The organism is Flavobacteriales bacterium, from assembly GCA_016124845.1.
GTDB lineage: Bacteria > Bacteroidota > Bacteroidia > UBA10329 > UBA10329 > UBA10329.
The window spans coordinates 1-57,671 of record WGMW01000026.1 but is presented as its reverse complement, the minus strand read 5'-3'; the positions used below and the strand labels follow the sequence as shown (position 1 = coordinate 57,671).

Annotated in this window: 41 protein-coding genes and 8 pseudogenes (1 of these 49 running past the window's edge); 33 read left to right on the top strand and 16 right to left on the bottom strand. The window is 50.2% G+C overall.

Features of this window, described 5'->3' with window-relative positions; genetic code table 11:
* A protein-coding gene (locus GC178_10555; protein MBI1288001.1) for a response regulator crosses the window boundary here: on the bottom strand, positions 1 to 66 show its start. It extends 357 nt beyond the left edge of the window; only the first 66 of its 423 coding nucleotides appear in the window; it begins with the start codon at positions 64 to 66; its stop codon lies off the left edge, out of view.
* 80 nt (positions 67 to 146) lie between these two features.
* Positions 147 to 995, bottom strand: coding sequence for a DUF4382 domain-containing protein (locus GC178_10550; protein ID MBI1288000.1), 849 nt, complete (start codon positions 993 to 995; stop codon positions 147 to 149).
* Positions 996 to 1,734: 739 nt separating this feature from the next.
* Here GC178_10550 and serC point away from each other — a divergent pair.
* The 17 genes and pseudogenes from serC to GC178_10465 all read left to right on the top strand — a co-directional run bounded on the left by serC (position 1,735) and on the right by GC178_10465 (position 19,720).
* Positions 1,735 to 2,826, top strand: coding sequence for a 3-phosphoserine/phosphohydroxythreonine transaminase (gene serC / locus GC178_10545; GenBank protein ID MBI1287999.1), 1,092 nt, complete (start codon positions 1,735 to 1,737; stop codon positions 2,824 to 2,826).
* 3 nt (positions 2,827 to 2,829) lie between these two features.
* On the top strand, positions 2,830 to 3,783 hold the full coding sequence (locus GC178_10540) for a 3-phosphoglycerate dehydrogenase (protein MBI1287998.1): 954 nt from the start codon (positions 2,830 to 2,832) through the stop codon (positions 3,781 to 3,783).
* Between the two features lie 107 nt (positions 3,784 to 3,890).
* Positions 3,891 to 5,126, top strand: coding sequence for a DUF1015 family protein (locus tag GC178_10535; GenBank protein ID MBI1287997.1), 1,236 nt, complete (start codon positions 3,891 to 3,893; stop codon positions 5,124 to 5,126).
* A gap of 172 nt (positions 5,127 to 5,298) precedes the next feature.
* Positions 5,299 to 5,775, top strand: coding sequence for a T9SS type A sorting domain-containing protein (locus tag GC178_10530; protein ID MBI1287996.1), 477 nt, complete (start codon positions 5,299 to 5,301; stop codon positions 5,773 to 5,775).
* 138 nt (positions 5,776 to 5,913) lie between these two features.
* Positions 5,914 to 8,862 (top strand): annotated as a pseudogene (locus tag GC178_10525) (collagen-like protein).
* Positions 8,863 to 9,198: 336 nt separating this feature from the next.
* Positions 9,199 to 9,552 (top strand): annotated as a pseudogene (locus tag GC178_10520) (hypothetical protein).
* A 240-nt stretch (positions 9,553 to 9,792) separates the two neighbouring features.
* Positions 9,793 to 10,647: pseudogene (locus GC178_10515) on the top strand (exosporium protein).
* A 372-nt stretch (positions 10,648 to 11,019) separates the two neighbouring features.
* A pseudogene (locus GC178_10510) lies at positions 11,020 to 11,187 on the top strand (hypothetical protein).
* A gap of 27 nt (positions 11,188 to 11,214) precedes the next feature.
* Positions 11,215 to 11,466: pseudogene (locus GC178_10505) on the top strand (hypothetical protein).
* Positions 11,467 to 11,499: 33 nt separating this feature from the next.
* Positions 11,500 to 11,754 (top strand): annotated as a pseudogene (locus tag GC178_10500) (hypothetical protein).
* A gap of 129 nt (positions 11,755 to 11,883) precedes the next feature.
* Positions 11,884 to 12,126 (top strand): annotated as a pseudogene (locus GC178_10495) (hypothetical protein).
* Between the two features lie 18 nt (positions 12,127 to 12,144).
* Positions 12,145 to 12,756 (top strand): annotated as a pseudogene (locus tag GC178_10490) (DUF4082 domain-containing protein).
* A 42-nt stretch (positions 12,757 to 12,798) separates the two neighbouring features.
* Positions 12,799 to 14,403 carry a hypothetical protein gene (locus GC178_10485; GenBank protein ID MBI1287995.1) on the top strand — a complete coding sequence of 535 codons (1,605 nt, stop codon included), beginning with the start codon at positions 12,799 to 12,801 and terminating at the stop codon, positions 14,401 to 14,403.
* 156 nt (positions 14,404 to 14,559) lie between these two features.
* On the top strand, positions 14,560 to 15,480 hold the full coding sequence (locus GC178_10480) for a YHYH protein (GenBank protein ID MBI1287994.1): 921 nt from the start codon (positions 14,560 to 14,562) through the stop codon (positions 15,478 to 15,480).
* An 18-nt stretch (positions 15,481 to 15,498) separates the two neighbouring features.
* On the top strand, positions 15,499 to 15,969 hold the full coding sequence (locus GC178_10475) for a hypothetical protein (GenBank protein MBI1287993.1): 471 nt from the start codon (positions 15,499 to 15,501) through the stop codon (positions 15,967 to 15,969).
* A 10-nt stretch (positions 15,970 to 15,979) separates the two neighbouring features.
* Positions 15,980 to 17,260, top strand: coding sequence for a YHYH protein (locus GC178_10470; GenBank protein MBI1287992.1), 1,281 nt, complete (start codon positions 15,980 to 15,982; stop codon positions 17,258 to 17,260).
* Between the two features lie 27 nt (positions 17,261 to 17,287).
* A complete protein-coding gene (locus tag GC178_10465) occupies positions 17,288 to 19,720 on the top strand; it encodes a hypothetical protein (protein ID MBI1287991.1) in 2,433 nt (810 codons plus the stop codon).
* 58 nt (positions 19,721 to 19,778) lie between these two features.
* Here the strand turns inward: GC178_10465 and GC178_10460 are convergent, their stop codons facing one another.
* The gene (locus GC178_10460; GenBank protein MBI1287990.1) at positions 19,779 to 21,287 is read right to left on the bottom strand and encodes a hypothetical protein; all 1,509 of its coding nucleotides are present in this window, start codon (positions 21,285 to 21,287) and stop codon (positions 19,779 to 19,781) included.
* 222 nt (positions 21,288 to 21,509) lie between these two features.
* Here GC178_10460 and GC178_10455 point away from each other — a divergent pair, with 222 nt between their 5' ends.
* The 14 genes from GC178_10455 to GC178_10390 all read left to right on the top strand — a co-directional run bounded on the left by GC178_10455 (position 21,510) and on the right by GC178_10390 (position 42,646).
* A complete protein-coding gene (locus GC178_10455) occupies positions 21,510 to 29,075 on the top strand; it encodes a hypothetical protein (protein ID MBI1287989.1) in 7,566 nt (2,521 codons plus the stop codon).
* A 322-nt stretch (positions 29,076 to 29,397) separates the two neighbouring features.
* Positions 29,398 to 31,212 carry a T9SS type A sorting domain-containing protein gene (locus tag GC178_10450; GenBank protein ID MBI1287988.1) on the top strand — a complete coding sequence of 605 codons (1,815 nt, stop codon included), beginning with the start codon at positions 29,398 to 29,400 and terminating at the stop codon, positions 31,210 to 31,212.
* Between the two features lie 202 nt (positions 31,213 to 31,414).
* On the top strand, positions 31,415 to 32,647 hold the full coding sequence (locus tag GC178_10445) for a hypothetical protein (GenBank protein MBI1287987.1): 1,233 nt from the start codon (positions 31,415 to 31,417) through the stop codon (positions 32,645 to 32,647).
* A gap of 252 nt (positions 32,648 to 32,899) precedes the next feature.
* Positions 32,900 to 33,754: an ATP phosphoribosyltransferase gene (locus GC178_10440; GenBank protein MBI1287986.1), complete on the top strand. Its 855-nt coding sequence runs from the start codon at positions 32,900 to 32,902 to the stop codon at positions 33,752 to 33,754.
* Complete coding sequence (gene hisD / locus GC178_10435; GenBank protein MBI1287985.1) at positions 33,754 to 35,034, top strand: histidinol dehydrogenase; 1,281 nt, start codon at positions 33,754 to 33,756, stop codon at positions 35,032 to 35,034. The genes GC178_10440 and hisD overlap by 1 nt, the downstream gene beginning before the upstream one ends.
* Positions 35,027 to 36,061, top strand: a complete 1,035-nt coding sequence (gene hisC / locus GC178_10430; protein MBI1287984.1) for a histidinol-phosphate transaminase — start codon at positions 35,027 to 35,029, stop codon at positions 36,059 to 36,061. The genes hisD and hisC overlap by 8 nt, the downstream gene beginning before the upstream one ends.
* Positions 36,058 to 37,143, top strand: coding sequence for a bifunctional histidinol-phosphatase/imidazoleglycerol-phosphate dehydratase HisB (gene hisB / locus GC178_10425; GenBank protein ID MBI1287983.1), 1,086 nt, complete (start codon positions 36,058 to 36,060; stop codon positions 37,141 to 37,143). The genes hisC and hisB overlap by 4 nt, the downstream gene beginning before the upstream one ends.
* Positions 37,140 to 37,847 (top strand): imidazole glycerol phosphate synthase subunit HisH, encoded by a 708-nt coding sequence (gene hisH / locus GC178_10420; GenBank protein ID MBI1287982.1) that lies wholly within the window; start codon positions 37,140 to 37,142, stop codon positions 37,845 to 37,847. Before hisB ends, hisH begins: the two co-directional genes overlap by 4 nt.
* The gene (gene hisA, locus GC178_10415) at positions 37,844 to 38,557 is read left to right on the top strand and encodes a 1-(5-phosphoribosyl)-5-[(5-phosphoribosylamino)methylideneamino]imidazole-4-carboxamide isomerase (protein MBI1287981.1); all 714 of its coding nucleotides are present in this window, start codon (positions 37,844 to 37,846) and stop codon (positions 38,555 to 38,557) included. Before hisH ends, hisA begins: the two co-directional genes overlap by 4 nt.
* Positions 38,558 to 38,583: 26 nt before the next feature.
* The gene (gene hisF / locus GC178_10410; GenBank protein ID MBI1287980.1) at positions 38,584 to 39,336 is read left to right on the top strand and encodes an imidazole glycerol phosphate synthase subunit HisF; all 753 of its coding nucleotides are present in this window, start codon (positions 38,584 to 38,586) and stop codon (positions 39,334 to 39,336) included.
* Positions 39,333 to 39,923 carry a bifunctional phosphoribosyl-AMP cyclohydrolase/phosphoribosyl-ATP diphosphatase HisIE gene (locus GC178_10405; GenBank protein ID MBI1287979.1) on the top strand — a complete coding sequence of 197 codons (591 nt, stop codon included), beginning with the start codon at positions 39,333 to 39,335 and terminating at the stop codon, positions 39,921 to 39,923. Before hisF ends, GC178_10405 begins: the two co-directional genes overlap by 4 nt.
* 31 nt (positions 39,924 to 39,954) lie before the next feature.
* The gene (locus GC178_10400) at positions 39,955 to 40,938 is read left to right on the top strand and encodes an NAD-dependent epimerase/dehydratase family protein (protein ID MBI1287978.1); all 984 of its coding nucleotides are present in this window, start codon (positions 39,955 to 39,957) and stop codon (positions 40,936 to 40,938) included.
* A 3-nt stretch (positions 40,939 to 40,941) separates the two neighbouring features.
* Positions 40,942 to 42,219: a hypothetical protein gene (locus GC178_10395; protein ID MBI1287977.1), complete on the top strand. Its 1,278-nt coding sequence runs from the start codon at positions 40,942 to 40,944 to the stop codon at positions 42,217 to 42,219.
* Between the two features lie 7 nt (positions 42,220 to 42,226).
* On the top strand, positions 42,227 to 42,646 hold the full coding sequence (locus GC178_10390) for a hypothetical protein (GenBank protein MBI1287976.1): 420 nt from the start codon (positions 42,227 to 42,229) through the stop codon (positions 42,644 to 42,646).
* Here GC178_10390 and GC178_10385 read toward each other — a convergent pair.
* The 5 genes from GC178_10385 to GC178_10365 all read right to left on the bottom strand — a co-directional run bounded on the left by GC178_10385 (position 42,643) and on the right by GC178_10365 (position 45,548).
* Positions 42,643 to 43,107: a DUF1905 domain-containing protein gene (locus tag GC178_10385; protein ID MBI1287975.1), complete on the bottom strand. Its 465-nt coding sequence runs from the start codon at positions 43,105 to 43,107 to the stop codon at positions 42,643 to 42,645. The genes GC178_10390 and GC178_10385 overlap by 4 nt on opposite strands.
* A 3-nt stretch (positions 43,108 to 43,110) precedes the next feature.
* The gene (locus GC178_10380) at positions 43,111 to 43,545 is read right to left on the bottom strand and encodes a hypothetical protein (protein MBI1287974.1); all 435 of its coding nucleotides are present in this window, start codon (positions 43,543 to 43,545) and stop codon (positions 43,111 to 43,113) included.
* 86 nt (positions 43,546 to 43,631) lie between these two features.
* Positions 43,632 to 44,504: a pirin family protein gene (locus GC178_10375; protein ID MBI1287973.1), complete on the bottom strand. Its 873-nt coding sequence runs from the start codon at positions 44,502 to 44,504 to the stop codon at positions 43,632 to 43,634.
* Between the two features lie 78 nt (positions 44,505 to 44,582).
* A complete protein-coding gene (locus GC178_10370) occupies positions 44,583 to 45,002 on the bottom strand; it encodes a DUF4440 domain-containing protein (protein ID MBI1287972.1) in 420 nt (139 codons plus the stop codon).
* Between the two features lie 63 nt (positions 45,003 to 45,065).
* The gene (locus tag GC178_10365) at positions 45,066 to 45,548 is read right to left on the bottom strand and encodes a periplasmic heavy metal sensor (GenBank protein MBI1287971.1); all 483 of its coding nucleotides are present in this window, start codon (positions 45,546 to 45,548) and stop codon (positions 45,066 to 45,068) included.
* 159 nt (positions 45,549 to 45,707) lie between these two features.
* Here GC178_10365 and recG point away from each other — a divergent pair, with 159 nt between their 5' ends.
* Positions 45,708 to 47,825 carry an ATP-dependent DNA helicase RecG gene (gene recG, locus GC178_10360; protein MBI1287970.1) on the top strand — a complete coding sequence of 706 codons (2,118 nt, stop codon included), beginning with the start codon at positions 45,708 to 45,710 and terminating at the stop codon, positions 47,823 to 47,825.
* Positions 47,826 to 47,907: 82 nt separating this feature from the next.
* Here the strand turns inward: recG and GC178_10355 are convergent, their stop codons facing one another.
* Positions 47,908 to 48,864, bottom strand: coding sequence for a threonylcarbamoyl-AMP synthase (locus GC178_10355; protein MBI1287969.1), 957 nt, complete (start codon positions 48,862 to 48,864; stop codon positions 47,908 to 47,910).
* Positions 48,865 to 49,128: 264 nt separating this feature from the next.
* On the bottom strand, positions 49,129 to 49,521 hold the full coding sequence (locus GC178_10350; protein MBI1287968.1) for a hypothetical protein: 393 nt from the start codon (positions 49,519 to 49,521) through the stop codon (positions 49,129 to 49,131).
* Between the two features lie 104 nt (positions 49,522 to 49,625).
* Between GC178_10350 and GC178_10345 the strand changes: the two genes are divergently transcribed.
* Complete coding sequence (locus tag GC178_10345; protein ID MBI1287967.1) at positions 49,626 to 52,190, top strand: phenylalanine--tRNA ligase subunit beta; 2,565 nt, start codon at positions 49,626 to 49,628, stop codon at positions 52,188 to 52,190.
* Here the strand turns inward: GC178_10345 and GC178_10340 are convergent.
* The 6 genes from GC178_10340 to GC178_10315 are packed head-to-tail and all read right to left on the bottom strand — an operon-like array spanning position 52,187 to position 57,503.
* On the bottom strand, positions 52,187 to 52,492 hold the full coding sequence (locus GC178_10340; GenBank protein ID MBI1287966.1) for a hypothetical protein: 306 nt from the start codon (positions 52,490 to 52,492) through the stop codon (positions 52,187 to 52,189). The genes GC178_10345 and GC178_10340 overlap by 4 nt on opposite strands.
* Positions 52,480 to 52,671 carry a hypothetical protein gene (locus GC178_10335; protein ID MBI1287965.1) on the bottom strand — a complete coding sequence of 64 codons (192 nt, stop codon included), beginning with the start codon at positions 52,669 to 52,671 and terminating at the stop codon, positions 52,480 to 52,482. Before GC178_10335 ends, GC178_10340 begins: the two co-directional genes overlap by 13 nt.
* A gap of 28 nt (positions 52,672 to 52,699) precedes the next feature.
* Entirely contained in the window at positions 52,700 to 53,749 is a 1,050-nt protein-coding gene (locus GC178_10330; GenBank protein MBI1287964.1) for a hypothetical protein, read from the bottom strand.
* On the bottom strand, positions 53,746 to 54,666 hold the full coding sequence (locus tag GC178_10325; GenBank protein MBI1287963.1) for a hypothetical protein: 921 nt from the start codon (positions 54,664 to 54,666) through the stop codon (positions 53,746 to 53,748). The genes GC178_10330 and GC178_10325 overlap by 4 nt, the downstream gene beginning before the upstream one ends.
* 52 nt (positions 54,667 to 54,718) lie before the next feature.
* Positions 54,719 to 55,288 carry a hypothetical protein gene (locus GC178_10320; GenBank protein MBI1287962.1) on the bottom strand — a complete coding sequence of 190 codons (570 nt, stop codon included), beginning with the start codon at positions 55,286 to 55,288 and terminating at the stop codon, positions 54,719 to 54,721.
* Positions 55,257 to 57,503 carry a urocanate hydratase gene (locus GC178_10315; GenBank protein ID MBI1287961.1) on the bottom strand — a complete coding sequence of 749 codons (2,247 nt, stop codon included), beginning with the start codon at positions 57,501 to 57,503 and terminating at the stop codon, positions 55,257 to 55,259. The genes GC178_10320 and GC178_10315 overlap by 32 nt, the downstream gene beginning before the upstream one ends.
* Positions 57,504 to 57,671: the final 168 nt, after the last annotated feature.

Here is a 57,671-nt window from a genome sequence, read left to right as displayed (position 1 = left end):
CAAACGATTGTAAAAGTCGCTGTCGTCAAGCACGACTATTCGGATGTTGTGGTTTTCTGTTTTCATCGTATTCTGTTTGGATGATGTATGTGAACATGGAAGATCGAGGAAGGAGTCGGAACTCCTTCCCCGAGTCTAACCTAAGTTTAGAACTGGATGGTGCCCATTTGCGTGATGCGACCTTGCGCCACGACCACACCTTCAATGGTCTGATCCTGCAAGTGGTCCAGCATCCCATGTCCCTGCTGGCTTGGCATCAGCGTTACGGTGTACGTGCCATCTTGCATGCCGCGCACCAGAAACTGACCCGAAGCATCGGTGTAACTGCTGAAACTGTTGTTGCCATCGGTCACCTGTACGGCCGCGCTCTCGGCACCTTCTATCTTACCGTGTACGCCTGTAGAGGCATCTTCGATAAGTGAGATGGTCGGGTTGAGCACGAACTGCTGTCCGTTCTGGATAACCGATTCCATTACGTGGAAATCGAGCAGGATTTCAGCACCCACATCGGCAGAAACTTCCTTGTCAATGTCGATGATGACCTGATGTGAACCAGAATTGGCCCAGTTGAGGTCGATGGTGGCGTTGGCACCTCCGGTCATACCACCGAGGTCGAAACCCAGATCGGTGCCACTGTCAAACGACAGGGAATTGTCGTTGCCGAAGGTGATTCGGACTTTGGAATAAACGCCTGCGTCCGCATCTCCTTGGTAGGCCAATTGGGTTTCAGCACCGTTTGTCAGGTCCAGCACACTTACGGCCTGCACCTCGTTGTTCAACGAGATCCAACCAGAACCTTCCAAGTAGGCCTCTACGTTGGTGATCTCCACATCCAAGGCGTCATAATCGCCTGGCGCATCGGTCATCTTTACTGCAAACGAGCCTGCCGCAGGACCGTCAGGGTCTGGGTTCATGTCTTCTTTCTCGCACGATGAAAAGGCAAACAGAACTGCCGCGATCATCGCTGTTGTTGAAATTGATCTTAGCGTCTTCATAGCTTTTTGTTTTTAGTTAGACTTCGATTAGTTCTCGGGTCTAATTGCCAACGCTATGCCAATGCAAGACGGGTTTGGGTCAATACATTTCTAATGGACTGTTTTTCAGTACGATGTGCCTCAAGGATGGGGTTTGAAGCTCTTCGGGTCGTTGTGTGCTGATTTTCAAAATGAAAATCTGGCTTTCGATTCGGAGAAAATAAGTGCAAATCAAAAGCCCCACACGTGCAACACGTGTGGGGCTTTCTTTTTCGAAGCTTTCGGAGTTTCACCGAAAACCTACAAAGCTCTTTGACATTCCACAGGTCTTACGACCCGATTCCCTGTCAAAAAAGAGAAGGCGAATTAGGCCTTACCCAAAATCTTGAACATTCCAGTTCCGCAAGTTGGGCAAACACCTTTCAATGCCTTACGAGAGTTCTTCATAGTAACCTCTTTAGCATCTTTCATTTCTCTTTTTGCTTTGCACTTTACACAATAAGCTTCAGCCATTTTAAATAGTTTTTGGTTAACAATTGTTTAAATGTAAGAACAAATGAACACGAACTGCTGAATAAATCAAATATTTCTGAGCATAAGTTATCAACGATTGCCCCCGAACAACTGAACTTGGAACATTGTGGTCTCCAGTTCAGCGTCATTTTCTTGTCCCGAAATCAAGCTTCAAGAACAGATAATCTGGGTCTTACTCGTTAGTTCCCAATATTTTAAGACTTTCGCACCCAAACAAAACAATCCCATGTCAGACACACTCAGCACAACCAAGGTTCATAATTACAGCGCAGGTCCTTGCATCCTGCCACAGGAGGTTTTTCAACAGGCAAGTCAGGCCGTTTTGGAGTATAACGGAACGGGACTTTCCATTTTGGAGATGTCTCATCGCAGTAAAGAGATCGTGGCGATGACCGAAAATGCCACTGCGTTGGTCAAGGAAATATTGAACGTACCAACTGGCTATGCCGTGCTTTTTTTGCAGGGAGGAGCGAGCCTGCAGTTTTATATGAGTGCTCTGAACTTTCTCTCTTTGGGAGGAAAAGGAGGTTATATTGATACGGGCGTCTGGTCTTCCAAGGCCATCAAGGAAGCAAAGAAGATCGGTGACATCAATGTGGTCATTTCCTCCAAGGATCGCAATTATTGCTACGTTCCCAAAAACTTCCATGTTCCTTCAGACCTGGATTTTCTTCATTACACAACAAATAATACCATCTACGGTACCGAGTTCTTTTACACACCAAAAACAGATTCCGTGTTGATATCGGATATGTCGTCCGATATTTTCAGCCGCCCGATCGATGTGGCCGATTACGGACTGATCTACGCTGGCGCACAGAAGAATCTTGGTCCAGCGGGAGTTACGCTTGCTATTGTCAAGGAAGAACTTCTTGGCAAGACCAACCGCGACCTTCCTTCCATGCTCGATTATTCGGTGCATGTGGCGGGGGAGAGCATGTTCAATACACCTCCAGTATTTTCCATCTATGTGTCGATGCTGACCTTGGAGTGGCTGAAGAAGAACGGTGGAATTGATTGGATCGACAAACGCAATCAACAGAAGGCCGATCTGCTTTATGGTGAGATCGATCGCAACCTGCTGTTCAAAGGAACGGCAGACAAGGAAGACCGCTCGCGCATGAACGCCACATTTGTGCTGGAGAACGAGGAGTTGACCGATTCGTTCAATGCCATGCTGAAAGAAGCGAACATCAGCGGTTTGAAAGGACACCGCTCCGTGGGTGGTTTCCGCGCAAGCATGTACAACGCATTGCCTGTGGAGAGTGTGCAGGTGCTGGTAGATGTGATGCAGGAACTCGAACGAACAAAAGGATAGTTTATGCTCATTTTAGCGAACGATGGAATTCATCCCGAAGGCAAGCGATTGTTAGAGGAAGCAGGTTTTCGGGTTCAGACCGAAAAGGTGGCTCAGGACCGACTGGCCACTTTTATGAAGGAAAATGAAGTTGTGGGTGTGTTGGTGCGAAGCGCCACGCAGATCACGGCCAAGGAACTTGGTGCTTGGGATGGCCTCAAGGTCATCGGAAGAGCAGGAGTAGGTCTCGACAATATCGATCTGAAAACTGCCGAAGCGAATGGAATTAAAGTAGTGAACACGCCTGCGGCATCATCGCAGTCGGTGGCGGAGTTGGTGCTGGCGCATCTGTTCTCTGTTTCTCGTTTCCTTCAACTTTCCAATAGGGAAATGCCAGTTTCGGGAACAACCGATTTCGCGAAGCTGAAAAAAAGCTATTCCAAAGGTTCTGAACTTCAGGGCAAAACGCTCGGAATTGTCGGTATCGGCCGCATCGGCCAGGCATTGGCCAAAATGGCTTTAGGCCTGGGAATGAAAGTGGTGGCGCATGATCCATTCATCCAAGAGGTTGAAATTGCATTTCACATACATATATATGGTGAAGTGAACGTGACGCTGAAAACCGTTTCGTTGGATGAGCTATTGCAGCAGTCGGATGTCATCTCATTCCATGTTCCCAAACCAAAGGATGGGGCGATGGTCGCTTCCGCGGAATTTGAGAAAATGAAAGATGGCGTGATGCTCATCAATGCCGCACGCGGTGGTGTAATTGATGAAGTTTCACTTTTGCATGCATTGGATTCTGGAAAGGTTTTGGCGGCCGGTCTGGATGTTTTTGAGAACGAACCGACTCCGAAACCAGAGCTTCTCGAGCATCCAAGAGTTTCTATAACGCCTCATATCGGGGCTTCGACAAACGAGGCACAGGCGCGCATCGGCATCGAACTGGCAGAGAAGGTCATTGAAGCCGTTGGCTGACCGTTCTTATTTCAATCTACTATTTGCAATTTTCGACAGACAATTGATGTTCGGGTCAATTTTGAAATTGCAGATCGCAAACGGTCAATTGTAAATACTTTCGAAGCATGGCTCGCGTACGTCCATTTCGCGGTATTCATCCTCGGCCCGACAATGTTGCTCGGGTTGTAAGCCGTTCGTATGAGTCGTATCCCAAGAAGGAGGTTAAGAACATCCTGCTTTCAAATCAAGAGTCATTTCTCAATATCATCCGACCTGAATTTCTTACGGGCAAGAAAGCTGCGGCCAATTCGCAGCAGTTGTTCAAACTCAGCAAGCAGGTGTATGAAATGCTTCGTGAAAAAGGTGTTTTTGAACAGGATGCGGAGCCGAGTTTTTACGTTTACACGCAGCATATCGGCAAGCTTTCCTTTACGGGGATTCTGGGCTGTGCCTCGGTGGAGGACTACGATAACGGAACCATCCGAATTCATGAGCAGACCATTGCCAGTCGAGAGAAGGTCCTACGCGACTATCTCGCAGTTTGCGACATCAATGCGGAGCCTGTCTGTTTCACCTATCCCAGAAACGGAAGCTTGGAATTGCTGACCGAGATCGTCAAGCAGAATCCGCCCATGTTGGAGTTTGAGGAAAGCGACAAACGCCATCAACTGTGGCGCGTGAGCGATTCGGAATGGACATCCAAGTTCTCGGAGAAATTCTCACTGCTCGAACACATTTATATTGCGGACGGCCATCATCGTTCGGCCTCGTCTGTGCTGCTTGCGCACGATAAATGGTTGGAGTTGGGAAAAGTGACAGGGGAGGAGCCTTGGAACTTTTTCCTCGGAATTTTCTTTGCAGACGACCAGTTGAAGATATTGGAATTCAATAGGGTTGTTAAAGACCTCGGAAATTTGGGAGTGGCCCAATTCTTACAGGAGCTTTCAGCTGATTTTGAGGTTCATTTCAAAGAACAGATTCCTATTAAACCAGAACAACCAGGTCATTTCGGGATGTGCTTGGGAGGCAATTGGTATAAATTGGTTTACCGCCATCGGAAAAGTACGGAAGTGGTGGCGGCACTTGATGTGAGCATTCTCTCAGATAAGATTCTTTCTCCACTCCTTGGGATCCGAGACCTTCGGAATGATGACCGAATTGGTTTTGTTCCAGGTACAAAGGGGCCGCAGGAACTCGACAGATTGGTGAATACCGGGAAATATTCGGTGGCATTCTCACTCTATCCAGTATCAGGAAAAGAATTTTACACCATAGCCGACCAAGGCAAGACCATGCCTCCAAAAAGCACCTATGTGGTACCCAAGTTGCTCAGCGGACTGGTCATTTATCCACTTTCGTGATGACTTCACAGAAAGGGGGAATTCGAACTGAGATTTGTTCGCTTCAATCTCTCCGAAAGCCATGCTCATCATGCATTTGGTAGATGTTCGTCTAAATTGTGTAACCCATATCTTTTGAGTGGGTAATGGTTTAGATTACCAGACCAGGAAACCTACACCTTGCCCAACCCCTATGAAATACACATGCATCAGCATCGTGTTTCTGCTGTTCATTACTGCGGAAGCACGGTCTCAGGAATCCGTGAATGCTTCCGGAGCGGAGCTTTCGGGCAACACAGGCACCATCAGCTATTCCATCGGTCAGGTGGTCTATCATACCACAGCAAATTCGGACGCTTCTTTTTCTGAAGGCGTTCAACAGCCCTACGAGATCTACACGGTCAGCGGCATTGACCGTCCTGAGATTGTACTTCAACTCTCAGCCTATCCCAACCCAACGATAGATGTGCTCAATCTGAGCATTGGGAATTACAATCAGGAAGAACTATCATTTCAGCTGTTCGATGTAGCTGGAAAATTGGTGCTGACAGATGCGATCGTTGCGTCCAACACACAGATAAACATGGGCCCGTTCGCCATGGCCACCTATTACCTCACCATCACCGACAGGCAGAAGCCTATCAAAACCTTCAAGATCATCAAAACCTGACCTATGAGAAAACTCTACGCACTCTTTGTAGTTCTTCTGATTTCAACGGGCGCATTTGCCCAAGCTCCCGAAAAAATGAGCTACCAAGCGGTTGTCCGCGATCAGAACAATAATCTGGTCACCAATCAGCCGATTGGAATGGAGGTCCGTATTCTTGAGGGAAGCAGTACTGGCCCAGCGGTCTATATAGAAACGCATACCGTTACCACCAATGCCAACGGTTTGGCATCATTGGAGATCGGTGCTGGGGATGTCTTTCTGGGAGACTTTTCTACGATTGATTGGGGTGCGGGATCACATTATATATTGACCAAGGCCGATTTGTCTGGAGGGACCAACTTCACCATTCTTGGAACCAGTCAGTTGCTGAGTGTGCCTTATGCACTTTACGCCAAGTCAACGGGAGATGTGGTTTCCGGTCCAACAGGCGCCACAGGCCCACAAGGCATCCAAGGCCCAACAGGAGTGGATGGAGCAACGGGAGCCACAGGTCCACAGGGCGTTCAAGGAATCCAAGGTACAACGGGTGCTGATGGAGCAACAGGTGCAACTGGTCCACAGGGACCAACGGGTGCAGCAGGTACGAACGGAGTTGACGGAGCAACAGGAGCAACAGGTGCCACAGGTCCGCAAGGAATCCAAGGTGTTCAAGGCCCAGCGGGTGCTGATGGAGCAATGGGCGCTACCGGTCCGCAAGGTATTCAGGGACCAACGGGCGCTAACGGAGCAACAGGTGCCACAGGTGCCACAGGTCCGCAGGGACTTCAAGGTATTCAAGGACCAACGGGTGCAGATGGAGCAATAGGAGCCACAGGTCCGCAAGGAATCCAAGGTATTCAAGGACCAACGGGTGCAGATGGAGTAATAGGAGCAACAGGTCCGCAAGGCATTCAAGGTGTTCAGGGCCCGACAGGTGCTGATGGAGCAACAGGTGCAACGGGAGCAACAGGCCCACAGGGAATCCAAGGACTTCAAGGAATCCAAGGCCCGACAGGGGCAGACGGAGCAACGGGCGCCACAGGCCCACAGGGAATCCAAGGTGTTCAGGGGCCGACTGGTGCTGATGGAGCAACAGGTGCCTCAGGTCCGCAGGGACTTCAAGGTGTTCAGGGTCCGACAGGGGCAGATGGTGCAACGGGCGCCACAGGCCCACAGGGAATCCAAGGTGTTCAGGGGCCGACTGGTGCTGATGGAGCAACAGGTGCCTCAGGTCCGCAGGGACCTCAGGGTATTCAAGGACCGACAGGAGCAGATGGAGCAACAGGAGCAACAGGTGCAACAGGTCCACAAGGAATCCAAGGTATTCAAGGACCGACAGGTGCAGATGGAGCAACAGGCGCCACGGGTCCACAAGGACCTCAAGGTGTTCAAGGACCGACAGGGGCAGACGGAGCAACAGGAGCCACAGGCCCGCAAGGCATTCAAGGTGTTCAAGGACCGACAGGTGCTGACGGAGCAACAGGAGCAACAGGTCCGCAAGGAATCCAAGGTGTTCAGGGACCGACAGGAGCAGATGGAGCAACAGGAGCCACAGGCCCGCAAGGCATTCAAGGTCTGACAGGCGCAGACGGGGCAACAGGTGCAACAGGTCCACAAGGAATCCAAGGTATTCAAGGCCCAACGGGTGCTGATGGAGCAATTGGTGCTACAGGCCCGCAGGGTATTCAAGGTCCAACGGGTGCCGCAGGTACGAACGGAGTTGACGGAGCAACAGGAGCAACAGGTCCGCAGGGAATCCAAGGTGTTCAGGGCCTGACAGGAGCAGATGGAGCAACAGGAGCTACAGGTCCACAGGGACTTCAAGGTGTTCAGGGTCCGACAGGAGCGGATGGCCCAACAGGTGCCACAGGTCCACAAGGAATCCAAGGTATTCAAGGGCCGACAGGTGCTGATGGAGCAATTGGTGCAACAGGTCCACAGGGACCTCAAGGCATCCAAGGACCGACTGGTGCAGACGGAGCAACGGGCGCCACAGGCCCACAAGGAATCCAAGGAATCCAGGGACCGACAGGTGCTGATGGGGCAACAGGTGCCACAGGCCCGCAGGGAATTCAGGGTATTCAAGGTCCAACAGGTGCAGCAGGTACGAACGGAGTTGACGGAGCAACAGGAGCAACAGGTCCGCAAGGAATCCAAGGTGTTCAGGGACCGACTGGAGCAGACGGAGCAACGGGCGCTACAGGTCCGCAGGGAATTCAAGGAATCCAGGGACCGACAGGAGCAGACGGTGCAACGGGTGCGACAGGTCCGCAAGGCATTCAAGGTGTTCAAGGTCTGACAGGCGCAGACGGGGCAACAGGTGCTACAGGCCCACAAGGAGTTCAAGGTATTCAAGGACCAACGGGAGCGGATGGAGCAATTGGTGCTACAGGCCCACAGGGAATCCAAGGCATTCAGGGTCCGACAGGAGCAGATGGAGCAACAGGAGCAACAGGTCCACAAGGAATGCAAGGTGTTCAGGGACCGACTGGTGCTGACGGAGCAACAGGAGCAACAGGCCCACAGGGACTTCAAGGAATCCAAGGCCCAACAGGAGCCGCTGGTACAAATGGAATAGACGGAGCAACAGGAGCCACAGGTCCGCAGGGACTTCAAGGTATTCAAGGACCAACGGGAGCAGATGGAGCAACAGGCGCGACAGGTCTACAGGGACTTCAAGGTATTCAAGGCCCGACTGGTGCAGATGGAGCAATTGGTGCTACTGGCCCGCAGGGAACACAAGGTGTTCAGGGCCCGACAGGTGCAGATGGAGCAACAGGCGCCACAGGTCCGCAAGGAATACAAGGTGTTCAGGGACCGACAGGTGCAGATGGAGCAACAGGCGCCACAGGTCCCCAGGGAATCCAAGGCATTCAAGGACCGACTGGTGCTGACGGAGCAACAGGAGCAACAGGAGCAACAGGTCCGCAAGGACTTCAAGGTATTCAAGGCCCAACAGGTGCAGCAGGTACGAACGGAGTTGATGGAGTAACGGGAGCCACAGGTTCACAAGGAATACAAGGTGTTCAAGGACCGACAGGAGCAGACGGAGCAACAGGAGCCACGGGTCCGCAGGGACTTCAAGGTGTGACAGGTGCAACAGGCCCATTGGTAGCAGGTACAGATGGGCAGACCTTAAGAAACAATGGTGGCGATTGGGAAGCCGTTGGAAACCTCTTTAATGATGGAATCAATATTGGTATCGGTACGTCTGTACCAGATACTACATTTCACTTAGTAGGCAAGCTGAAGTATCAGGATGGAACTCAGGCCAATGGCTACGTGCTTACCAGCGATGCTGATGGCAATGCAAGTTGGTTGGCATCTGTGGAAGATACACAGATAGACTCGGCAGGGATAGCTGCTCTCGGTTACGTGGCCGGGCCACATTCTACGGCATCCATATTTGAACTTTATGGAGACACAGTAAGACTGGATACCAGTATGGCAAACATGCTTACCACCAACTTTGTGTTCGGCTCTCCGCAATTGAATGATGATGGTGATGCGGGCCATGACAAACGCATGTTCTTCGATAAATCTTCAGGTGCATTCCGGGCTGGTGCGGCAAGCGGCAATGTCTGGGATTCAGGCAATTTGGGAGATTATTCCTTTGCTACTGGCCTTGACACAAAAGCAAGCGGAACATATTCTGTTGCAACAGGATATCAGACCGTGGCAACTGGCATATTCTCTACCGCTATGGGTTATGGAACTACAGCGAGTGGTGTTTTTTCTGTGGCAATGGGTTCTGGATCCACAGCAAGTGCAACTTATTCCATTGCTACGGGGGCTGGAACCACGGCAAGTGGTCCGTATTCCATAGCTATGGGGGCCAGCAGCACGGCAAGTTCAACATTTGCTATTTCAATGGGCTACAACAACACAGCAGGAGGAACAGCCAGTACCGCCTTCGGCTATCAAACTACTGCAAGTTCATTCTCGACCACCGCAATGGGAAATGGAACAACGGCCAGCGGGGCATTTTCAACAGCCTTGGGAAGCAGCACAACTGCCAGTGGGACGTACGCTACAGCGATGGGAGACAACACCATTGCCAGCGGGACATTTTCCACGGCAATGGGTAGTTCTACAGTAGCTCGTGGCACCTACGCCACTTCAATGGGATACCAAACTGCGGCAAGAGGTTTAATGTCTTCGGCAATGGGCGGAAATACCTTGGCCAGATCTTTCGGAGAAACGGCTTTGGGTGTATTCAATACGGATTATACTCCGAATGATAGTCTCGGGTGGAATGCTGCCGACAGGATATTTGTGGTGGGCAATGGTACCTCCACTTCTGTACGTTCCAATGCGCTTACCATTTTGAAGAGCGGAGAGTTGGGTATAGGAACAGATTCACCCGACACTACATTCCATTTGGTGGGAAAAATGAAATATCAGGATGGAACCGAGGCGGACGGCTATGTGCTGACCAGCGATGCCAACGGCATGGCCTCATGGCAATCGACCTCTTCGCTCGTAGGTCCCACAGGTCCCGCTGGGGCAACTGGCCCACAGGGATCCGCAGGAACCCAAGGGATTCAAGGGGTTACCGGACCAACAGGGGCTCAGGGTCCAACTGGGGCACAGGGAATTACGGGAGCCACAGGCCCACAGGGGGCAACAGGCATCCAAGGGGTCACAGGTGCTGACGGGGTCACAGGTCCGCAGGGTCCGACCGGAGCAGCAGGATCGAACGGAGTTGATGGAGCAACAGGCGCCACTGGTCCAACGGGAGCCACGGGTGCGGCCGGAAGCAACGGATCAGACGGATCAACAGGTCCAACAGGACCTCAAGGTACAGCAGGAATTAACGGGTCAGATGGAGCAACAGGAGCTCAGGGAGCCACAGGTGCAGATGGCCCAACTGGTCCAACAGGGGCCACCGGTCCTTTGGTGGCCGGAACGGATGGGCAGACATTAAGGCATAATGGAACGGATTGGGTAGCGGTTAGCAATCTGCACAATGATGGAACCAATATTGGCGTAGGAACCACAAGCCCAAGTGCCAAGTTGCACGTGGAGGGAACGCTTAGACTGAAGGATGGAACGGAAGGAGATTCGAAGATCTTGACATCAGACGCTGACGGAAATGCTACGTGGCAGGCGTTTGATTTTGACGCACTGTTCGGAACAGGGAATGGCCCTCAGCCTGATCCATCCTGTGCCACATCGGTTGGCTCGATAGCTGCCGGTACTTTGCCTGTGTCAGTTGCGGTATCTGGCGACTACGCTTACACAACAGACCAGAACTCTGCCAATATGAGGGTGTATGACGTGTCAGACAGGTCCTCACCTTCCTTTGTGACAACGGTCTCAACCGGAAGTTTGCCTTGGAATATCACTGCGGCTGACGGTTATGCTTATGTGTCCATAAACGGCTCGGTGAAGGTATTTGACCTCTCAAACCCGGCATCGCCAGTTCAAGTGGCATCCAAAAGCGTATTCAGTTTTGATCTGACCGTTTCCGGCAACTACTTATATACGATCGGGCAGTATGCCATTACCATCTTTGATATCAGCACGCCAAGCTCAATCACCCAGGTCGGTGCACTCAACCTTGATGGTTTCAATTATTGGGAAAAACCACGAATTGCGGTTTCGGACGGCTATGCATACATCACCACCAGCTATTTTGACACGGACAGTGAGTATAAGATATGGGCTGTTGACGTAAGTAACCCAGCATCACCATCTGTATCGGGCAGCTTGGTACTCGGAACCAATACTGGAGCTCCACCCGTGCATTACCCGGATCTTGGTGTAAAAGGCAACTATGCCTATGTTTCATTTGACGGTTCAGATGGACCTGCCGGAATTAAAGTGGTTGACATAAGCAATCCGGCTTCGCTCAGTGTTACGACCACATTGACACCGAGCTATACGAGTCTGGGCAGTATTGCGGTTTCGGGCAACTACGCATTTGTCACCTCTTTCAACAAGTTGCTCATCTATGATATAAATACAGACCCGACAACTCCGAGTCTTGTCAACAACATCAGCGCAGGTTGGGGGGAAAACATCACTGTTTCGGGCAACTATGCCTATACGGTGAATAACGGAGCCCCGGCCAGCAGGACACTTCAGATATTTCAATTGTTCTGTTCGGAACAGTATGTGCTGACCATGGACCCTTCCACGGGTACCTTTTCCAATGAGTCACTCAGTTCCGCAGTTGGTCCCACAGGACCCACCGGAGTAGCTGGAGCCACCGGCCCAACAGGACCTACAGGAGCCGCAGGTTCAAACGGAAGCAATGGAGCAACTGGTGCAACTGGTCCAACAGGACCTCAAGGTACGGCAGGAATTAACGGGTCAGATGGAGCGACCGGTCCTACCGGAGCAACGGGAGCCACTGGTGCTACAGGCCCAATTGCCGGTTCAGATATGCAGGTCAACTTCAACGATGGAGGCAGTGCAGGCGCAGATGCGGAGTTCGTGTATGATAAGACCACGAACCATGCTGCCATCGGCACATCTACCGTGAATGACAATGCTATTCTTGAGTTGAGCGGTACGGATGGTGCGTTCTTGCCTCCACGCTTAACAACTGCACAGCGGGATGCTTTGACTGCGGAGGCCGGGATGCAGGTATTCAACGTTAGCGATGGCCTGATGCAAGTGTGTACGGCCGAAGCCGCACCGAACGATACGACCGTTTATGGTCAGGGTGTGAGCGATGGACTGTGGAGTTCCGGACAGTGTGTCAATAACAGTAGTTGGCTTCAAGTGTTTGTACCTGATGTATCAGGAGTGATCACAGAGATAGAACTTTGGAATTACAACTCCGCAACTGCTTCCCTTTCCGTTTATGACGGTAGAACATTGAGCGATTGCAATGATAGCCCGAACACATTTGGAACCAGTAATTCTATTACTACTTCCGCTGGTTGGAACACGTGGACCTTCAGCACGCCCGTGGCAGTTACAGCGGGCAACACGTACTATATTTCAACCAGCAGTTCTTCAGGTTGCCTGGGCACTTACACGTATCAGAGCAGCACCTACAATTTTGCGGCACTTCCCGGATCGCTGTTTGGAATGATGGGAAGTTGTAATTCCGGCATATCTTTCCACACGCATGTCAAGGTTGTTTCTGAGGGAGCTGCGGCCACTTGGGTCTCGATTAGCCCGGGAGCGACCGGCCCGACAGGAGCAACCGGAAATGACGGGGCTACCGGTCCCACGGGTCCAACCGGCCCAACGGGTGCCGCTGGAAGCAATGGATTGACCGGAGCAACCGGTCCAACTGGCCCCGCAGGTCTTACTGGAGCAACAGGCCCGACCGGACCTTCTGGTCCTACCTACACGGCCGGTACTGGTCTGAACCTTACTTCGAACGAATTCTCTATTGCAAGCACGGTGGTTACAAGTAACTACACTTCGACCATTGTGGCGATTGCGTTTTCCGGCAATGGCGCAGCATTGACCAACCTTTCACCCTCTGCACTTACGCAGGCAAGTGCAACATCCGGTCAGGTACTCAAATGGAACGGTTCTGCTTGGGCACCTGCCGCTGATGACAATGATGATACCACCTACAGTAATGGAACGGGATTGAATTTGAGTGGCACAACCTTCAGTATTGACAATACCGTGGTGACCAATAATTACATGGGAACGGTCACCGCCAATGCTTTTGTAGGTGATGGCTCAGGTCTTACAAGCGTCAACATCGACAATGGTTCCATCACAACCGCCAAGTTGGCCGATTATGCCGTTACCGGAGACAAGATAGATGATGGCACGATCACCGGATATAAATTAGCAGATGGTAGCATCGGATACCAGAAATTGGATGCTACCATAGTTACCTCCAATTATCAGGGATCTGTATTGGCCAAGGGACTGTTGGCAGCCAACAGCAGCGCAACTGGCGGTGTGGCAGGTTTTTCCAATTCAAATACGGGCTCTGATGCGGATGTTCTGTCATTGACTGTTGGTGCAGCCGTTGCGGGATCATCTAACAAGTTTATTTCCTTCAACGATGGTTCTGGCGAAATAGGAAGCATTCATGGTGATGGCGGTGGAGCTACGCAGTATGCATACGATGAAGTTGACTGGGATGACGATTCCTACGGTTTCATGAACAAGGATGGAATTGTACTGGAGTCTTCGGGTGCAGACTATGCGGAATACATTCAGAAGTATGACCCTGCGAAATGCTACAGACCGGGAGAACTGGTAGGTGTGAAGAATGGCAAGCTGGTGGATAGCAATGGAGATGTTGACCGCGTCATGTCGGTAAGCGCCAAACCGGTGGTTATCGGAAACATGCCGTCTGATGCAAAGGATGAATTTGAACTCGTGGCATTTGTAGGTCAGGTCTACGTAATGGTGCGCGGACCCGTTATCTCCGGCCAGTATATCGTGGCTTCGGATGAAGCGGGAATTGGCGTAGCCCGTTCCATCGATGAACTGACCTCGGATGATATGAAACGGGTGGTCGGTCAGGCATGGCAGACATCGGAAAAAACCGAACTGCGATTGGTGAAGGTGGGCATAACGCCTATGGACATGTCGCTTGTGCAAGCAGACCGCATTGCCAGATTGGAAGCTGAACTGCGAACAGAAAGATCGAAGAATGCCGATCGACTTGCGCGCATTGAGGAACAGCTTGGGATCGGGCTGAAAGCCGAAAAATAGCAGTAAACGATCTGTTGTGAAGATGGCCCCGCCTGTACCCTGAGCGAAATTGAAGGGAGGCGGGGCTTTTCATTTTATAACGATCGATTGGAATAGTGTAAAAATTTCCGAACCGGTCATTGTTTACTTTGATGAACTATCTAAAACCAAATCATCATGGGAACACTACTCAAAAGAATGACGGTCGGGGTTCTGCTGTCATCCATCGGACTTCTATCGTGCAACAAGAACAATTCTGCAGATTGCACCAACGATGACACGTACAACATCAATAACGGCATGGCCTGCAATAACACGCCAACCACCACCAGTGTGTTCGAAACATCGGTGAGCGGGGCCGATCGGTCCATCACCTTCAACTACATTCCTCCGCACGAAGTGCTTGGGAATCCCATTGCCAATGAGAAAACATTCACTGTTCCTGCAGTTCCCGTGCAGTCCGGTTCGGTAACGCAGGTGGCCAATACTTCTTACACGGGCAGTTCAGGTTATCTGGGTTACATTTTCGGCATTGCCGTCACGGGTGTTCCGTTCGATCCTGTGGCCAATGAACCGTGGGAGAACACCTCAACAGGAGCGCTCAATTACGAGTGGAACTTGGAGGTGCTGAGCGAAAACACCGACCTGATCTACGACTGCAATAATGCGCACGACCCGAACCGTTATCATTATCACGGCACACCTGAGCAATACATCAATACCATTGAACACGGAACCAGCCATTCCGCTTTGCTCGGTTATGCGGCCGATGGCTTTCCCATCTACTACAAGTACGGCTATTCAGACCCGAATGACACCACCAGCTCCATTGTGGCTCTCACATCCAGCTATTCCATCAAGGAAGGTTGCAGACCTGGCAACGGTGTTTCTGCGCCTGATGGCGGCTATGACGGTACGTACGTGGCCGATTACGAATATGTGGAAGGCACGGGCGATCTGGACGAATGCAATGGCCGCTGGAGCAAGACACCTAATTACCCGAACGGAACATACGTGTACTACATTACGGATGAGTTTCCTTCGGTGCCGAGATGTTTCGTGGGAACGCCTTCGGAGAATTTCAAGGTCGGGTTGTAAAAAGTTAATTCCAATGACATGATACACGGATTCCTGTTTGCTTTTTCGCTCACGATTCTTGCTGCCAATCCCAATTTTCACAATGAGGTGGTGGGTGATGTTCAGATCGATCAGACAGGGAAAACACTCACCGTTATCGCGGTGCTCGACAAACGCTATCTGGCGCTCGGACTGAAGAAGGATGCCGATTGCCGGCCGCAGGAAATGATGTCGGTATGTGCGGGCGAGTATTTTCTGCAGAACCTGCAATTGACCGCTGATGGAAAATCCATCGAACTAAAGAAGGTCGATCAGCGGTTGGAGCAAAGCTCCGTGGTGATCACCTACCAGACCTCAATGAAGGAAACCATCAAGAAATTGGATGTCATGAGTTCATACCTGTTCCATTTGAACAGTCACGCATTGATAAGACTGCAACTGTCAGTTGATGGTGCGATAAAACACTATCAGCTAAATACATCCAAACCATCTATTACAGCCAACTTCTAAACCCACCATCATGAAAAAGTTACTTGTACTTACACTTGTGTTGAATGTGTTTCTCGCGAAGGCGCAGACCACGTGCAACACCACCGCCATCTTCGCCAACGAAAGTTCCAACGCGGTATGTATCGATACGGCAGGTGCTGTTCGTTATGCCTATTCGAACAACTACCCCGATCACTCGGACAACTACAATCAGCCACAGTTCACCACCACAGCAGGCGATTACACGTATTACATGTGCGCGCATCCTGACACGGCTGCTGATTTCACGCCACTTTATGAAGAGGTGGAGACCACGGTCGGCTGCACGTACAACTACAAGTTCGGTGTCTCTATCAATGGCGTGAAGTACGACCCGAATTCGGCCGTCACTTTTCAGAACACGTCCACAGGCGAAAACAATGTCAATTGGCATGAGGAGGCCGCCTCCACCACCAACCAGATCGGACAGAACATGGGAACGCTGAACGGTGGCCATTTGAATCCGTTCGGGGAATATCACTACCACGCCATCCCGACAGATTATTTTGTGAACGATCTTGGTATAGATGGTAGTTCGCATTCGCCCATTGTAGGTTATGCGGCCGATGGTTTTCCCATCTATTACAAATACGTGTATCAAGACCCGGAAAATGCAGGAACCGTTGTTGCGCTCAGTTCGGGTTACAGCCTCAAATCAGGCCAGCGGCCAGGCGATGGCGTTTCTGCGCCCGATGGAGCTTACGATGGCAACTACTATGAGGATTACGAGTACACGCTTACTGACTTGGACGAGTGCAATGGCCGCTATGGCGTAACGCCCGATTATCCTTACGGAACGTATTACTATGTGCTTACCGACAATTATCCGTACATCCCACGCTGTTTCAAAGGAACGTATGTGGATCATTCGTTCCGGGTCGGTCCCGGACCATCATGTCCCAATTCCACGGCCAGCACCAGTTGTGCGGCTGCAGTATATGGCTGCATGGATCCCTTTGCCACCAACTATGATGCAAACGCAAATGTTGATAATGGCAATTGCCAGTATGTGGTCACTTCGGTAGAGGATGAATCCCAAAACCTGTTTGCGATCTATCCCAACCCTACAGATGGGGTTTTCCAGGTCACTTCAGAACGGCCCGAAACCGTTGGTGTGGCGATCTTCGATGCGCAGGGACGCGAGATCTTGAGAGATAATATTCAAACAACGGTTGCCGCCTTCGATTTGAGTAGTTTCGCTAAAGGTGCATATACAGTTGTGTTCAGCTCAGACCAGAAAATTCTTAACACGCGCCAAGTTGTGATCAGATAATTCATTCCCCACCCAAATACATCTGCCATGAAAAAGTTCCTATTCCTTTCAACCCTTATTCTTAGTTCATCATTCTTGATTTTTGGTTCAGCGCAAGCGCAATCGCCCGAAATGTTCAACTATCAAGGTGTTGCGCGCGACAATGGCGGGAACGTCCTTGCCAATCAGAACATCGGGTTGCAGATGGATATCCGTCAAACGACCTCAACGGGCACAGTTGTTTACAGCGAAACCCACACCACCACCACAAATGCACTCGGAATCTTCAACATCAAATTAGGGAACGGAACTCCGGTTACCGGAACCATCGGTGCCATTGATTGGTCGGCAGGTCCATATTTCGTGGAAGTGGGTATGGATGCGACTGGCGGAACCAACTACCAGAGCATGGGCGTATCGCAGTTGCTTTCGGTTCCCTATGCACTTTATGCGGAAAATTCGGGTGGTGGTTCTCAGGGTCCAACAGGTCCGACCGGCCCCGCAGGTGCGAATGGAAATGATGGGGCGGATGGTGTCACAGGAGCAACAGGTCCGACAGGCCCCGCAGGTGCGAATGGAAATGATGGGGCAGATGGGGTCACGGGCGCAACCGGTCCGACCGGGTCGGCAGGAACCTACATTGCCGGAGATAACATTTCCATCAGCAACGATACGATTTCCGCAACCTTTTTATCGGACACCATGAACATCATTTCCGATGCAGACAACGACACCAAGATTCAGGTAGAGGAAAGTACCGATGAGGACATGATCCGGTTCGACATGGCAGGTACCGAGTACTTTGTAATGAACGGGCCTCGATTTGAAGTTTTGAATTCAGGTGCCTCCGTGTTTATTGGAAGCGGTGCCGGAGCCAGTGATGATCTAAGCAACAACCAGAATGTTTTCATCGGTAATAATTCAGGAACGAACAATACGAGCGGATCACCCAATACTGCCGTAGGTACCGGAACATTGCTTTCCAATACGACAGGTAGTTTCAATGTCGCGTTGGGTTATCAGGCATTGTATCACAATACCACAGCGAATGACAATATTGCTATCGGTGCTGCTTCACTGACAAATAACACAACAGGTGCTTACAACAATGCGGTTGGCTTGAATACGCTGAAAACCCAAACCTCTGGGGCCAACTACAACAATGCTTTCGGAAGCGAGGCCCTTGAAGCAAATACAACGGGTGACAACAACTCGGCATTTGGTGACCTTTCCATGAACCTGAACACCACCGGTAGTGGAAATACAGCGGTTGGAGCACAGGCCTTTGAGAACAATCTGACCGGAAGTAACAATACCGTGATGGGGCTTCAGGCAGGAGAGAATGCCACGGGGTCCAGCAATGTATTCATGGGGTACAGAGCAGGAAGGAATGAGAGTGGCGACAATAAACTTTACATCGAGAATAGTGCATCAACCAGTCCATTGATCTACGGGGAGTTCGATAATGACCTTGTCCGTGTCAATGGTGAGTTGGATGTCGAGGGAAATATCACTACAAACTATCACTGGATCACCAACAACGGTAACGATCAGGGCATCTATATAGGCGATAATGGATATGTGGGCATAAACACTTCAACCTATTCTGCTCCGCTAAATGTCAACGGAGACGCTGAGGTGGGAGGAGGAAGTACCGATTATGATGGTGACTCAGAAAATCTGACGATCCGTTCACAGTCTCAAAATTGGTACATGGCGGTCCAGAATGAGTCAACTTCAAGCGAATCAGACTTCTTTATCGGTCAGAGTTACACGGAGGATGGGATCTTTCATATCCAGCAGGACGGGAATGTTGGTATAGGGACCAGCTCACCGAGCGATCTGGTACACGCATCGGGCACCTCGGTGCGGTATCGGGCAGAAGCAACTGACGGTAGTTACGCGGGGTTTGTGGCCGAGAACACCAATGGCCAGTTCTTTATGGGCGTGCAAGGAACCGGTGACCCGAATTCCGGGGAGTTTCACATTTACGATAATACAGCAGGTGCGCAACGGATGGTGATCACAAGTGCCGGCAATGTCGGTTTGGGATATTATGGTCCTGGTTACAGGTTACGGGTAAATGGTCAGGTGGCCGGAAACGGTGCCTATGTCAATGCATCAGACAGGAAGTATAAGACCAATATTGCACCGATCGGATCCGCCTTGGATAAGATATTGAAACTACAGGGCGTCAGTTATGATTGGAAGACGAAGGAATTTCCAGACATGGTGTTTGACAACCGCCATCAACTGGGTTTCATTGCACAGGATGTGGAAGCGATTGTTCCAGAAGCAGTGAGTATTGCGGAAGGAGGAGATTATGGCTTGAGCTATTCCACTTTCATTCCATTGTTGGTGGAGGCCATTAAGGAATTGAAAGCGGAGAACGATGCGCTGAAAGCAGAAAAGGTCGTCAGCGAAGCACGTCTGCAACGCATCGAAGAGCAACTGGGCATTGGGTTGAAAGCGCAGCGTTAATATCCTCTTTTAGGTTAAGGAAAATCGGAAAGCTCCTTCAATTTTGAAGGGGCTTTCTTTATTTCAAATACCGCTCCTTCACCAACTCCATCATCGGTCTATTCTTCAATAGCGACTCGACCCATGTGAGAATGTCGAACTCTTGAATGCATACCCGAAGCTCCTCCCTGTGAGAGAGGAGGTTTTCGAAAAGTTGCCGGAATAATTGTGTTCCGTCCTCTTGAGTTGATTCCATGGATTTTTTCAGCATTCGCAGAATGTCGGATTCCCATGAGAACCCGACACCGTTCTTTTTGATGAAACGCTCCATCGACCCATGTTTCATTTGAAAAAGCCTCAGGTCGTTGAGCATGAAGGTGGCGGCCAGATCCAACCATCTTACCGAATATTCGCAACGCACATCGGCACGCAGGTGTTGGTCAGAGAGGAATTCGCTGCACTGTTTCAGTACCTCATGGAAATCCTGCTTCAGAAAATGGATCAGTTGAATGTTCTGCCTTACCAGAGATTCATCGTAATAATGACCCATCTCAGGCTTTGCCGCATGCGAGAGCAGGTCGGTCAGTTCGCGCAATGCCTCATCCAGTTTTCCGCCTTTCACCTTATCTGCCGATATGTGAAAAAACACGTTGCTACGCATGGCCTCCAGATCCTGAACTCCACGGAGTGTACACATTTCCGAGAGCTTTTCCTGTAAAGACAGGAACGTACTGCGCCTGTCGACCAATACGGCCAGCCCCATCATGTTGCCCATGTTAGTGGACCATGTTCGGAATAGAAAATCGGAGGTCTTGGCCAGCTCCTCTATCTTGGGCATGCTCTGCAGGCCGAGGTCCAGCGATTTTTCCCAGTAACCTAAAGCGTGGTACTGGGCCATCATGCTGGCCCTTATTCTACTGGCCAACCGCATATGACCCTTGCTTTCCATCTGGTCTGCATCCTTCAGTAGTTTCTCCTCCGAAATGCTTGTCTTGTATGTTTCATAGCTCTCCACCGAAAGGCGTTGCCAACGATTGAATTGATCCCGCTGGAACTTCATTAGGCTCAGTTCCGCACTGACACGCGCAAATTCGGAGGCGGCCAGTCTGTTTTCGTAGTCCTTTTTGAAAATGACCTTTTTTTCTTCAGGGTCCGTTACCGGAAGGGTGCTGCGGAGTTCCCAGAACAGGTAGCGGTGCATTTCCAGTTCCTGTTCCTCCACCAGTTTCAGACCACGGTCTATCAAACGTTTACAAAGTGGGAACAGCCGTTTGTTTCTGGCAATCTGCGCTTGGGTAAGTAACATGTTCACCTCGTAGGTGGGTGAACTGGAAGCATGGAACATCACCAGAGAACGCATGATGGTGGTGCGCAGCAACCGATAGGCCGCAGAAGTGTCTGAGTACGCGGCCTTCACTTTATCCAGCATCTGGGCTTCATCAAATTCCGTCAATCGGTTAATGATGTCAAACACCGTTTGCAACTTTCCATCAGACCGCGTTACCAAAGACTTTTTGAAGTAAGCCTTTTCGGTAGCGGTCATGCCATGCACCAATTGCCAGGTCTCAAGCGAAACGGACTGTTTCATGTTACCAAATGTAACCTAATCGTTATTTCGGCCACCCCTAATGAATTGCTGTGAACGTTCGGTCATTTTTCATCCTTTCTAAACAGATAGACGATTCAGTAATAATAGGAATGCTGTGAGGAATGAACACCTTGAACGTTCGGTGCAGGAGAGATTTTTTCCTCTTTGTTGTAGCAGGTGGAGGCTACCTTTCGGGTCGATTTGATCAAGCCTTACCCGTACATGAAAAAGCTTCTTTACCTAACCATCCTTATTCTCAATTCATCATTCCTAATTATTAATTATGCCATGGCGCAAGCGCCTCAGGCATTCAATTACCAGGGCGTTGCCCGAGACAATGGCGGAAACATCCTCGCCAACCAGAACATCGGTTTGCGGATGGATCTTCGGCAGACCACCGCAACAGGGATCATTATCTTCAGTGAAAGCCATGTTGCCACCACCAACCAGTTTGGGCTTTTCAATCTTCACGTAGGTACGGGTACTCCACTCATATCCACATTGAACTCGGTGGATTGGAGCAATGGCCCGTATTTTCTGGAAGTGAGCATGGATCCCTCAGGTGGAACGAACTACCAGAGCATGGGGGTATCACAATTGCTTTCGGTGCCATATGCGTTGTATGCCGAAACTTCGGGCAATGGTGGGACAACTGGTCCAACAGGCGCGCAGGGTGTTCAAGGAGTGACCGGGCCGACAGGCTTGGCGGGTGCCGATGGCGCAACAGGCCCACAGGGTCCGACCGGAGCGGCAGGTTCAAATGGTGCTGACGGTGCGACAGGTCCAACGGGCGCGCAGGGTGTTCAAGGAGTGATCGGGCCGACAGGCTTGACGGGTGCCGATGGCGCAACGGGCGCAACAGGCCCACAGGGTCCGACCGGAGCGGCAGGTTCAAATGGTGCTGACGGGGCAACAGGTCCAACAGGTGCACAGGGTGTTCAAGGACTGACCGGACCGACAGGTTTGGCGGGTGCCGATGGCGCAACAGGCCCACAGGGTCCGACCGGAGCGGCAGGTTCAAACGGTGCTGACGGGGCAACAGGTCCAACAGGCGCGCAGGGAATTCAAGGAGTGACCGGGCCAACAGGTTTGGCGGGTGCCGATGGTGCAACGGGCGCAACAGGCCCGCAGGGTCCGACCGGAGCGGCAGGTTCAAACGGTGCTGATGGGGCAACAGGTCCAACAGGCGCGCAGGGAATTCAAGGAGTGACCGGACCGACAGGCTTGACAGGTGCCGCTGGCGCAACGGGCGCAACAGGTCCACAGGGTCCGACCGGATCGGCAGGTTCAAACGGTGCTGACGGGGCGACAGGTCCAACAGGCGCGCAGGGAATTCAAGGAGTGACCGGGCCGACAGGTTTGACGGGTGCCGATGGCGCAACAGGCGCGACAGGCCCACAGGGTCCTACCGGAGCGGTAGGTTCAAACGGTGCTGACGGTGCGACAGGTCCAACAGGTGCACAGGGTGTTCAAGGAGTGACCGGACCGACAGGCTTGGCGGGTGCCGATGGCGCAACAGGCGCGACAGGCCCACAGGGTCCTACCGGAGTGGCCGGTTCAAACGGTGCTGACGGGGCGATAGGTCCAACAGGCGCGCAGGGAATTCAAGGAGTGACCGGGCCGACAGGCTTGGCGGGTGCCGATGGCGCAACGGGCGCAACAGGTCCACAGGGTCCTACCGGAGCGGCAGGTTCAAACGGTGCCGGTGGCGCAACAGGTCCAACAGGTCCGCAGGGCCCGACCGGAGCGGCCGGTTCAAACGGTGCTGACGGGGCAACGGGTCCAACAGGCGCACAGGGAATTCAAGGAGTGACCGGACCGACAGGCTTGGCGGGTGCCGATGGCGCAACAGGCCCACAGGGTCCGACCGGAGCGGCAGGTTCAAACGGTGCTGACGGGGCAACAGGTCCAACAGGCGCACAGGGAATTCAAGGAGTGACCGGGCCGACAGGCTTGACAGGTGCCGCAGGTGCAACGGGGGCAACAGGCCCACAGGGTCCTACCGGAGTGGCCGGTTCAAACGGTGCTGACGGGGCGATAGGTCCAACAGGCGCACAGGGAATTCAAGGAGTGACCGGGCCGACAGGTTTGACGGGTGCCGCTGGTGCAACGGGCGCAACAGGCCCACAGGGTCCGACCGGAGCGGCCGGTTCAAACGGTGCTGACGGGGCGACAGGTCCAACGGGAGCACAGGGAATTCAAGGAGTGACCGGGCCGACAGGCTTGACAGGTGCCGCTGGCGCAACGGGGGCAACAGGCCCAGCAGGTACATACATTGCAGGCGATAACATCACCATCAGCAACGATACCATTTCGGCCATTAACGATAGCGACTGGATCGTGAACGGAAGTGCCATCTATCAGAACAACAGCAACTACGCCACGGGTAGCGGTTTTGCTGCCGGACTCAACAGCTTTGCAAGCGGTAGTGGAACGGTGGCCATCGGTCTGATGGACAGCGTAAACTCCGCTCCGGGAATTGCAATTGGAATGTTCAATTCGGTCGGGACCGATTACACTTCCATATTCAGCAGTGTATTGGGGCATGTCAATCAGCTCAATGGACGGTTCTCCACTATTGTGGGCTACAACAACACGTTGGAAGCCGGCAATAACGCCCAAGGCAGTTCCGGCATCTTTGGTGCCGGCAACACGGTCAACAGTTTTCGCAGTTACGCCTTTGGCAGAGGCAACACCGTAAGTGGATATCAATCATACGTGATCGGTGAAACCAATACCGATAATTCCGGTTGGTCGTTCGGTATGGGCGCCTCAAACAGTTTAAATGCCACGCAAACTTTCGCCCTCGGTTATTGGCTGATTGCCAATTCGTATCAGGAAATGGTATTCGGCAGCTTTAACGATACTATACCCGGGGTGTCGGCAAGTGCTTGGGTGCCCACCGACCCAGCCTTTACATTCGGTATCGGGCAAGATCCCAGCATCCGCGCCAACGCGTTGGTCATACTTAAAAACGGTAATGCAGGACTTGGCACAAACACACCCGACACGACCTTCCACCTGATCGGTAAGATGAAATACCAGGATGGCACACAGGCCGATGGCTACATCCTTACCAGCGATAGTGCAGGAAATGCCACATGGCAACAATCTCAAGCGTCTGCTACCGATACCATGAGCATCATTTCGGATGCGGATGGCAACACCATGATACAAGTGGAAGAAAGCCCTGATGAGGACATCATCCGCTTTGACATGGCGGGCACGGAGTTCTTCCGGATGGACAGTGGAAGGTTGGAAGTGGTCAATACAGGAGGTAACGTATTTATTGGCAATAATGCAGGCCTGAATAGTTATTTCAACGGTAATCAAAACGTGGGTGTTGGCGAGAATGCGCTAAAGGAAGGTGAATCAACTTATCAAAGTGTGGCCATTGGTTATAATGCATTGAGTAATTCTCTGGCCAACGATAATACAGCGGTAGGTTACAGAGTAATGGAGAATGCCACCAACGCGTATGAGAACAGTGCTTTCGGATCGGAGGTTCTTGCTGATAATGTGAATGGTGTTGCCAACAGTGCCTTCGGCAATTTATCGCAGAGGTACAGTACTGCAAGCAACAACTCGTCTTTTGGCTACCAATCACTTTACAGCAACACCACCGGAGAGAATAACACAGGTTTTGGAATGTGGGCATTGGGTTCAAACACTACCGGAACATACAATACGGCCGTGGGACACTTTGCAGATGTGGCCAGCGGCAACCTCACCAATGCCACCGCCATTGGGGCCAATGCCACGGTCGCCAAAAGCAACAGTATAGTGCTGGGCTATAACGCCAATGTAGGTATTGGCACCTCAACACCTGATACCACCTTCCACTTGGTAGGTAAAATGAAATACCAGGATGGCACGCAGGCCGATGGCTACATCCTTACCAGCGATAGTGCAGGAAATGCCACATGGCAACAATATCAAGCGTCTGCTAACGATACCATGAGCATTATTTCCGATGCCAATGGCGATACCAAGATCCAAGTAGAGGAAACTGCGGATGAGGACACCATCCGTGTGGATGTGGGCGGAAAAGAAGTGCTTGTGATAGATGATGTGGGCAGAATTCAGGTGAAGAACATATTCAGATCGGTTGCCATTGGCCAGTCGACCCCTACGTATGGCTCTTTCAATGTTCTGGTCGGTTACGAGGCCGGAAAGGACATAGGGGTCGGTGTCAGTAATGTGGGAATTGGAATGAGGTCGTTGAAAAGCATGTCCAGCGGTGATTTCAACGTGGCCGTTGGCCGGGAAGCCCTCCATTCCAACTCATCAGGGCAGTACAATGTGGCCATTGGTGGCCTGAGTGGCAGTTCCAATCAGGGATCGGGCAACATATTCATTGGAACGCTGTCCGGAGCAGCGAACAATGGCTCAGACAACATTTTCCTCGGAACCTATTCCGCAATGAATGAAACGGGGTCAAACAAACTTTACATCGAAAACTCAAACTCTACCACCCCCTTGATATATGGAGAGTTTGACAATGACCTGCTCCGTTTCAATGGCGATGTGGAAGTGGAAGGCTCCTTGCAGATTGCTGATGGTACGCAGGCCGATGGCTACGTTCTTACCAGCGATAGTGCAGGTAATGCAAGTTGGCAGGCGGCTACTACACCTTCCTTCCCGATGGTTTTCGATACCGTGGGTGGTGTGGTCATACCCGGAAGTGCGGTAAATGAAACCACAGCTGACTTCGTTTTCGGCTCCACCCAACTGAATGATGACGGAAATACGGACCACGACAGCCGTTTCTTCTTTGACAAAAGCAAGGGAGCTTTTCGGGCCGGACAGGTTACGAACGTGAATTGGGATGCCGATAGTCTCGGAACCAGCAGTATTGCTATGGGATACAATACTAAGGCGATTGGAACTTATTCCACCGCCATAGGGTATCAAACAACGGCCAATGGAGACTATTCTACCGCCATTGGGACAGTAACAACCGCCAGTGGACTCTATTCCATCTCAATGGGGAAAGGTGCAATGTCCAGTGGACATTATTCCACCTCAATAGGGAATAATACAATTTCCAGTGGAACTACTTCCACAGCCTTGGGAAATAATACAACGGCCAGTGGGAACAATTCCTTTGCCACGGGGAATCAAGCAACGGCTGCTGGAAACAATTCCACCGCCATAGGATTTCATACAACAGCCAGTGGAGGCACTTCTACCGCCATGGGAATTAATTCAAATGCCAGTGGCTCCTATTCCACCGCCATGGGGTATCAAACAACGGCAAGTGGTATCAATTCCACTACCATGGGAACTGTAACAACAGCCAGTGGAGCCTATTCCACCGCAATGGGAAACCAAACAACGGCTCCTTCCGGATACGAAACCACCATAGGAAGGTTTAATACCATCTACACTCCGGCTGATTCCAATTTATGGAACGCAGCCGACCGCCTCTTCACCATCGGGAAAGGTACATCTTCTACAAATCTTTCCGATGCTTTGGTCGTCCTGAAAAATGGAAACACAGGTATTGGAATCTCTACACCTGATGCTACTTTGCATATAGTAGGTAAGTTTAAATACCAGGATGGCACACAAGCTGAGGGTTATGTGCTTACCAGTGATGGCAGTGGCAATGCGAGTTGGCAACAATATCAAGCGTCTGCTACCGATACCATGAGCATTATTTCCGATGCCAATGGCGATACCAAAATTCAAGTGGAGGAAAGTGCAGATGAGGACATTATCCGGTTCGATATGGCAGGTGTTGAGTACTTCAATATGAATGCAGGCAGGTTGAATGTATTGAATACCGGAAGGTCTATATTCATTGGACAGTCGGCCGGTCAGAACGATGACCTTTCCAATAATGAAAATGTCTTTATCGGTTACACTTCCGGACAGCAGGTAACTACTGCCACATCAAATACAGCTGTGGGTAGCAAGGCATTATCCAAAGGAAATGCAGTGAACAATACCGCCATAGGTGCGGGCGCGGTAGGAAGCAATGCACTCTCTTACACAGGTAATAGCAATACGGGTGTGGGGTTCTGGGCATTGACCAACACCACAGAGGGTTTCGAAAATGTTTCGGTCGGAGTGTCTGCTCTTAAGGAGAACACTACGGGAAGCCATAATACAGCTGTCGGTGTGTGGGCCGGTTATGACAATTCAGGAAGCAACTACAACACTTCAGGAAGCAATAATACGTTCTTGGGCTTTAGTGCCAGTCTGTCCACCTCCACTCAGTTGACCAATGCAACGGCCATTGGGGCCAATGCCAAGGTAGGTGCCAGCAACTCATTGGTGCTGGGCGGAACGGGCGCATCTGCGGTCAATGTGGGTATCGGTGTCACAACTCCTGCCGATAAACTGCATGTAGTGGGCAACATCCGCATGGTGGACGGCAACCAACAGGCAGGTTATGTCATGACAAGCGATGCCAACGGTACGGCCACATGGCAAGCGGCCACTTCCTCTCCAATGGTTTTCGATACGCTTGGCGGAGTTGTGCTACCGGGAAATGCGGTAGATGCAACCACAGACGATTTTGTCTTCGGCTCAACTCAACTGGATGATGACGGGAATACCCAACACGACAACCGTTTTTTCTTTGATAAAAGCAAGGGGGCTTTCCGGGCCGGACAGGTTCAAAGTGCGAAGTGGGATGCCGATAGTCTCGGGATCAGCAGTATTGCTATGGGAAAGAATACCAAGGCTACTGGAAATGGTTCGGTCGCTTTGGGGAATCTGGCAACGGCCAGTGGTGATATCTCCACCGCCTTGGGAGTTGGGACAACGGCCAGTGGAGACTATTCCACAGCCTTAGGGGGCTATACAACAGCCAGTAATACCTATACTACAGCTATGGGCAACAATACAATTGCCAGTGGATACGCTTCCACCGCCATGGGAAGAGACGCAACGGCCAGTGGAGGATCATCCACCGCAATGGGGAGACAGACAACGGCCAGTGGGGGGGCATCTACCGCCATGGGAGTACAAACAACAGCCAGCGGTGAATATTCCACCGCCACCGGATATCATACAGCGGCCAGTGGAGACTATTCCACTGCCATGGGAAGTGAAACAACGGCCCCGTCCGCATACGAAACCACCATTGGTCGCTACAATACAAACTACACTCCGAGTAGCTCTACGGGATGGAACGCATCTGACCGTCTCTTAACCGTTGGAAATGGAACAGGCAATTCTGGCAGATCGGATGCATTGGTGGTTTTGAAGAATGGCAACACGGGTCTTGGCATATCTGCGCCAAGTGCTACGCTGGATGTGGTCGGTACCCTCCAATATGTTGATGGCACGGAGGCAGACGGTCGCGTACTTACCAGCGATGCCAACGGAAATGCCAGTTGGCAACCTGCTGTACCTGTCGGTTGTATTCAGATGTGGATAACGGAAACTCCACCTGACGGCTGGTTGATCTGCGATGGCAGCAGCTTCGATCCTGCCACCTATCCGGCCTTGAACGCGCTTCTTAGTGCCACCTCCGTGCCCGATCTGAGAAGAAGGTTCCCGCTCGGAGCGCAGGATGTGGTCAATATCGGTGAAACTGCACGGCCGTTGAAAAGCACGGGTGGTGAGGAGAAGGTAACGCTTACCATCAATGAAATGCCCGCACATAGCCACGGACTTGAATATACACAGCGCTCATTCAGCGGAAGCAACAACGGAGCCTCCGATTTCGCAGGCACGGGAACCACAGAAAGCACCGGATCCACCGGTGGTGGGGCAGCTCACAATAACATGCCTCCCTACTATGGCGTGCATTTTATCATCAAGGCCAGATGATAGGGTCGAGAGACCAGTAGCAATCTCCTCCGAGGTTTCAAAGCCTTGGAGGTCTCTTTATTCAGGTCAATTCAACCGTTCCATCACCCAACCCTAATCATAAAGCAAGGTCTCACACTTCCATTCGCTGCTCGCCACCTGCTTCGCTGACGATAGGAAGCGTCTCATCAGTTCAGTCCATTGGTTGGTTTTAAGGTAGAGATTTCTCGTTTCCTTGGAAGTGCAATAGAGCAACAACATGCGTTTTAGAGGTGTAATTTTCCTGCCATAATTGGTTTGGAGTTGAAAGGTCCTTTATCCAAATTCGTACAAAACCTCAGCCATGGCACGCATTGTTTTCACATTCGTCTTGCTCCTTTTTGCAGCACATGTCAAGGCATTGGAACCCACAGAAACGGCATCTGCCTATGACCATCTTTTAGAGGTTAATTCACAATGGACGAATCACCGGAATGCGGTTCCAGATGTCCAAATAAGATTCAGGAATGAGAATGAGCGTATTAAATTTCATTTACAAAATGTAATTCTTGCATTAGGGAACTCTGACATCAGTAAGGCCAAAAAATTGCTTCTGACCGAACTGTGGCACTATGCCGATGAAGAAAAGTTTCCATTGAATTTAGGTCATAGTGAAAGACGCCCTTATTTCATTGATCATCAACAGACTCATTGTGCTGTCGGTTACCTGATGCAGGCAAGCGGAAACGAAGAGTTGGCACAGCGTATTCGGCAAGAATACAATTACGACCATATCGTGGACATCCATACTGATGGAGTGGCAGCATGGGCAAAACAATATGGATTTACTGAACAGGAACTTGCTTGGATACAGCCAAGTTACCCCGTGGAGACAGTTTTTTCACCGTTGACAGGTGATCTTAACGGAGCGGTCAGAGAAATGGTGGTTGCCAGAACATTTGACAATGCAGCTGATTCATTGATTTACATTCTGGGAGATTTTGATGCTGTTGATGGAGTTCTATGCAGGGGTCTTGCCACTTATGATGGCTCCTCCATACAGCCTCTTATCGTTCCCTTTGCTGGAAGAGTGAAGCGGCTTGGTTTCTATTCAGGGGAACTGGCGTTCTTCGGACGTTTTGTACTTGATGGGGATACTTGTCCGGTCATCAGTATGGATTCGGATGGTCAGTTCATTCCCCATGGTGTTCCGGACCGTCCAAAGGCCATAGGAGTTACTGGTTACGGTGCTCCTTTGCGGTATTATTTAGCTGTTCAACCCGACTCTTTGGATGAAGCCGTGGAAATATGGTCGTATTCACTCAATATTAATAATGGCAACTATTCCTGGAATCTGGTGGCAACGGTTTTCGGACATGTTTCCGGTATGGGTGACGGTTCATTACCGATCCCGGTTTACGGTTCTTTCGATTCAATAAGAACCCATTACGTTCTTGGAGACTCCACTTATCTTACAGAAAATCTGTTTGAGTTATCTCCTTATACAAATGTGCCGACAACCTATTCAAATCTCAATTGCGATACGATCGAGTGTGTTTATCGAAGCGGTTCAATTAGCTACTATGGGGCAACCTCAACCAATGGTCCCGTTTTGTTCCGCTATTTGAATGGAGTGGTTCAACCCCTAATTAACGCGACCTCATCCGTTCGATCGGTTCGGGACATTCGAAACTTTGATGGTCAGTCATTGTTTTTGGCAGGCGATTTCATAATGGAGCCATTCGGCCTCTATTTCGGAACAAATCTGGGCCTTTACTCTGCTATTTCCAATGGGTTATCTCCTTATGGACTTTTTTCGGCTCCACTTAATAGAGTGCTAAAGTTTCAAGATTCATGGTATGTGGGAGGAGAGTTCCAAGACTCCACCGTCAATTACATAGCACGCTTAGAAGGCTTTACGTCCGTTTCAGAAAAAGAAGAGATAGGGGTTGGTTTATATCCCAATCCTACAATTGACTATCTGAACATTTCTTTAGGTCAGGACTGGGAAGGGCTGAAAAACCTTCAGTTGTATGCCATGGATGGCAGGCTTCTAATGAATAAAACTTTTCTAGGAAGCACCTATCAGGCATCATTGGCCGATTTTCCATCAGGTCAATACATCCTCAGTTTGTCGAATGAGAAAGTCACCTCCACCTTGGTGGTTCTGAAGCAATGATTGTGTCCGATTCATAGGCAACAATCAATTCCCTGCGCGATCTTCTTCGGTCTGCTCTTGTAGGTATTTGAAAACAGCAGCTTATCCCGTTGAATCTGGGAATATTGAGTAATAATTGACATTAATCAATTATTACGTTCAAAAACCGTTGTCATTCCAATGCATGCATCTATTTTAGGGCGTCTAAATCCTATTTCCACCAATGGCCTATTTAAGTCAAACGCTGAATCAAGCAGCAGAAGGAAAAACCTTTACGCTCCGTTTCAAGTATTTCCTTTTTCTACTGGGAACAAGCATACTGCTGTTGCCCATTCCGTGGTTGGCTGTGGTGATTGCTTTGACCATGCTTTGGGTCGGCATCATTGGTTGGACGTACAAAACAGCACCGGCTCGTTGGCTTTCAGAAAAACTGAATGCAGGCGCACTTTGGCTGGCGCGAAAAGTGATGAAGGACGAACGCGACAGTCCGTATCTGTTCTCGTACATCGGAATCGGGATCTATGCTCCGTTGTTGTTCATCGGCTCGTACTACTTCCAGGTGGTTTACTTGGATGCCAACAACCATTGGGGCTGGGAAAACTGGTTGGCCGCGTTGGCCTATAACGTGCTGAATTACGGGCCGTACTTCGCGTTTTTCTCGCAAGTAGCAACGATGATCCATAAGGAAGGACATACTCCGAAAGGCATGTTCAAGAAACCCTTTGAGGTGTTCAATAATTTTCACGGTCATTTTCTGGCCATGCTTTACGGCCATGTGCCGCAAGGTTACCCAATGGGTCACATGCGCATCCACCACAAACACGATAACGCGGCCGATGATGTGACCTCAACCATTTTCTACGACCGCTCGCACGCAGCGCGGTTCCTGATCTATCTGCTTGAATTTGCGCTGTTTTGGACGGGAATTTCCGTGGCGCATTACCACTACAAAAAGGGCAAGATGGCCGAGTTCCGAAAGATGGTTTACGGCATGCTCGCGTTCTATGGATTCATGGCCGTGGTCATGAGCATCAACTTCTGGTTCGGGTTTGCTTACCTGCTTATTCCGCATCTGAGCTGTATCTTCCTATTGGCTGCCATCAACTACACGTGGCATGCGTGGACCGACCCGTCAGAACCGAAGAACATCTACAAGAACAGCATCACGGTTTTGGATGGGCAATACAACGTTTACAATGAGGATTTTCATGTGGAGCATCACAAGCGTCCGCAAACGCATTGGCGCGAGTATCCCGTCAACTTTGAGAAGCACATTGAGGAATACAAACAGAACCGCGCGGTGATCTTTCAGGATACGCAAGCATTTGAGATTTTCTTCCTCATCCTTTTCAACGATTTCGAAAAGATGGCCGATAAATTCGTGGATCTGAACGGAGACATGAGCCGCGAGGACATCATTGCGTTGCTGAAATACCGTTTGCAGCCGGCAAGCTGAGAAAAGAAAATCTTTTGTTAATTAGCGGACGTAATGACAAGAACGCATCATCACCATCATCTTAACTGCTCGGAAAAACCGGAGTAAGCTGATGCATTGATGCCATAGAAAGGATTTATCAAGCCCCATCGGAACTCCGATGGGGCTTTTTCGTGAGACCCGCTTTGCGTGAGCCGTAGGCGAAACGGAAAGTGTTGGTGGAACGAACCCCGAAGGCGGAGCGATTCAGGGTCTAATGAGAAAAAAGGAACAATGGAAAAACTGAGAATTGCAATTCAGAAGAGTGGGCGCTTGAGCGAGAAGAGTCTCAAGCTGTTGGCCGATTGCGGCATCCGCGTAAACAATGGCGGAAAGCTGAAGGCCGATGCAGCCAACTTCCCGCTGGAAGTGCTTTTTCTGCGCGATGACGACATCTCGCAATACGTGGAAGAAGGAGTGGCCGATGTGGGCATGTTGGGCGAGAACACCGTCATCGAGAAGGGAAAGAATGTGGAGGTCGTGCGGCAATTAGGGTTTGCCAAATGCCGACTTTCTTTGGCCGTTTCAAGGGAGGTCAACTATACCGGAACCAATTGGTTTGAGGGGAAAAAAGTGGCCACCAGTTATCCTGAGATTCTTGGTCGGTATTTCAAGCAAAAAGGCGTGAATGCAACGATTGAGGTCATCAGCGGAAGCGTGGAAATTGCCCCTGGCATCGGCTTGGCAGAAGGCATTTGCGACATTGTAAGTACGGGAAGCACGCTTCTTGCCAATGGGTTGAAGGAAGTCGAACAGGTAATGACCAGCCAAGCGGTGCTGATTGCCAACCCGAACCTTCCCGCAGACAAAAAAGCGTTGCTCGAAAGCATGCTTTTCAGAATGAATGCCGTGCAGAAAGCTTCGGAGAACAAATACATTCTGCTCAACGCACCGAACGACAAATTGAAGGAGATCACAGTAGTGCTGCCGGGAATGAAAAGCCCCACAATTCTCCCTCTGGCCGAAGAAGGCTGGAGCAGTTTGCACAGCGTGGTCAAGGAAGATGAATTCTGGGAAGTGATTGATAAGCTGAAATCGCTGGGCGCGGAAGGAATCCTTGTTTGTCCGATTGAAAAAATGATCCTATGATGAAGGTGTTTCGAAACCCAGCCCGCAGCGATTGGCCTCAGTTGTGCGAACGCCCGACAATGGATCTTTCCGAACTTCAACCGAAGGTTCAGCAGGTTTTGGATGAAGTCAGGGAAGGGGGCGATGAAGCATTGATTGCCCTTACCTCGCAATTCGACAAGGTGAATCTGAGTTCGTTGGCGCTACAAGTTCCTGAATCGGTTGAAATTGATGAAAAGTTGAAATCAGCCATTGATGAGGCTTGGAACAACATCCACAAATTCCATTCAGCGCAACAGCAATTGCCCGAAAAAATTGAGACCACAGAAGGCGTTTTCTGCTGGCGAAAAAGCATCGCCATCGAAAAGGTCGGTCTGTACATTCCAGGAGGAAGTGCCCCGCTGTTCTCTACGCTTCTCATGCTCGGAATTCCAGCTATGATCGCTGGTTGCAAAGAAATTGTGGTCTGCACGCCACCTCGAAAAGACGGTTCGGTGGATGTGGCCATTATGTACGTAGCGCAAAAACTCGGTCTGAAGCAAATCTACACCGTTGGTGGCGCGCAGGCGGTGGCTGCCATGGCTTCGGGAACGGAATCCATCCCGAAAGTGGACAAGATCTTTGGTCCAGGAAATCAGTACGTGACCATGGCCAAACAGCTCGTTCAGCAGCAAGGCGTGGCCATCGATATGCCAGCTGGTCCAAGCGAAGTTTTGGTAATTGCTGACGATACCTGCGAGCCGTCTTTCGTTGCGGCCGATCTACTTAGTCAGGCAGAACACGGATCGGACAGTCACGTGATTCTTGTCTTTGTGGGAAGCGAACAGGTTTTAATTGAGATTCTGGAAGAATTGGAACCTCAATTGAATCAACTTCCACGAAAAGACATTGCTCAAAAAGCACTGGAAAACAGTTCGGCCATTGTTCTTGGTTCATGGCAAGAAGCCATGGATTTCTCGAACCGATATGCGCCAGAACACCTCATCATTGCAACTCAGAACTGTGATGAACTGGCGAACCAAGTGGTGAATGCAGGCAGCGTTTTTCTTGGTAACTACAGCTGCGAAAGTGCGGGCGATTATGCCAGTGGAACGAATCACACCTTGCCCACAAACGGCTATGCAAGAAGCTACAGCGGTGTTTCCTTGGACAGCTTCTTGAAGAAAGTCACGTTCCAAAAATTGACGGCTGCAGGAATCCAGAACATCGGACCGAGCATCGAAACGATGGCTGCTGCTGAACAATTGGATGCCCACCGAAATGCGGTTTCACTCCGATTAAAGAAGTTGAGCAATGGTTGATATTCAGAAACTGATACGACCGAATGTGCGGAATCTGAAACCGTACAGCAGTGCACGCGATGAGTTCAAAGGTTCTGCTTCGGTGTGGCTGGATGCCAACGAAAACCCCAACAACACAGGGTTGAACCGCTATCCGGATCCATTGCAATGGAAGCTGAAAGCACGTATTTCTGAACTCAAGCATGTTCCGAAAGAGAACATTTTCCTCGGTAACGGAAGCGATGAGGCCATCGACCTGCTGTTCCGCGCTTTCTGCGAATCTGGAAAGGACAAAGCACTGATCTGCTCACCAACGTATGGCATGTATCAAGTAAGTGCAGACATCAACGATGTGGAGGTGATTGATGTGCCGCTCACCCCAGATTGGCAACTGAATCTGGAAGCAATCGAATTGCGGTTTTCTGATGCGAACATCAAACTGCTGTTCATCTGTTCGCCCAACAATCCAACAGGAAATTGCATGCAGCGAAGTGATGTTCTTCAGCTCGCTTCCAATTTCAATGGGTTGGTGGTGATTGATGAAGCGTACATCGACTTTTCCGAGCAGGATTCATTTTCAAAAGAGCTCGGAAATCACAACAATTTGGTGGTTCTGCAAACCCTCAGCAAGGCGTGGGGGTTGGCGGGTATTCGTCTGGGAATGGCGTTCGCGAATGAAGAAGTGATTGAGGTTCTGAATCGCATCAAGCCACCTTACAATGTCAATCAGCTATCGCAAGAAGTTGCGCTGCGGGAATTGATGAATGTAGCGGCTTTTAATAAGGAAGTGAAAACCATTCTCACCGAAAGAAAGAGGCTGGAAGTTGAATTGGATCAACTGAAAAACGTGTTGACCATTTATCCGTCTGACGCCAATTTTCTGTTGGTGAAATTCACCGAGCCGAAGACGATTTACGATGCGCTTACTGATAAAGGAATTGTGGTCCGCGACCGTTCCAAAGTTGCTGAAGGTTGCCTGCGCATTACTGTTGGAACCGAAGAGGAGAACACAACACTGCTTGCAGAGTTGAAAAAGTTAGCATCATGAAAAAGGTCTTGTTTATTGATAGAGACGGAACCATCATCAAGGAACCTGCGGACGAGCAGATCGATAGTTTCAAGAAATTGGAATTCTATCCGGGCGCGATTTCCAATCTCGCGAAAATTGCCACGGAGTTGGACTATGAGTTGGTGATGGTCACCAATCAGGATGGATTGGGAACCGATTCATTTCCAGAGGACACGTTTTGGCCTGCCCATAACCTGATAATGAAAACGCTGGAAGGTGAAGGAATCCGCTTTTCGGAAGTGCTCATCGACCGCAGTTTTTCAGCCGATAATGCTCCAACGCGCAAACCGCGAACGGGGATGTTGACGCATTACATCAAAGGGAATTACGACCTGCGGCATTCGTTCGTGATTGGTGATAGGAAAACAGATGTGGAACTGGCAAAGAACCTCGGTGCCAAGGCCATTTTTATTTCTGATGAAAAAGCTGATTGCGTACTTACAACGACTTCATGGAACGAGATCTATCGCTTTCTGAAAGAGCAACCGCGTTTAGGTTCCGTGCATCGGAAAACTTCGGAAACGGATATTCAGATTGAACTGAATTTGGATGGTTCAGGAAAGTCGAACATCCAAACGGGTTTGGGTTTTTTCGATCACATGTTGGAGCAATTGGCCAAGCACGGAAATATGGATCTGAATGTTCAAGTGGATGGCGATCTGCACATTGACGAGCATCACACCATTGAGGATGTGGCCTTGGCGTTGGGCGAAGCATTCGACAATGCGCTGGGTTCGCGGAAAGGAATTCAGCGTTACGGTTTTCTCTTGCCAATGGATGATTGTCTGGCGCAGGTCGCCATCGATTTCGGTGGTCGTCCGTGGTGCGTTTGGGGAGCAGATTTCAAGCGAGAAAAAATTGGCGAAATGCCGACCGAAATGTTCTCACATTTCTTCAAGTCGTTCTCAGACAAGGCGCGTTGCAACCTCAATATCAAAGCCGAAGGACAAAACGAACACCATAAGATCGAGGCGATTTTCAAAGCTTGGGCACGGGTCATTCGCATGGCTGTTTCGCAGACATCAGACGGCTCGATGCCATCCACAAAAGGCGTACTATGATTGCGGTTGTCAAATACAATGCGGGCAATATCCGCTCGGTGATGAATACGCTGGATCGACTTGGTGCAGACGCAACCGTTACCGATGACCCGAGTTTGCTTCGCGAAGCGGATAAAGTGATCTTTCCAGGTGTGGGAGAGGCAGGTTCGGCCATGCGCTATTTGCGTGAGCGTGGTTTGGACGAAGTGCTGAAGAACCTGAATCAGCCATTTCTAGGCATTTGCCTTGGGTTGCAATTGATGTGCAAGCATTCGGAAGAAGGCGATACGGAATGTCTGGGTATTTTCAGTGAGAATGTAAAACGCTTTCCATCCGCCAAAGAAAAAGTGCCACACATGGGTTGGAACAATTGCACGGAACTGAAAGGGCCGCTTTTCTGCCCCCCTCGTCCGCTTATTGCGGACACTCCCCCCTTGCAGGGGGAGATTGGTGGTTCTGAAAAGGCGTTGGATCAACGTGCCAGCTCCCCTCCTTCTGAAAGGAGGGGTGTCCATCAGGGACGGGGTGGTTATTTTGAAAATGCTGATTTCTATTTCGTACACAGTTATTACGCTGAAATTGGTTCGCAGACCACAGCGAAATGCGATTACATCTTGCCGTTTTCCGCAGCATTGCAGCAGGATAATTTCCACGCAGTGCAGTTTCATCCAGAGAAGTCGGCCGATGTCGGTCAGCAACTCATCAAGAACTTTTTGGAGTTATGAGAATCATTCCCGCCATCGACATCATTGACGGAAAATGCGTGCGCCTTTCGCAAGGCAATTACAACCAGAAAACGGTGTACAACGAGAATCCGTTGGAAGTCGCCAAGCAGTTCGAGGATGCAGGTTTGAAGTACTTGCATCTGGTGGATCTGGATGGCGCGAAAGCCAAGAAAGTGGTGAACTGGAAAGTGCTGGAATCCATCACGTCAAAAACGAATCTTCAAGTGGATTTTGGCGGAGGATTGCGAACTACTGAGAATCTCAAAACGGTCTTTAATTCGGGTGCAAAACAGATCACGGCCGGAAGCATTGCCGTGAACGAACGAGAAACAGTATTGCAATGGATAACTGAGTTCGGATCTGAGAAGATCATTCTCGGTGCAGATGCTAAAAACGGGCGAATCGCTACACACGGTTGGTTGGATGACAGCGGGTTGGATGTGATCGAATTCATATCAGACTATCAAAAAGAAGGAATTGAATATGTGGTGTGTACCGACATCTCAAAAGATGGAATGTTGGAAGGTACTTCTATTCAACTCTACGAAAGAATCCTTGCGAATTCTCCTGAATTGAAATTGATTGCAAGCGGTGGCGTTTCTTCGATTGAAGACCTCATCCAACTGAAGGAAATCGGCTGCGATGGAACGATTCTCGGAAAAGCCATCTATGAAAACCGAGTGACACTGAAAGAACTATCCGAATTGTAAATCTCTGTGCCTCTGCGTGAAATGAAATGCTGAAAAAACGAATCATACCATGCCTCGACATCAAAGATGGTCGTACCGTAAAAGGTGTGAATTTCGTTGAGATTCGCGATGCTGGCGGCCCGGTGGAATTGGCCAAAGCGTATGTTGAGCAAGGTGCCGATGAACTCGTTTTTCTTGACATCACAGCCACGGTTGAGGGTCGAAAAACCTTTGCCGAATTGGTCGGTCATATTGCCGAAGAGATCAATATTCCGTTTACCGTTGGTGGTGGAATCAGTTCCGTTGCAGATGTAGAGATTCTGCTGGCTGCGGGTGCTGATAAAGTGAGCGTTAACTCTTCTGCCGTTAGGCGACCAGAACTCATTTCTGAATTAGCGAACGAATTCGGGAATCAGTGTGTGGTGGTTGCCATTGATGCTGGAATGGTTGATGGAAATTGGCGCGTATTCACGCATGGCGGAAGAGCAGCAACCGACATTGATGTTTTCGCTTGGGCAAAGGAAGCGGAGCAACGCGGAGCGGGAGAACTGCTCGTTACTTCCATGCAGCATGATGGAACAAAAAGCGGTTTCGCCATTGATTTATTGAAGGAATTGGACGCGATCACAACGATTCCGATCATTGCTTCTGGTGGAGCGGGAAATGCACAGCATTTTGTAGATGTATTTCAAAAATCGGGTGTGGATGCCGCCTTGGCTGCCAGCATTTTTCATTTCGGTGAAGTGCCGATTCCCCAACTCAAAAACGAATTAAGAACAAAAGGAATTCCTGTAAGATGAACGTAGATTTTTCAAAAGGCGATGGGCTGGTGCCAGCCATCATTCAGCATTACGCCACCAAAACAGTTTTGATGTTGGGATATATGAATGAAGCGGCATTGCAGAAAACCCAAGAGTTGGGAAAAGTGACCTTCTATTCGCGCAGCAAACAACGACTTTGGACCAAAGGTGAAGAATCGGGCAATTTTCTTTTTCTGAAATCTATCGAAGTCGACTGCGACAACGATACGCTTTTGATTCAGGTTGATTCCGTTGGACCAACGTGCCACAAGGGAACCGAAACCTGTTTTGGCGATACTGATGCGGCTGGATTTGCGCATCAATTGCAGCGCATCATCGAAGACCGAAAGGCCAATCCTTCAGAGAAATCATACACAACTTCGCTGTTCGAAAAAGGCATCAACAAGATTGCGCAAAAGGTGGGCGAAGAAGCAGTTGAAACCGTCATTGAGGCCAAAGACAACAATGACGAACTGTTTTTGAATGAAGCTGCCGATCTGCTTTTCCATTATCTCGTGCTACTCACGGCAAAAGGGAAATCGTTGGAGGATGTGGAAACCGTTCTGAGATCACGACATCAAGGTTGAAGTTGTACTTTCGAGGGAAACCATCCTTGCTATGAAAACTGCTTTTGTTACGGGTGCTACGGGATTTCTCGGCATCAATCTGGTCCAGCAACTTTTGGAGGACGGCTGGCACGTCACTGCGCTTCATAGAAAGACCTCTAATCTCACGTATCTCAAACGGTTTGATGTAACGCTGGCGGAAGGAGCAATTACTGATAAAGAATCATTGATTCAGGCCATGCCCGAAAATGTGGATGCGGTTTTCCATGTGGCGGCCAACACGTCCATGTGGTCGAAGTGGAACGACCAGCAGTATCAGGACAATGTGATTGGAACGCGGAACATGGTGGAAGTGGCGTTGCAGAAAAATGCCAAGCGGTTTGTGCATACTTCGTCCATTTCTGCCTGGGGCCATCCACGCCACGAAATTGATGAGACGGAAAAGTCCGATGCCATGAGCAGCCCCGTCAATTACAATAGGACCAAGTATTTGGCAGAGTTGGAAGTGGACACGGCCATTGCCGAAGGTTTGGATGCGGTTATTGTGAATCCGTGTGACATTATGGGGCCGTACGATTCGCACAATTGGGCGCAGATCATTCAGGCGGTTTACAATAATGATGTGCCTGGAATTCCGAACGGAAACGCGGTCATCTGCCACGTTCGTGATATTGCGAAGGCGCACATTTCGGCCTTCGAAAAAGGCAGAACGGGCGAACGCTACCTGCTCGGTGGACAGGACGTCACGTTCAAGGAGATCTTCAACACCATTGAGCGGTTCATGGGTAAGAAGGAGTCGACCTTTGTAGTGCCAAACTGGCTGATGAAAGCGTCCATACCGTTCTACACGCTGCAATCGAAATTGAACGGAAAGGAACCTGTTTTGACCCCAGAGAAATACATTGAGCTGACTATTCCAAAGCACGTGAATTCGCAAAAGGCTGTTACCGAATTGGATTACAAAATGTCGCCATTGGAAGAGTCGATAAAGGATTCTTACGAGTGGTTGAAACAGGAAAATTTGCTGGGTCGATAAGCTATGATTCGCTGGCTCCCGTTTTTCTTTTTCTCCGTTTTCATTTTTCCTGCTTCGGCACAGGAGATCCGTGAGTTCATGGACCTGCAACTGCATCCATGCATGCACGTTCCGTACTCATTTTTCGGGGAAGGATTGAAGTATTTCGATGAATCGGATCCGCCTGACCTGAGTTGGAAACATCAGTTCACCAACGTCAATTACGCCAATTATCTGCGCAAGAACAAAGGCGCACGGATTCTTTGCGTTGGTGCACTCACGCAAGAGAACATTGCTTCCGCAAAGCGCGGTAGAAAGGTCATTCTGAAGCAGATCAAGTATGTGAACGATTTCGTGGCTGCGAATTCAGATGATTTCGCGATAGCAAGAACACCGCAGGAGGTTCGCGACCTGGTTCACAATACGGATAAGACCATTATTATTCATTGCATTGAAGGAGGGAAACGGCTCGTCAACTCGCAGGAAGATGCCAACTTTTGGGCGGAGCAGGGCGTGGCGTTCATCACGTTGGTGCATCTGGTGGACAGCAAATATGGAGCAGCGGCCAACCTGCCCGTCTTTGCGCTCAAAGTGTTGAATTTCAAAAGCCTTTTTAAGAAGGAGAAGAACCGAAGGTTGACCGAAAAAGGAAAACAGGCCATCGTTTGGTTGGCCAATGCGGGCATCATGACCGACCTGACGCACATGAGCGACAACACCCGAAAGGATGCGTTGGCGTGGATGGAGGAAAAGGGAATTCCACCGCTGGTGACGCACGACATGTTCAAACCGATTCAGAACCTGCCGCGCGGAATGGAAGAGGAAGACATGCTGAAAGTGTATGCGAACGGTGGTTTCATCTCGCTGCCGATAAGTGGCGAAAGTTGCAGGCCGTACAGACCGCGAGCCGATTATCAGGCAAAATTGGATCCGCTGGAAAGCTATTGCGATGGCTCCATCGACAGCTATAAATTCACGTATCAGCAAGTGAAGGATTTCTTGGAGAAGAACCTCTCTGCAGAGGAGGTTGAGAACCTTTCCATCGGCTTTCAGACCGATTTCAATGGTTGGCTGAACCATCATCATGGAAGATATGGTGAAGATGGTTGCTATGAGGCCAACCCAGATAGCACGTACGAGGAAATTGAACTGCAAGGCTTGGCGCATCCAGGTTTGCTGGAATCGCATTGGCGGTTGCTGGAAAAAGAAGGCGTTGACCTGACACCGATCAGGCGCTCGTCTGAAAAGTTCCTACAACTTTGGGAGCACTTCTTGGTTAATAGAGGAAAGTTCAACAATTAGACGCACCATGGCAAAGCACTTTGATATTAAGACAGTTTGGAAGGAGGGAATGGTTTTCGAGAATCACATGCGCAATCACGTAGTTTTGAGTGATGCGCTTCCAGAATTAGGGCAGGATTCTGCGCCTGGACCGAAAGAATTGGTGCTTTCAGGTTTGGCGTCCTGTACTGGAATGGACGTGGTTTCGCTGTTCCGTAAGATGCGGGTTGATTTTACAGGATTGGAAATCCGCATTGAAACGCAACTGACCGAAGAACATCCGAAGGTTTTTGATGAGATCAATATGAAATACATCGTTTCGGGAAAGGATCTGGACAAGGCCAAAGTGGAGAAGGCAATAGCGCTTTCTTACGACAAATATTGTGGGGTTTCGGCCATGCTCAAGAAGAACGGGCCGATCACGTACAGCATCGAATACGCAGATTAGTACTTCGGCAATTCCTCAATCAGTTTGAGGATGCGAGCGGCTTTTTCGTCTTCGGTCTTGGCGTCCTGAAGCCAACCGAGATAGTTGTTCTGAAGGAATTCGCTCAGGCCATTGAACTTGTCCAAAAGTTCTGGCGGTTCATTCTGCAAACACACCATCAGTTCTTCTCTGATCTGTTCCGAGATTTTGTCTTCGTAAAGCGTGATGTGGACATTATCTCCAGCCTGTTTGCCAATGGCTTTTCTGATCTTGGCATTGACGGGAAAGAACAATTGTCCGTTGCTCATCGGTTGCAGTTTTGACCGTTCTATCTCATAACCGTCAACGCTGCCTTTCACCCGAACCCAACCAAATGGCGCGTGTGGGTTTTTCAAGATTTCGGGAATGGCCGCATACGTCCAGCCGCCCTTGCCAGGGAATTTCTCCAGCAAATACTCTTTGTCCACAAGTGGTTCTGACACGTTTTAGGCCTTTCTGCGTAGCGAAAGGTAGGTAGAATCCTTTTTCAACTCAACCTCAAACTGAGCATTCTTGATGAGGAATCGGTCATGTTTTTTGCATGCTTCCAAGTCATTGATCTCACCAGAAAAGTGGCAGCCTTCATTGTCAAAGCACACATTCAGCGTTTCTTTTTCCCGATAGAAAGTGAAGACGGAAATGTCTTTTTCGGTCGCTTCAATTCCGTTTCGCATGAAATGCTGAACAGAAACTTCCACATCCATTTCTGGAATTTGAACTCGCTCAATGATCGCGTTTGCGAAATTTCCGTGCGGAACATGAAATACAGCTTTCGGTAACCTGACCGAAGATGCATGCTGCGAAGCCAAAAGTTGGGCAGGAACGAGAGAAATTCCCACTCCTGCCAAACTGATGTTTCTGATAAATTCCTTTCGGTTCATGTTCTTTTTCCTTTTGTCATGTCGAGCAGAGCTTGCGTAGCCGAGACATCAATAGATTCCTCCACTTCGGTCTGAATGACAGTCAGTTACGAATCAAACTCCTCGATCAGCATACCCATTTTGCCCATCTGGTAGTCACGCAATGCTTGCATGATCTCCGTCTGGTTGTTCATCACAAACGGGCCGTATGTGGCCAATGGTTCGTTGATCGGTTCGCCAGCCAATAGAATGGCGCGCGTGTCTTCCAATCCTTCAAAAGCAACGCTTTCGCCATCATTCTTGAACCACGTGAGGTCTTTCTTCTTGGTGGTGGTTCCATCGAAACTCAGTTTGCCATCCAATTGGTAGACAAAGGCATTGAAATCCTTCGGAAGATCAAATTCCATTTTACCACCTTTCTGAATGTCGAATCGTATCACCAACATCGGTGTCATCAATTCTATCGGGCCTTCTTTGCCCAACGCTTTTCCAGCAACAATTCCAGCGGTTACTTTTCCATCTTCGGAAACAACGGTTGGTGTGTTCTCAGCTGTTAAAGGCTGATACTTGGCGGGTTCCATTTTTCTGGCGGCAGGTGTATTTGCCCAAAATTGGATGAACTCAAAATCGCCCCCGTTTTCGGCCATGTGTTTCGGTGGCCGCTCGCTGTGAATGATGCCTCTGCCGCTGTTCATCCACTGCGCACCGCCAGCTTTTACAATGCTTTTGGTTCCTAACGAATCGCGGTGGTGAACTGCCCCTTTGAAAATGAGCGTGACGGGAGAAAAACCACGGTGCGGATGCGGTCCAACGCCCAGTTCTTTCTCGTTTTGGCCTCCAGGAAGTTTATCGTCCCAATGATGTACCAGAAGGAATGGATCGATCTGTTCCACACCATGCATCGGTAATGGTTGATCCAGCAGAATGCCGCCCATGTTCACGCGCTGAGCGGGTATGATTCGATTGATTGTGCGTTTCATAGCTCTAAATTAATGTTTAAACATTGATTTAACAATGGATGTGAAAAAGAGTTCAGTTAGGGTTTGATGCATCAAACCCTAACTCGAATGATCGTAAATGATCTTCCATTCATCGCCAAAGCGTTGCCAGATCAAGGTAAAAAGACCGTGCGGTTCGTCTGATTGGCGCGTCAATTTCCATTTTCCAGTAACGAGATAATGGTCGCTGCCAAGTGGTTCAAGGCTCAGGATTTCGAAGTTCAAAGTTCCCATGGCCGCTTTATCGGGGTAGGACTTCTTGTAGTTATCGAGCGTAGCCTGCCACCCATAATTGATGCCTGATCTACCAATGAATTTCAAGGAATCAGATTTCCAATAACCTTGCATAAAACATTCAAGGTCGCCTTGGTTCCAGCAATCCTGTTGTTCGGCAAGCACCTGTCTGATCTGCTTTTCAGAATCGTTGGGTTCGTTACGGAAGACGAACAAGGACAGAAGAAGAGCTAACGTGATTTTCATGGAATAAAAATAAGCCCGCAGCTCTATTGAACTGCGGGCCACCCATCAACCTTCACCTTCACATCATTTCGGTGCCTGCATCTGCTTGCGCTCCATGTGCTGTTTTTCGCGCATGTCCTTTCGCTCCTGCATCTTCTGATCCATCACTTTCACCTGCTCTGGCGTAAGCACGCCTCGCACTTTCATTTCAGACATGGTCCGTGACTTTTCCATTTCAGCCTTGATAACCGCTGATTTGTCAATCAGTTGGTTGATCTCCTGCATGTTGGGCTGTTCTGCCTTTTTCAGTTCAGCCAACTTCTCATGGATGCTCTTCATTTCCTTTCGTTGCGGTTCCATTCGCTTGCGGTTCTCATCGCGAATCGCTTTGATCTGCGTTTTCTGTTCCTCGGTCAGGTTCGGAATCTCCGCCATCATCTTTTCCTGTTTTCCACCTCGCTCAAATCGTTGCTGAGGGTGCGAACCCACCGCCTGCGTCTTGTCCTGTGCGAAACCTGTGCCTACCAGAAGGGTCAGAACACCCAATGTTGCCATTAACTTTTTCATGATCTTTCGTTTTTAATATTCGTGATGCTCTGATTCCAAAAATGCTGCCAAGGTTTAATTGATAACTGAAATTTTGTTTCGTAGCTCCATATTGGCGTGAGAACAAGTATCAACAGCCTAATGGAACGCCTTTGAAACAGCTCGCTTACTTTTAAACCCGTGAAACCGTTTCTCGAAACATCCATCGAGTTCCTTTCGGGCGTTGGGCCCGAACGTGCCAAGTTGCTGCGCGAGGAGTTCGGTATTCGCACTTACGGTGATCTGCTGCACCATTTCCCATTCCGATATGTGGATCGGACAAAGTTTCATCAGATCAATAGTATTGAGAGCGATGAGGCGGATATTCAATTGCTGGGAAGGATCAATTCGGTAAAAATGGTGGGGCAGAACCGAGGCCAGCGGTTGGTTGCGGAGTTTACCGATGGCACAGGCGTGATCGAACTGGTCTGGTTCAAAGGCATCAAATGGATAAAGCCGAAACTTCAGTCGGGAATCGACTATGTGGTTTTCGGCAAACCGACCCGATACAAAGGCAAGTTCAATATGGCGCATCCTGAGTTTGAGACGTTGGAAGCGCAACAGAAGCGGGTTTCCAATGCCTTGCAGGCGGTATATCCTTCCACCGAAAAGGCCAAAGCCAAGAATTTGGACAGCAAAGGCATCGCGCGGTTGATGAATGCGCTGGTGAGCCAATTGCCAGGGCAGGGACACATTTCGGAACTGTACGGAGCGGAGTTCCGACAGGCGCATCATCTTGTTCCACGCGAAGAGGCGTTCATCAATGTGCATTTCCCGCAAGATGCGGAAACCTTGCGAAAGGCGCGTTACCGCCTCAAGTTCGATGAGCTGTTCTTCATTCAATTGCGGTTGCTGAAGTTGAAACTCATCAACCAGACCAAATTCAAAGGGGCGGTTTTTGCTGAGGTGGGCGAAATGGTGAACCGTTTCTACTCAGAGTGTTTGCCGTTCGACCTGACCAACGCGCAGAAACGCGTTATCCGAGAAATACGCCACGACCTCGGTTCGGGCAGGCAGATGAGCCGCTTGGTGCAAGGCGATGTGGGCAGCGGCAAGACCATTGTGGCGCTCATGTCCATGCTGCTGGCGGTGGACAACGGCTACCAGGCTGCGCTGATGGCACCGACCGAAATTCTGGCCGAGCAGCATTTTGCCACCATCAGTAAGTTTTTGGAGAAGCTGAATCTGCACATCGCGCTGCTTACGGGTTCTACCAAAACAGCCGAACGGAAAATCCTTCATGAGCGGTTGATGTCGGGTGAAATCCATCTTCTTATCGGTACGCATACGTTGATCGAAGATGCCGTGCAGTTCGGGAAACTGGGATTGGTGGTGATTGATGAGCAGCACCGTTTTGGCGTGCAGCAACGCGCCAAACTGTGGCTCAAAGGGAGTACAGAGCATGAAGTGCCGCACATGCTTATCATGACGGCAACGCCCATTCCGCGTACGCTGGCCATGACGGTTTATGGCGACCTCGACACCTCAGTAATTGATGAACTCCCGCCAGGAAGAAAACCCATTAAAACGCTGCATCGGTTCGATTCGGCACGGCAAAAAGTGTTCGATTTCATGCGGCAGGAAATTGCCCATGGCCGCCAGATCTATGTGGTCTATCCGCTCATCAGCGAGAGCGAAAAACTGGACTTCAAGCATTTGGAGGACGGCTACGAGTCCATCGTGCGCGATTTCCCGCAGCCGAAGTACCAAGTGAGTATTCTGCATGGGCAGATGAAGGCCGAGCAGAAGGATTACGAGATGCAGCGGTTCAAGGAAGGCAAGACGCACATCATGGTCAGCACCACGGTAATTGAGGTGGGCGTGGATGTGCCCAATGCCTCGGTGATGGTGATAGAGAGTGCCGAACGCTTTGGGCTTTCGCAGTTGCATCAGCTACGCGGAAGAGTTGGCCGTGGGGCAGAGCAGAGCTACTGCATCCTGATGACGGGTTATGCATTGGGACAGGAAGCGCGCACCAGAATGGAAACCATGGTGCGCACCAACGATGGTTTCGAGATTGCGGAGGTGGACATGAAGCTCCGCGGGCCAGGCGATATTCAGGGAACGATGCAGAGCGGTAAGCCGATCTTCCAGATAACCAACCTGAGCAAGGATGGACAGATCTTAGCAGCCGCACGCAATGCCGCCATCGACCTACTGAAAGACGACCCTGAGTTGGAAAAGCGCGAGAACGCACTCACCAAGCATCACCTCATCCAGGAAATGAAGGATAGACCTAACTGGGCGCGGGTTTCGTGATTGTTTCGTTCGTCACCCTGAACTTGTTTCAGGGTCTGGATAGATGCTGAAACAAGTTCAGCATGACGCGTTAGGATACCTGCTAATTCACCGCAGCCCTTCTCAACCGATCATTAATGGCTCTGCCGAGGCCGATATCTGGTAGTTTCTCCGCCAGGATCACATCCACAGGAAATTTCTCAAACTGCCGCATGTAGGCGAAGAGGTTCACGGCAGCTTCGTGCAGGTCGCCATGGGGCGAAAGGAGCAATTGACGTTCAGGCGGGAGGAATTCCAACCGCGTCATGAAACCCAAGAAACCGATTCGCTTTCCCTCAAACTCCGTGATCATCTCGCCTGGATTGCCAAAGTACAATGGCTTGCCAGGGGCGTAATGACTCTTTAACATGCCGGGTGCCTTCGGGTCGGAAGACTGGTTGAGACCGACCTCAACAGGACCGATCACATCTTCGATCACATCAATGCTCAGTCCGCCCAAACGGTACACGATGGGCTTGCCTTCCTCGAAACCGACAATGGTACTTTCCAACCCAACGGTTGTCGCACCGCCATCCAGAATGTATTCTATTTTGTCTCCCAACTGGTCCTCCACATGCTGCGCGGTGGTCGGGCTAACATACCCGAAGGGGTTGGCGCTCGGTGCGGCCAGCGGAAAGTCGAGCATCCGCAGCAGCTCCTGCGTCATGGGGTGTTGCGGCACGCGCACCGCCACGTTATCGAGCCCCGAAGTGACCACATCGGGAACGATCGGCTTTTTGGGCAGCACCAAGGTGAGCGGCCCAGGCCAGAACTCATCCATCAGCGTTCTTGCCATGGGCGGGATCTCGGCCACATGTTCCTTGATCCACTCGATCCCCGAACTATGAACAATGAGCGGGTCGAAATGCGGTCGGTCCTTCGTCTCGAAAATGCGCAGCACCGCCTCTTCATCGAACGCATTTCCCGCAAGGCCATAGACCGTTTCGGTAGGAATGGCCACCAGCTTGCCCCGTTTGAGCAGCTGTGCAGCCTTCTGTATGTCGGTACCTATCTCGGCCATCGTTCAATCGTGGACACGAAGATATTGTCATTATCCGATCGGAGTCTGCCCAATTGGTCAGGCGGGGCAGAAAGTGAGTGCGCGAGCCTGTTTTTACTTGGTCATGATGTCGATAGTTGTACAAGAATCGACATCCTGACGTGTTCCGATGTCATTATCTGTACAACTATCGACATACTGACATGTTCCGATGTTATTTTTTGTACAACTATCGACATTGAAATGGCTTGCAGGTGGCCGTTTTTCAGCAGAACGGGGCCTGTATCAGCGCAGGAAGCGCGGTTTGCGATGCGTAATATAATCGTGCATGGCATCCGTGTTCTCCACAAACACATCATCGGCAAAGCAATACGCCCGCAGGCGCCCCAGCAGGATGTCGGTAAAGATGGCATCGGTGCGTATGTTATGCTGCCAGCAGAAGTTCTTTACACGGATAAGCCGCGTGGGCGATGGGAGTTCGGCAGGCCATTGCAAAGCATCGGCCTTGGCCATTTTTCTGGGCAAAACCTTGGCAGGCACCGATGCGGTGGAGTCGATCACATGCAGGCCATCTACCGTGGCACTCGCCAGCACCCTGCGTTTGATGCGCAGATGCACCGAGCGCGGCTGGATGCCCGCGGCCTTGGCGTATTGCCCCACGGATAGGAGATGCGGCACGCGAATGACGTTGTCGGTGACTTGATCCATACCCCAAATGTAACATCCACAACCCATGCCGCAGCACGGTCAAAAGCGTAAATTCGCGCCTCAAACACGCACGCATGGAAATTTCGTACAACTGGCTGAAGCAATACCTCAAGGTAGATATTGACGTGAACGAAGCGGCCGCCCTGCTCACGGGCAGCGGGCTGGAGGTGGAGAAGGTCATTCCGTTTTCTTCTGTGGAAGGTGGGTTGCAAGGGCTTGTCATTGGCGAAGTGCTGACCAAGGAAAAGCACCCCGATGCTGACCGTTTGAGCGTAACCACCGTTGATGTTGGGGGTGATGAGCCGTTGCATATCGTGTGCGGTGCGCCCAATGTGGCTGCGGGACAGAAAGTGGTGGTGGCCACCGTTGGTGCCAAATTGTATCCATCAGATGGAGAACCGTTCGAAATCAAGAAATCGAAGATCCGCGGGGCCGTTTCGGAAGGAATGATCTGTGCGGAAGATGAGATCGGTCTGGGCGAGAGCCACGATGGAATCATGGTATTGCCTGATGATGTAAAGGTTGGTACGCCTGCGGCTGATTATTTCGAAATTGAGAACGATTTTGTACTTGAAATCGGACTCACTCCGAACCGTGCAGATGCCATGAGCCATATCGGTGTGGCGCGCGATTTGCGTGCTGTGCTTCGCGAAGTGAAAGGCGGTTACGAGGATCTGAAACTCGAATGGCCGGATGTAATGGCCTACTCGGCTGATATGGCCAAGAATCCGATTTCCATCGAAGTGAAGGATGAGGAAGCCTGTCCGCGATATGTTGGATTATACATCGAAGGCGTAGAGGTGAAACCATCGCCAGCTTGGTTGCAGAATCGCCTGAAAGCAATTGGCTCACGGCCTATCAATAACGTGGTGGATGTGACCAATTTCGTACTGCACGAGATGGGACAGCCGCTGCACGCGTTCGATGCCGATCAGATAAAGGACAAGAAAGTGGTGGTGCGTACCGCCAAGGCAGGAGAGAAATTCACTACGTTGGATGAAGTGGAGCGCAACCTGAACGATGAGGATCTGATGATCTGCCATTCCACAGACGGCATGTGCATCGCGGGTGTGTTCGGAGGGATGAAATCGGGAGTGACAGACAAGACCCAGAATGTGTTCTTGGAAAGCGCCTACTTCAATCCTGTTTCCATCCGTAAAACCGCCAAGCGCCACGGATTGAGCACCGATGCATCGTTCCGTTTCGAGCGCGGTATTGACCCAGAGATCACGGTGCTGGCGGCCAAGCGTGCGGCATTGCTTATTCAGGAAGTGGCGGGCGGAAAGCTGTCGGTCATCACCGATGTATATCCAAACCCGATCCCGCACCAGAAGGTGGATGTGCAGTTCGGGAACATCAACCGATTGATCGGTCAGGAAATTCCAGAGGAAACGGTCATTTCCATCTTGGAAGACCTTGGTATTTACATTGAAAAGAAGGTTGATGGTGGCCTCAAGTTATCCGTGCCATCCTTCAAGAATGACGTGACGCGCGAAGCGGATGTCATCGAAGAAATTCTCCGGGTTTACGGTTACGACAGAATTGTTGGAAGCGGGCAATTACGCGTTCCGCTAATCGCTTCGGATAAGAAGAGCCCAGAGCAGCTGCGCAATCTGGTCTCGGATGCATTGACGGCCCGAGGCTTCAACGAGATCATGAACAATTCGTTGACCAAAGCGGCTTACATGGACAAGCATTTCGCGGAGCAGGGCAAGGTGAAAGTGGATATACTGAATCCGCTTAGCACCGACCTCAACGCCATGCGCCAAACCTTGCTTTTCGGTGGTTTGGAAAGCGTTTCGCGCAACATCCGCCACCAGAATCCGAACTGCAAATTCTATGAGTTCGGAAATCTTTACGAAACCTCCTCCAAAGGAGGGGGGCAAAATGACCTCCCCCAGTCCCTCCTTTCAAAGGAGGGGGGCAAGGCGTTTGAAGAACGCGCCAGTTCTCCCCCTGGAAAGGGGGAGTGGCCGAAGACCGAGGGGGTTGGTGAATGGCCTTACAACGAATACCGCTCGCTCGGACTTTTCATCACTGGAAGATGGCAGAAAGAACGATGGAACGCAGTATCTGGAAACGCAACATTCCATCACATTCATGGTGTGGTCAGGTCAATCCTCGGTCGTTTGGGAATTTCGGCCACGCTTCAGGACGTATCCGACAAGACAACCTACGCTTACGGAATGGAATTCGTATCGAAAGATGGGAAGTTGCTTGCCAACTTCGGGAGTGTGAATTCCAATTTGTTGGAAGCATTCGATATTGAGCAGGAGGTGTTCTTTGCGGATTTCAATTGGGATCTCGTTCTCAAACTTTCGGCTTTGAATGAATTTGAAGTTGCTGAGCTGCCGAAGTATCCGTCAGTACGAAGAGACCTGGCCCTTCTCGTAGATAAAACCGTCAAATACGGCAAGTTGGAAGAGTTGGCCTACCAGACCGAGCGCAAGCTGCTAAAGGAAGTTGACCTGTTCGATGTGTATGAAGGCAAGGGAATTCCTGAAGGAAAACGTTCCTACGCCATGAGTTTCATCTTACAAGATGAGAACAGCACCCTCAACGACAAGACCATTGATAAGACCATGGGCCGTTTGCAGCAACGCTTTGAGCGAGAAGTTGGTGCCGAGTTGCGGGGTTAAACTCCGCGTAGTTTTTTTGGATTTCTTGAAGTATGAAAAACCCGTGAAATGACCACTTTGTTTTTAGCGCAGCGGTAAATGACCTTGTAGCTCCAAATGATCAGAAACCGATATTCAGACTTTTTGTGAGCCAGTAGCGGTTCAACAGTTCCCACTTTTGGATTATCAGACAATAATTGAACATCGTAAAGGATGCGTTCAAGGACAATCTTCGCATAATGAACTCCTTGCTCATCTCGGATGTATTTGATAGCCCTTTCGAGTTGACTTTCTGCACGGTGAGTCCAGACTATTTCAGCCATTCTTGCGAACGCTTTTCAACCTCTTTGTGCGTGTACACCTGGCCTTTCTGTTCCTGTTTTTCAGACAGTTCTATGTCCGAAAGCAAGGCGAGTTGTTCGTAAACATCTTCAAGTGTACTTTCTGGAGTGAGCCGAGCCATTACCTCTGAGAGTAAGGATTTTACGTCTGTGGTTTTCATAGCATAAAGTTAATGAAAGCGCCAACTCTCAAAGATTCCTCACCTTCCTAATATGCTTCGCCAGCGTTGCTTTGAGCTGAAGCTTCAGGATAGCTCCCATGTTTTCGCATTTCAGGAAATGTTCGTTCTGATGGTGTTTGGCCAACTCTTCGCGCAGCGTACGCACTTTTTCAGGTGTGGAAATATCGTCTTCCTCCATGCAATCGATCAGGTCTTTCACGCGGTAGCGGGAGGCGATTAATCTTCTCGCTATCAATGAGCGTTCCTCGGCCTGATATTGCTTCACGGTGTTTTCGTTGATGAGCTGCATGCCCAGTTCCACCAGCGGAAAATTCTCCTTGAAGAACTGCGGCAGGTAAAGGTTCTTGCGCCCCTCGTAGCATTGCTGGTCGAAATCGATGGCGCGGATACGGTACTGCACATCATCGAAATCGGGCGTAATGTCGAGCACGTAATTGTAGCTGCGCATATCGCCCAGCAGGCGCACGAAACACCGCTCGTTGAACTTCACGAACTCCTTGGCCAAACGCACCTTGTTCAACTGTTTGCTGTTCATCATGTTCTTGATGAACATGTCGCCAGGGATGCCTGCAATGTGCTCTTCGATCAGCGTGTTGTCATCCACATAATAGCTGATGCGGTTGGGGGAGAGCAGGTGCTCCAGTTCCAGCCCGTAAACGCGCGAGGCATCGGCTGTTTTGATGTAGAAGTAATCGTAGTTGTCGTTGAATTTGTTGATGATGCGGATGCGGAACGGGTTCGAGTTTCCGAACGAGCAATAGTCGATGCGGTCCACGTTCAGATGCTCCAGCGAACTGAAATCGCCCTCATTCTTCAGCATCACATAAATAAAGGTGAGCGATTTGTAGAGCCTTTCGGTTCGTTCGGGTTCGTAAAAGACCGTTTCCCAAAGAGTGTCCTGGCCTTTCTTGTCAAGCAATGGCGTGGCCAATTTGTGCTCCAGCAGGTCGGTGTAATCCAGACCGAGTTTCATTTCCCGCCCTTCCTTCTTCAGGTACTTCCGAAGCGATGGAATGATCGGAATGAAATGCTTCTTCTTGGAGATGTGGTTTGTCAAAGCGGGGGCTTTTCGTCTTTGGGATGATTTCCGTACCGATGAAAGTAGAATCTGAAACCGAGATTGAAAGCAAAGTTGTCGAAAGGAACATCGAATTTGTAATCCTTGTACGGTTGATCTGCGTGTTGGGTCCAATTGACCGAACCATCTGGGTTCAGGTCGTATGTAACCTCTTGAGAATTTGAATATTCGGCATAACGCTCATTGGTGGTAAGAGATGAAATGTCGTCATGACGGTTCTTCTCATACGTAGTGACCTCGGATTTGCTTGGCGAAAAACTCAGGTGCGTGTAGCTGAATCCAAAGAACACTGCCTTTGTGCCGTTTCCAAGGAGATACTCAATATCAAAACTTCCTTTGAACCCTACCGTCATCGGTCCCTTATATTCCCGAACAAACATGTAATTGTCGCCAGCAGTTCCATTGGGGTTGTCGGGAAGCTGAATTTCGGTGGTGCGCAGGTATTTAGGAAACGTGAATAGAGGATAGGCCCTTAGAGAAAAACCCCAATTTTTCAGACGCTTGTACATGCCAAGGTAAGCCGCAGCATAGAAGCAATGCCCCTGATAAGTTGCTTTTCGTTCGTCCTTGTCTGCATAGTATTCTATACCATAATTCACAGACTGTTTCAACCCATAGAGATACCCTCCGGTAAGTCCGAATGAGATACCTGACTTCCCGGCATATCCGAATTCAATTTCAACGGGTACGCCTTGTCCGAGGCTTTTATTGGTCGCATTGTATTTTTCCACTACATAACCCCAAGCAGCGGAATACCTTAAGGTTGAATAGTTACCATGAGTTGCATCAGGAATTCCAATACCGAAACCAGATTGAACTCCGATGGAGAAATACTGTGCGCTGGCCGATGTTCCAGATAATAGAATGAGTACGTAGGTGAGGAAAGTCCTTGTCATGAGAAAGTTGGTTTATGACAAAGAAAGCGTATTGACCAATTGAATTTGCAACTTAGTACACGGAATACGAAATTCTCAATACAGGCATAAAGTAGTATTGCAAGTTGCTGCTTGAGTAAGGAATGGGATTTTCTTGATGATCGGTATGCGAACTTAGTGTTTGACCAAGGGCAAAATTAGCGTCCAGCGAGATGGCGAATTTCTTTCCAAGCAAGGCCTCCACCCCGAAACCCGCCTTGTAGAGCATGGCCGTTTTGTTGCTACTGTTCGTCCATTTGTAATTGTAGTGCGCGCCCACCGGAAAATAGAGCAGCGTGGCGTTCAGGTTCTTGAACGGGTACAGCCGATAATCGATGCCCACACCGATGTCCTGCTGTTTGGACAAAGCATCCAACCGCCCGTAAAAAGGGGTGAACCCGAACCAATGCCGATGGTAGCGGAACGAATAATGGGGCGATATGAAGTAGGTGAAATTGGAATTGAAACCCGTGATGGCAAAGCCGACACCAACGCGGTGTTCCACCTGTTGGTTGAAAGGGATCTCCTCCGTTTCCGACTGCGCGAACGTCAGTTGGGAAACCAGCAACAGGTTACATATCCAGATCAGCGAGAAGCGCATCATCAACGAAGTTAGGCAAAGTCACCTTCAGATTAGGCTCTGTTTCCATGGCGCGCTTGATGGATGAGACCGCCCCTTCATTCCGTGCCCAACTTCTGCGCGAAATGCCGTTGTTCACGTCCCAATAAAGCATCATTTTCAATCTGCGGTCCGCATCCTCGGAACCGTCCAACAGCATGCCGAAACCACCGTTGATGACCTCGCCCCAACCGACACCGCCACCGTTGTGCAGACTGATCCACGTGGCACCACGGAATCCATCGCCCACAAAATTCTGAACCGCCATATCGGCCGTAAACTGCGAGCCATCGTAAATGTTGGAGGTTTCGCGGTACGGAGAATCTGTTCCCGAAACATCGTGATGATCGCGACCAAGCACAACAGGCCCGATCTTTCCTTTTTGGATGGCCTTGTTAAATGCTGCCGCGATCTTGATCCTTCCTTCCGCATCAGCATAAAGGATACGCGCCTGCGAGCCGACCACCAATTTATTTTTCTCTGCTTCGCGAACCCAATGCAGGTTGTCTTTCAACTGTCCGTGGATCTCTTCGGGTGCGGTTTTCAGCATCTCCTCAATTACTTGCGCTGCGATCAGGTCTGTTGCTTCCAGATCTTCTGGTTTTCCCGATGTACACACCCATCGGAACGGTCCAAAACCAAAATCAAAACACATGGGGCCCATAATGTCTTGCACATAACTTGGGTAGCGGAAAACCCCACCCCCAGCCCCTCCCCCGAGGGGAGGGGAGCTGGTGCGCTGATCTGAAGTTTGAGCGGTATCTGAACTCCCCTCCTTTGAAAGGAGGGGTTGGGGGAGGTCATTTTGTTTCACTCCTTGTAAGGAAGAGTTGGTGGGGGCAAACACATCCGCCCCAGCCCTTCCGGCCTCCAGCAGAAATGCATTTCCGTAATCGAAGAAATACATGCCTGCTTTGGCGAGTTTGTTCACGGCTGCAACATGTCTTTTCAGTGTTTCCTGCACTCGTGTTTTGAATTCCTCAGGCTGAGAAGCCATCAAAGCGTTGCTTTCCTCGTAGCTCAACCCGACAGGATAATAGCCGCCCGCCCAAGGGTTGTGCAGCGATGTCTGGTCAGAACCAAGATCCACTTTGATGTTGCGTTCCGCCAGACGTTCCCACAGGTCAACGATGTTGCCGAGATAGGCAATGCTATGCGCTTCGCCTTTCTCTTGCCAAGCAAGTGCAGCATCGATGCATGCATCCACATCTTCAATCACCTCATCCACCCAACCTTGCGAATGACGCTTATTGGCCGCATCAGGATTGATCTCTGCACAGATGGTCACAACACCCGCAATGTTCCCGGCCTTGGGCTGTGCACCGCTCATGCCGCCCAGACCGGAAGTAACGAACAGAGGAAGTTTGACCCCCTCTAACTCCCCCAAAGGGGGAGAGCTGGTACGCTGATCTGATGTCTGCGTAGTTTGTAAACTCCCCTCCTTTGAAAGGAGGGGTCGGGGGAGGTCATTTTGTTCCTCTCTTTTGGAGGAATCGGGGGAGGTTATTTTTCTCACAGCATTGAGCACCGTAATGGTGGTTCCATGCACAATGCCCTGCGGGCCAATGTACATGTAAGAACCTGCGGTCATCTGACCGTATTGCGTTACGCCCAATGCGTTGAATTTCTCCCAATCATCGGGTTTGCTGTAATTCGGTATCATCATACCGTTGGTAACCACCACGCGGGGTGCGTCCTTGTGGCTTGGAAACAACCCCATTGGATGCCCGCTGTACATGGCCAAGGTCTGCTCCTCGGTCATTTCCGAGAGGTATTTCATGGTCAGGCGGTACTGCGCCCAGTTCTGGAAAACGGCTCCATTTCCGCCATAAGTAATGAGTTCTTGCGGATGCTGCGCCACGGCAGGATCCAAGTTGTTCTGGATCATCAGCATAATTGCTGCCGCTTGCTGACTCTTGGCGGGATATACCTCAATTGGTCGTGCGTACATGTCATATTCTGGCATGAAGCGGTACATGTAAATGCGGCCGTAATGTTTCAGTTCTTCTTTGAACTCATCAATAAGTTCTTTGTGCCATTGTGCAGGGAAATAGCGCAATGCATTTCGCAGCGCGAGCTTCTTTTCGGCTACGTTGAGAATATCTTTCCGCTTGGGTGCGTGGCTCAGTTTCGGGTCACGCTCTTTTTTCGATGGTAGCTGGCTTGGAATGCCTTCGGTCACTTGGGTTTTGAAACTCATGGTCATTAGCTAATGTGCTAATTAGCAAAAATGATTATCCGCAATCCGACCCCGTAAATTGGTTACGGTGCATGGTTCTTGGTTTGTGTCAAAACTAAGAACATGATGACATTCAAGGATTTTTTCGAGCGGTTCGCTGACGAACAGAGCTGTCTGGAACATTTTGTG

Coding starts and splice junctions, on each gene's coding strand:
- GC178_10550 (MBI1288000.1), bottom strand. CDS start 995: ATGAAGACGCTAAGATCAATTTCAACAACAGCGATGATCGCGGCAGTT.
- serC (MBI1287999.1), top strand. CDS start 1,735: ATGTCAGACACACTCAGCACAACCAAGGTTCATAATTACAGCGCAGGT.
- GC178_10540 (MBI1287998.1), top strand. CDS start 2,830: ATGCTCATTTTAGCGAACGATGGAATTCATCCCGAAGGCAAGCGATTG.
- GC178_10535 (MBI1287997.1), top strand. CDS start 3,891: ATGGCTCGCGTACGTCCATTTCGCGGTATTCATCCTCGGCCCGACAAT.
- GC178_10530 (MBI1287996.1), top strand. CDS start 5,299: ATGAAATACACATGCATCAGCATCGTGTTTCTGCTGTTCATTACTGCG.
- GC178_10485 (MBI1287995.1), top strand. CDS start 12,799: ATGATGGGAAGTTGTAATTCCGGCATATCTTTCCACACGCATGTCAAG.
- GC178_10480 (MBI1287994.1), top strand. CDS start 14,560: ATGGGAACACTACTCAAAAGAATGACGGTCGGGGTTCTGCTGTCATCC.
- GC178_10475 (MBI1287993.1), top strand. CDS start 15,499: ATGATACACGGATTCCTGTTTGCTTTTTCGCTCACGATTCTTGCTGCC.
- GC178_10470 (MBI1287992.1), top strand. CDS start 15,980: ATGAAAAAGTTACTTGTACTTACACTTGTGTTGAATGTGTTTCTCGCG.
- GC178_10465 (MBI1287991.1), top strand. CDS start 17,288: ATGAAAAAGTTCCTATTCCTTTCAACCCTTATTCTTAGTTCATCATTC.
- GC178_10460 (MBI1287990.1), bottom strand. CDS start 21,287: ATGAAACAGTCCGTTTCGCTTGAGACCTGGCAATTGGTGCATGGCATG.
- GC178_10455 (MBI1287989.1), top strand. CDS start 21,510: ATGAAAAAGCTTCTTTACCTAACCATCCTTATTCTCAATTCATCATTC.
- GC178_10450 (MBI1287988.1), top strand. CDS start 29,398: ATGGCACGCATTGTTTTCACATTCGTCTTGCTCCTTTTTGCAGCACAT.
- GC178_10445 (MBI1287987.1), top strand. CDS start 31,415: ATGGCCTATTTAAGTCAAACGCTGAATCAAGCAGCAGAAGGAAAAACC.
- GC178_10440 (MBI1287986.1), top strand. CDS start 32,900: ATGGAAAAACTGAGAATTGCAATTCAGAAGAGTGGGCGCTTGAGCGAG.
- hisD (MBI1287985.1), top strand. CDS start 33,754: ATGAAGGTGTTTCGAAACCCAGCCCGCAGCGATTGGCCTCAGTTGTGC.
- hisC (MBI1287984.1), top strand. CDS start 35,027: ATGGTTGATATTCAGAAACTGATACGACCGAATGTGCGGAATCTGAAA.
- hisB (MBI1287983.1), top strand. CDS start 36,058: ATGAAAAAGGTCTTGTTTATTGATAGAGACGGAACCATCATCAAGGAA.
- hisH (MBI1287982.1), top strand. CDS start 37,140: ATGATTGCGGTTGTCAAATACAATGCGGGCAATATCCGCTCGGTGATG.
- hisA (MBI1287981.1), top strand. CDS start 37,844: ATGAGAATCATTCCCGCCATCGACATCATTGACGGAAAATGCGTGCGC.
- hisF (MBI1287980.1), top strand. CDS start 38,584: ATGCTGAAAAAACGAATCATACCATGCCTCGACATCAAAGATGGTCGT.
- GC178_10405 (MBI1287979.1), top strand. CDS start 39,333: ATGAACGTAGATTTTTCAAAAGGCGATGGGCTGGTGCCAGCCATCATT.
- GC178_10400 (MBI1287978.1), top strand. CDS start 39,955: ATGAAAACTGCTTTTGTTACGGGTGCTACGGGATTTCTCGGCATCAAT.
- GC178_10395 (MBI1287977.1), top strand. CDS start 40,942: ATGATTCGCTGGCTCCCGTTTTTCTTTTTCTCCGTTTTCATTTTTCCT.
- GC178_10390 (MBI1287976.1), top strand. CDS start 42,227: ATGGCAAAGCACTTTGATATTAAGACAGTTTGGAAGGAGGGAATGGTT.
- GC178_10380 (MBI1287974.1), bottom strand. CDS start 43,545: ATGAACCGAAAGGAATTTATCAGAAACATCAGTTTGGCAGGAGTGGGA.
- GC178_10375 (MBI1287973.1), bottom strand. CDS start 44,504: ATGAAACGCACAATCAATCGAATCATACCCGCTCAGCGCGTGAACATG.
- GC178_10370 (MBI1287972.1), bottom strand. CDS start 45,002: ATGAAAATCACGTTAGCTCTTCTTCTGTCCTTGTTCGTCTTCCGTAAC.
- GC178_10365 (MBI1287971.1), bottom strand. CDS start 45,548: ATGAAAAAGTTAATGGCAACATTGGGTGTTCTGACCCTTCTGGTAGGC.
- GC178_10355 (MBI1287969.1), bottom strand. CDS start 48,864: ATGGCCGAGATAGGTACCGACATACAGAAGGCTGCACAGCTGCTCAAA.
- GC178_10345 (MBI1287967.1), top strand. CDS start 49,626: ATGGAAATTTCGTACAACTGGCTGAAGCAATACCTCAAGGTAGATATT.
- GC178_10340 (MBI1287966.1), bottom strand. CDS start 52,492: ATGGCTGAAATAGTCTGGACTCACCGTGCAGAAAGTCAACTCGAAAGG.
- GC178_10335 (MBI1287965.1), bottom strand. CDS start 52,671: ATGAAAACCACAGACGTAAAATCCTTACTCTCAGAGGTAATGGCTCGG.
- GC178_10325 (MBI1287963.1), bottom strand. CDS start 54,666: ATGACAAGGACTTTCCTCACCTACGTACTCATTCTATTATCTGGAACA.
- GC178_10320 (MBI1287962.1), bottom strand. CDS start 55,288: ATGATGCGCTTCTCGCTGATCTGGATATGTAACCTGTTGCTGGTTTCC.
- GC178_10315 (MBI1287961.1), bottom strand. CDS start 57,503: ATGAGTTTCAAAACCCAAGTGACCGAAGGCATTCCAAGCCAGCTACCA.